Origin of the sequence: Pontibacter sp. MBLB2868, from assembly GCF_051904785.1 — a bacterium.
Lineage (GTDB): Bacteria > Bacteroidota > Bacteroidia > Cytophagales > Hymenobacteraceae > Pontibacter.
Window position 1 is genome coordinate 519,043 of record NZ_CP196710.1, and the last position, 56,756, is coordinate 575,798.

Below are 56,756 nucleotides of genomic sequence, written 5' to 3' on the forward strand. Positions count from 1 at the left end.
AAGCTTCAATGTCCTATACCTTTTTCTGCTGGTATTGCTTTGCGCCGCTTGCTCGCCAGTAATACATACCAGTTCGGAGTCTGTTGACAACTTCAAACTGTCAGATTACAAGACCTTTGCTTTTTATGAGACAGATGCATCACGAACCGGTATAGGCTACAGCACGCAGCTAAATTATATAGAGAATGAAATTGCCCGGCAACTGGAACAGCGCGGGTTATCACGAACCTCTACTGATCCGGACCTGTTGGTGAACCTGGGAATAGTAGTGAAAGACACCACTCAGACCAGGGAGACAAATATCCTTACAGATCCACCATTTTACATTGGCCAGCGGCGCTATACCTGGAAAAGTCATGAAGTGGTAGTCAGGCGTTACAAAGAGGGTACTATTTCAGTTGACCTGGTTGCTAATGATAAAAACGAACTGGTATGGCAGGGCGTGGCGGAAGGTGCCATGGAGGAGAAAACAGAAAAGGTACAGGAGCAGATAAGAAAAGGAATGGAGAAACTTTTCAGCGAGCTGGATAAGTAGCGCATGTTTTAAAGTCAGCACTATTGGCACATTAACCAAAAGCGCTGACTCATTTTACAGTCGGAGTGGCGGGATTCGAACCCACGACCTCCAGCACCCCATGCTGGCGCGATACCAGGCTACGCTACACCCCGATTCAGAAGCAAATATAGGCTCTATACGGGAAAAATATTTAGCCGATATAGTGTTTTTAGCAATCTTAAGCAGCTATTTTGATGATAAACCTGTTCTGCTATGATTCTGGAGATTGCTCTGCAATTGCGTCTTGGGATGCCTCTAACCATTCGATCGCTTCAGGTCTACTTGAAAAGCTCTTTAGCAGGAATGGGAGCGTTTGTACGTCTTTGATATGTTTAATATTTTCTTGAGCTGTTGTTTCGACTGTTGTACTCGGAGACTGTAACCTGGCTACTTTTTGTACCCTGGTTTTCATGATGCCTGCGGCCAGGTAAGTTGATATCTCCCTGCTTTCCTCAGCACTAACAGAGATATGGGTTAAAGTTGAATCAAGCAGTATCTTCTTGATATCATAATTCCGAATGATATCAACCATGATATTTATGCTGTGTTTTATTTCAGGAAGCAGGTAGTCATGCAGGTCCGGATACTGTATTTGCAGAATATCGGTAGCAGGATTGTAATCTAGTTTTATAATGCTGTTCTCAAACAGGATCATTTGTAAAAGGGGTTGGATGAATTATTAATGATACGAAATAACTACTATTTCAGATGGGAATCCAGTTTGCCTATGCTTTTCCGTTGTCATACCTGTAGTTGCATAGCCTGCAATAAAGCCCTGGAAAAGAAAAAGCCTTACTTGTTGTAAGGCTTTCTGCTGTTTGTGCACCCGAGAGGATTCGAACCCCTAACCCTCGGAGCCGAAATCCGATATTCTATCCAATTGAACTACGGGTGCAATGGTATGCAAAATTAGAAAGTATGGGCACAAAAGGAAACTTTGTCTCTGAAAAATATTGCTTTATTATTTACAAGCATACGATTTTACATCGTAAAGGCTTCGACCTCAAAACATTCCTTAACAATTTGTAGTTATAATTATTCAACATCGCAACACCATAAAGTAATAAAAATGGAAAAACTGTACACGGCAGAGGTAACTGCCACAGGAGGCCGGCGCGGCCATATAACATCATCAGATGGTGTTATTGATATGCCCCTGTCTTTGCCAGAAGGCTTGGGAGGAGAAAAAGGAAAGTCGAACCCGGAGCAGTTATTCGCAGCAGGGTATGCCGCCTGTTTTCAAAGTGCGCTGTTAGTGGTGGCCGGTAAACACCATGAAAGGCTTGATCCGGCGTCTACTGTAACTGCGCACGTCGACCTGAACAAGAACAGTGATGGTGCCTACGGCCTGAGTGTGAAGCTAGCGGTAGACCTGAAAGGTATGGACAAAGAGAAGGCAAAGCAGTATGTAGATGAGGCTCACACGATTTGTCCTTACTCTATAGGTGTGCAAGGTAATATAGATGTGGAGTTAGAGATAGTATAAGGGCTAGCCCGATTCCTATAAAACAGAAAAGGCTGCCAATATTGGCAGCCTTTTCTGTTTTATAGGAATCTTGATTCTAAGCTTCAGCTAAAACCTGCTTTACTTTCTCAGCAGCTTCCTTCAGAACTACAGCCGAGTATACTTTCAGGCCAGACTCATCAATGATCTTTGCACCTTCTTCAGCGTTAGTACCTTGCAGACGAACAATGATCGGAACTTTGATGTCACCGATGTTCTTGTAAGCCTCTACCACGCCGTTAGCAACTCTGTCGCAACGCACGATACCACCAAATATATTGATCAGGATCGCTTTTACGTTCGGGTCTTTCAGGATGATACGGAAACCAGCTTCAACTGTCTGAGCGTTTGCCCCACCCCCTACATCAAGGAAGTTAGCAGGCTCACCGCCAGAAAGCTTGATGATATCCATTGTAGCCATTGCCAGGCCAGCACCATTTACCATACAGCCAACGTTACCGTCCAGCTTCACATAGTTCAGGTTATGCTCACCAGCTTCAACCTCCAAAGGATCTTCTTCAGTAATGTCGCGGAGGGCAGCCAGATCCTTGTGACGGAACAGAGCGTTGTCATCCAGGTCCACTTTCGCATCAACAGCAAGTATCTTGTTGTCTGAAGTCTTCAACACCGGGTTGATCTCAAACATAGAAGAATCTGTGTCAACGTAAGCTTTGTAAAGGTTCGTAACAAACTTTACCATCTCCTTAAAAGCCTCACCTTCTAAACCGAAAGCGAAAGCGATCTTGCGAGCCTGGAAAGCCTGAAGACCAACAGCAGGGTCGATCCACTCTTTAATGATCTTCTCTGGAGACTTCTCAGCAACCTCTTCGATGTCCATACCACCTTCAGTAGATGCCATGATCACGTTTCTTCCTTTTGCACGGTCTAAAAGTATGCTCAGGTAGAACTCTTTAGGCTCAGAGTCGCCAGGGTAGTAAACGTCCTGTGCAACAAGAACCTTCTGAACCAGTTTACCCTCAGGGCCTGTCTGGTGCGTAACCAGTGTCATGCCCAGTATCTGGTCAGCTATTTCTTTAACCTGCTCCAGGTTTTTCGCCAGCTTAACGCCACCGCCTTTACCACGGCCGCCTGCATGGATCTGTGCTTTGATCACATGCCAGCCAGTACCTGTTTCCTCAGTAAGTTTTTTTGCAGCTTCAACTGCCTGCTCTGGCGTTTCAGCTACGATACCCTCCTGGATACGTACGCCATAGCGCTTTAAAATGTCTTTAGCCTGATATTCGTGTATGTTCATGCTTTCAGTTTTAATGGACGCACGAAAGTACGCCTTTATCGCCTTAAATTCAAGTAAAGCATTTTTAAAATATTGCTGTCCCGGAGTTGATATGTCTGCAGTTGCAACGGGTAAGTCTTAAATTCAGTAAGCAGGAATATAATTCTGTTTGATTCTAATGTATAAGCTTCGAAATTATAATGCTTGATGTATACACCTATTCTAAAAGGGTGGCTATTACTGCTGCTATTGTGCTGCTGGTCGGGTCCGCTTTTTATCTTCTAGGCAAGCATGCTTACTTTTTCCTGTTGGTTTTTGCTGGTATACTCATGGCTGTTATGTTCTGCGGTATTACCGACTGGTTTGTAGCCAACTTAAAACTAAAACGGGGTATTGCCCTGCTGCTGGCAGTCGTGCTGTTTTTCGGAATAATTGTGGGGATCATCTGGCTGATAGCTCCTACCATTGGGGCACAGGTGCAGGAGATGAAGCAGACTATTCCCAAGGTATTTAGTAGCATAGAAGAGCGCTTGAGTCAGTATGGTTGGGGGCAAAAAATACTGGATAAGGTGCCGGACAACCTGAGCGGGGTGCTGCCGAAGCAACAAACACTGTTCACGCGTATTTCAGGGGTGTTCTCTACCACCCTGAGTGTGCTGGCCGACGTGCTGATCGTGATCGTAACGGCATTGTTCTTTGCCGCTAGTCCCAAACTTTATACTTTAGGTGTTACCAGATTATTTCCGGTACGCCACCGCACGCACATACTGGAAGTACTCGGCAAGTGCTATGGCACGCTGAAAAAGTGGCTGATAGCGATGCTGATAGATATGTCAGTCACAGGCATTGTTGCTGCTATAGGGTTTAAGTTGATCGGGCTGCCTTTGGCTTTTGCCGTCGCCCTTGTGGCGTTCTTTGGGGAGTTTATTCAAAATGTGGGGCCTGCGCTGGCCGGTGCGGTTGCCGTACTGATCGGTCTGACACAAGGAGTACAGTTAGCACTTTACGCCTTGCTTCTGTATTGCGCCATCCAGTTCTTCCAAAGCTACCTGATCACACCGCTCGTTTACCAGCAGACGATTCACATACCTCCAGCGCTGCTGCTGTTTTTCCAGGTGCTACTGGGCATCTTCCAGGGAGCCATAGGTTTGATCTTAGCGGCACCTCTGCTGGCTACCCTCATGGTGCTGGTAAATGAACTTTATGTGAAGGACTTGCTGGAGAAAGAACCTTTACATGCCTCTGAAGAAAGTGTAGAGGCAGACATATTAAACAGGCACAATTCACACGTTGAATGATAAGAAAAAGGTGAATAGAACTGCCCATAACCGCTTTAAACTAAAAAAATACGATGAACATCTATAGATATGCTAAAAGGACTGCTGTGGCAGGTCTTGTTTTACTCCTGTTAGTTACAAGCTTCTATTTACTTGGCTGGCACATGTATTTCTTCCTGTTGGTCTTCGCAGCTATACTGTTTGCTGTACTTTTCAGTGCGATTGCCAATTGGTTTGTTGATAAAATACACCTTAACTACGGATTGAGTTTATTTCTGGCGGTTATACTATTCTTTGGCGTGATAATAGGTGCTTTCTGGCTGATTGCACCTACTGTTTCAGATCAGTTTAGCCAGATGAAAAGTGCCATACCACAGGCTTCACAGCAGGTGCAGGACTGGCTGAGCCAGTATAGCTGGGGGAGTACCCTGCTTAATAAAGTCCCGGATGATCTGTCAGCTTCTCAGGTAATGTCCGGTAAGGGTATACCATTCTTATCTGGCGAGGGAACTTTGTTTTCAAGAGTAACGGGTTTTGTGTCATCCTCATTGAGTTTCCTGATTGATTTTCTGATCGTGTTAGTAACAGGAATTTTCTTCGCGGCCACACCAAAACTATACACGCATGGTATTGCCAGTTTGTTTCCTGTTAGGAACCAGGATCGCGTGCTGGAAGTGTTGGATACGCTTTATGATACGCTGAAAAGATGGCTGGTGGCGGTGCTTATATCTATGACGATTGTAGGTGTAACGACAGCTATTGCTTTTAAAATAATTGGCATACCGATGACCTACGCATTGGCTATCCTGGCATTCTTCGGAGAGTTTATCCCTAACATTGGTCCATGGCTTGCCGGCATACCTGCTGTGCTGATCGGTCTCACAATAAGTTCGCAAACAGCACTCATTGTAGCAGCTGTTTACTTTGGCATTCAACTTCTTGAAAGCTTTGTCATAACGCCACTCGTCCTGAAAAAGGCCGTTGAGTTGCCACCGGCACTGCTACTTTTCTTCCAGGTACTGATCGGTATTCTGGCAGGTGCTTTGGGTATACTTCTGGCAGCTCCACTGTTAGCCGTGATCATGGTATTAATCCGCGAACTATGGATAAAGGACATCATAAAAGCGAAGCCATTAAATGCTGGGGAGGAAAACAGTGGTGAAGAAGAAGACACGCTTGTTCGAAAGCGACTTGTCAGGAAGCGTACCATTAGGGAGAGTTAATCTACGTTTTCTTATACTCTGGTATAGAAGTATAAGGTATGTTTTGTAGCTTTGGCAGGTTAAAATCATTATAAATCTATTTTATATCTTTTTTGCTGTGCTGCAGGTATCTAACATCTATAAAAAATACGGCGCACTGGAAGTACTAAAAGGCATTGATATGTCTATTGCAGCCGGTGAGATTGTTTCTATTGTTGGAGCCTCAGGAGCTGGTAAAAGCACGCTGCTACACATACTGGGTACCCTTGATACTGCCGATTCCGGTGAAGTTGTGTTTGAAGGGCGCAATATTGCCAAACTGAATACTGCCGATATGGCGAGGTTCCGTAACAGGCATATCGGTTTTATTTTTCAGTTCCATAACCTGCTGCCTGAGTTTACCGCCCTTGAGAATGCCTGCCTACCGGGCTTCCTGGCCGGGCGGTCCGAAAAAGAAGTAAAGGCAAAGGCAGAACAACTGCTGGATATGCTTGGCCTCTCCGGCCGCTTACACCACAAACCTTCAGAACTGTCCGGAGGTGAACAACAACGCACCGCAGTGGCAAGGGCCCTGATAAACTCGCCGCAGATCATTTTTGCCGATGAGCCCAGCGGTAACCTGGACTCCAAAAATGCACAGGAACTCCACGACATCTTCTTCCGCCTCCGCAGCGAATTTAACCAGACCTTCGTGATCGTTACGCATAATGAACAGCTAGCCGATATGGCAGACCGTACCTTGGTTATGAAGGATGGTATGATCGTGCAGGAGTCCCCAATTATTTAGGTTTTCTAGTTGCAATAGGGTTAACAGCTGTTTTTATTGAAGCAGCCTTGAAGTAAACCTTGTAAGGTTAATTGACTTCTATTGTAGCTTTTTTGCTTTTTAGCTGGCTTTCAACTCGTTGCCTGGTCCTGCTATCCTTGCTAGCGAAGGTTGCATCTTCAGTCTTACCGATTCTTTCTGCTATACTTTCTAGTTGCTGCTGATCCGCAGTCTTACTTGCTGTATTGTTTCATTTCCAGCTTTGGAGCCCTCCTGGCCGGGAGGCCTCGTCTTGCCGCATCGCGCTGCTTTCCTTTCCTGCCCTCGTGCCTCGGGCTGCCTCGCTCTCGCTCGTCACCGGAAACTCTCGAGGCGCTCAACACCAGGACTGGAATCAGTTCGATAGCATCAGCCTTTGCTATGAAACAGGTATAACTCCATCTTTTAAAAATGGAGGTGATCAGCCCTGGTTTTAAGTGTTTCCTGTAGTAAACTATCTCACTATCAAGCTCGTATGTATTCTTTACCCTTTGCTCAATTTTTGGCTGCTGGCGATAGCTTGTAAAAGATTTTAAAAATCGTGAAAATGGTTTGTAACTCATTGATTATCAATGATATAAAATGAATATTTTTTATCATTTTTTGCACTATTTGCCAGGTAGCTGTGTTTGATATATGTACACTAAATATGAAAGCTAATTTATTATGAATCAACCAAATAAAGATACGAAGGTGCAAAAGAAAGCTAAGGTAGAAAGCTACGACATAGCCAAATCTGACGAAACACTTCATTTGGCTGTTGACCTAGCAAAATTTATAAAAGAGAACAGGTTGTACCAGAACATACAGGGTAAAGAATATGTGAATGTGGAGGGCTGGCAATATGCCGGTTCGCGTTTGGGTATTCTGCCTGTAGTAGAGCATGTTGTCAATATCAGTACAGATGATGAGATAAAGTACCAGGCAAAAGTAAACCTGCTTGACCTGCGTAGTCAGCAGGTAGTGGGTGCTGGTTTTGCGATCTGTTCTAACCGGGAGCAGGGTAAGAAATATTACCAGGAATTTGCGATTGCCTCTATGGCTCAGACAAGGGCTATCGGTAAGGCCTATCGTAATATTCTAGCATGGGTTATTCGTGCTGCCGGATATGAGCCTACACCTTCCGAGGAAATGGACTATGGCGGTAACGAGCAGGCAGCCAAGCCCGCTGTGCCTACTGAAAAGAAAGCAACCATGAAGTCGGCTGCTGCTGTGGAGGCAAAAGCAGACACTGAGGAAGAGAGCACAAGCGTTCGCTATGCATCTGCAAAACAGAAAGAGGAGATCATCAGCCTGCTGAATAACCCGACCATTACGCGGCAGGAGAAGACGAAGATGCTGCTCAACATCAACCGGTTTGATGAAGAGCGAGCTGCACAGGCTATCGAGAAGCTTAAAAAAGTGATCGAAGATCGCGAAGGCGGTCAGTCGGCTGCAGCCTAATTTCTATTTGATTACCAGGAGCATTGGCCCCGCCTTGAAAGAGGCGGGGCTTTTTTATGCCTGATTTCTGCTGCGTATCTTCTATCTTCGCACAAAAGCACACCAATTGCAGGACATCCACCACATACTAAAAACTACCTGGGGCTATGACCAGTTCAGGCCCCTGCAGGAGGATATTATCCGTTCGGTGCTCGCTGGGCAGGATACACTGGCCCTGTTACCGACCGGAGGAGGTAAATCAGTTTGCTTCCAGATACCCGCACTTGCCCTGGATGGTTTATGCCTGGTGGTAACACCGCTCATTGCCCTGATGAAAGACCAGGTAGAGCAACTGAAGAAACGTGGGATAAATGCCGTCGCGATCTATTCGGGCATGAGCCGCCGGGAGATTGATGTAACACTGGATAACTGCGTGTACGGGAACGTAAAATTTCTGTATCTGTCGCCGGAGCGCTTGCTTACCGACCTGTTTAAGGAACGTGTGAAGAACATGCAGGTAGGCTTGCTGGCAGTGGACGAGGCGCACTGTATCTCGCAGTGGGGCTATGATTTCAGGCCGCCCTACTTGCAGCTGGCAGAGCTACGGGAAAGTTTGCCTGATACCCCCGTTATTGCCCTCACCGCCACTGCCACGGAACAGGTTAAGCTGGACATTCAGGACAAGCTGAAGTTTCAAAAACCTAATGTATTTCAGAAAAGCTTTGCCCGCTCTAATCTGTCATACTCCTGCCTCTATACCGAATCAAAAACCGATCGCCTTCTGGAGATACTGCAGCGCATGCAGGGGCAGAGCATTGTGTATGTGCGTAGCCGCAGGCAAACCGTGGAGATGGCGAAATTACTGCAAAGCCGCCGCATATCGGCAGCGGCCTACCATGCAGGACTTAAGTTTGAGGAGCGCAGTCAGGTGCAGCAGGCCTGGATAGAGGACAAGGTGCGGGTAATAGTGGCTACCAATGCCTTTGGTATGGGCATCGATAAGCCGGATGTCCGGTTGGTGGTGCACCTCGATCTGCCGGAAAGCCTGGAGGCATATTACCAGGAGGCAGGGCGTGCCGGCCGCGACGAGAAGTATGCGTATGCCACTATCCTTTATGGGCCAAACGATACTACCGACCTGCTGAAAAAAGTAGAAGAGGCACACCCGCCAGTGGATTTTATCCGGAGGGTGTACCAGTGCCTGGCTAATTACTATCAACTGGCAGTAGGCAGCGGGTTTATGAGCAGCTTCGATTTTGACCTGGCAGGTTTTGCAAAGAATTATAAACTGCCTGCGCTTCAGGTGCATCATGCGGTAAAGCGGCTGGAGTCAGAGGGATACATTCAGTTAAATGAGGGATATTACGCTCCTTCCCGGTTAAACATCCTCCTTGAAAACACAGCGCTTTATGACTTCCAGTTAAAGAATCCGGATCATGACCAACTGATACAAATGGTTCTGCGGATATATGGGGGGGAGGCTTTCGTAACATTTGTGAAGCTTTCGGAAAAGAAGATGGCCCAGCAGTTGAGAATGACGGAACAGGAACTGCGCCGGAAACTAGAGTACCTGCACAAGTTGCAGGTGATCGCCTACGAGCCGCAAAAGGATTCTCCTCAGCTGACTTTTATAAAGCCCAGGGAAGGCGCTACCACTTTACCGCTAAATATTGCCAAACTCAATCAGTTGCGCGAACGGGCACAGGTACAGGCAAAGGAAATAGTGCATTACGTAGAGACAGCAAACAGGTGCCGTACCGAACTGCTGTTAGAGTATTTTGGTGAGGTAACAGATGTCCGTTGCCGGGTATGTGACTACTGCCTTGCGGAACGCAAAAAAGAGCGGGAATCGGAGGAGGAAGGGCAGTTCCGTTCCAGGCTTTTGACGCTACTGGAAGTAAAACCATACTTGCCTAAAGAACTGGTGCAGGAGTTTGAGCCAAAGCACTCTGAAATTATAACCAGCCTGATCCGGGAGTTGGTGGACGTTGGGCAACTGAAGTATAAAGAGAGCGGAAAGCTGGAGCTCAACTCCTGACAAATCAGATCATCGGTTTTTTATTTTACCCCTCCGTTTGTTGGGTTAGCTCGCAATATCAAGCTATTTACGGGATACACCCGATAGGTTATGCAACTAAACCGGGCCAAGAGGCATCTTCTTCATATTATTGGGATATTTAATTTACAACTATGAAGAAAAATGTCAGGAACAGCGTGTTAGCAGGAACAAGGTTTTTATTGTTATTAGGAGGGCTTTTTGCCTTAGGAGCCTGCAATGATACAAATTGTATCAAAGGGGAAGGAGATATTGAGACACGTACGCTTACCCTTGATCCTTTCACTCGAGTTGAGGCTAACGGTGATTTCAATGTTTACATTCAGCAAGGGCCTGTGCAGACAGTACTGGTAAAAGGCGAACCAAATATTCTGGACATGTTGGAGACTGACATCAGTAACAGCACCTGGGGAATTGAATATAGCGGATGCGTACGTAGAAGCAAACAGGTGGATGTTTACATAACGCTGCCTGAGGTGCAGGCCATGTACCTGAACGGCTCAGGTCGTATAACCAGCCAGAATACCTTAACTACCACAGAACTGCCTGTAACATTGAACGGCTCAGGTAAGATAGAACTTGATGTAAGTGCCACTAAGGTAATCACCCAGGTTACAGGATCGGGTAAGGTCGTATTGCAGGGCGAAACGGATCTGCACAATGTTAATATCTCCGGATCAGGAAGGGCGGAAGCCTTTAACCTGCAAGCAGGAAATGTAACGGTGAACTTATCCGGGTCAGGTGTGGCTGAGGTCAGTGCTTCTGAAACCCTGGCTGCCGATATTACAGGAAGCGGTATGGTGTATTACCTCGGAGATCCCACTGTTACATCTCATGTGTCAGGGTCTGGCAAAGTAGTAAAGCGGTAGCGATGCTTCCAACGGCTGATGCTGCAAGGATTTATAGAGGCAGATAACTCACGAAAGCCACCATCGGGCTACTTCCGCTTTACCTGCTCCAGCAGTTGCTGCAGGTCTTGGTGCGTATACACCTTACCACCAAAAATAACTGTTTGTATACGTTGCGTATTGCTGATTGCCTCCAACGGATTTTTATCTAACAGCACCAGGTCAGCGGCTTTGCCTGCTTCCACTGTGCCGTAGTTTTGAGCTCGGTTCAGAAAACGTGCTCCGTTTATAGTAGCTGTTCTTAATGCCTGGGCAGGAGTGAGGCCGGCTTCTACCAGCATCTCCAGTTCTTTGTGCAACGATTGGCCCGGGTAAACATAGGAGTTATAAGCACCTGCATCGGAGCCGGCAAGTATGGTTACACCGGCTTTTTGCATGGGGGGTACCATGGTATGAAACTTTGCATTCAGGTCGCGCATAAACTGCACGGATGCTTCGGGTTGGCGCTTTGCACTGCTGATCCTGCGTTCATAGGTTTTAATTATTCCTTCACCAATATAAGGCAGGTAAGCATCCTGGCTATGGTCTTCATACTTCAGGTTGTTCAGCACACTGCTAATGTATAGCGTTGGAACGACAGCCGTATTCTTTTCGGCCATCAGGTTAAAAGTACGCGCTGCTACTTGTGGGTCATAGGTGTCATACAGCATGTGCAGGGCATCGTAAAACCCGATAGGCTTAGCCGTGGCCTGGCTAGCCACGATGGCTTGTGTAATGCTGTCTTCTTTGGCAGAGCCTGCCTTAAAAGCGTAGTATAAATGCTCGGTAGCATCAAGGCCCAGGTCAATGGCATCTCCTAACTTAATGGTAAAAGGCATATGCCCGGACACCTGCATGCCGCGCTTTTCAGCCTCTTTAACTATCGCCAGGAAAACATCCCCGGAGATAGTGCTATCATAGATCTTTACAAAGTCTACGTCCAGCTTTTGCAGCGAATCCAGGGCGGCGGGTACTTCAGCTACTGTGGGCACCTCAATTGATCCTTCCCAGGTTGGGTTGGGACCATCCAGCTTAGGACCAGCCGAAATAATATGGGGGCCTGCTATGTTACCGGCTTCTATCTGTTTTCGCCACGCACGGATGGAGGGGTAAAGATCGCCGCCAGCGTCGCGAACTGTTGTAATGCCATTGGCTATGTAAAGTGGCAACAGGTTTTTGTTCTCTTCTTCCAGAGCCGGCCCTCCCCGCAAATGAACGTGGTTATCCCACAGGCCCGGAATAACATACTTTCCTGCTGCATCTATTGTGGAGGCCGTTTTATACGTTGCTTTCGTGTCAGTCCCGATTATCTCCTGTATGGTGCCGTCTTTTATGATGATCGTTTTATTTGGCAGCACCTTACCCTCCTGCACATCTACTATGTTCGCGTTTGTAATAACAAGGTCTGCTTCGAGGGGCTTGGAAACAGTGCAGCTAAAAAGAGCGCCAAACAGGACAAGTAAAATGATATAAGTCGTGGCTTTTGACATACATATACTTTTTACGGGTATGGATAACAGTCGCTTGTATAAACGGACCGTTTTTTTACTAAAGCCCCTTCTTTTGCCTGCGCAAAACAAAGAGATACAAGCTTTCCACTTTCTCTCGTGCCCAAGGCGTTTTGCGCAAAAATGTTAAGCTGGATTTTATACTTGGATTGCTCTTAAAGCAATTGATATTGATCTTATGACTAAGCTCTTCCCACCCATAATAGTCTACTAGATGTTCCAGGATAGCTTGCAGTGTTTTGCCGTGAAGCGGGTTGTTTTTTTGTTCTTCTGCCATAGAGCGTAAATTTAAGCAATTACACCGAATACATGCGTAGCTAAGGCTGCGAGAAAATTTTCAATGAAAAAATTCATCTGCTCCAGGTATAGCATCCTATTCGTGAATGTAATTCCTCTTTGGCAGGACTCTATAATTAGAAGAGTTGGTGACCAAGAAAGAAATTGGCAAAGTTTACCAATATGCCTTAACTTTAAAAGTGGATACTTACTTTGCAGAGGTACAGTCAGTGTCGCTCACTTTTTCTAAACTATTCTCTAACATCAGTTAATTCATGCTAAAGTCGTACAAGGTCATAAGCTTAGGCTTGCTTATGGCACTCACACAGGCTTCCTGCTCCACCACCCAAACTGCCACTTCCCAGAAAGGGGATGTGGCCAAAAAAGAGGAGACGGAGAAGCCAAAAGCTTCAAAAAACGGTATCAAGCCTTATGGCGAGGTCATCACGAAGGATGCTATATCTGATGCCGGTATCTTTACCGTTCATAAGGTAGCTGACAAATATTACTATGAAATACCGGACACGCTGCTTCACCGCGATTTCCTTTGGATCAGCAGGTTTGCCAGTCTGCCAGCCGGACTAGGCGGAGGCTATGTGAATGCAGGTTCTTCGGTGAACGAGCAAATGGTTGAGTGGCAGAAAGTGGATAACAAGATCGTCCTGAAGACAAAGTCTTACAGTGCAGTTGCCGCCGACTCTTTGCCTATCAATCTTTCAGTGAAGGTCAACAACTACCAGCCAACGCTGTATGCCTTTGATATTGCCGCTTTCTCAAAAGATTCCAGTGCCTATGTAATTGATGTAACCAAGTTTTTCCTGAGTGACATCAAAGCGATCAGCGGCCTAGATGCAGACATGCGGAAAAACTATAAAGTGAGCAAGCTGGATGATAACCGCAGCTTTATAAACAGTGTAAAAAGCTTCCCGCTGAATATAGAAGTGAAGCAGGACTTTACGTACGACGCTGCCGAGCCACCATCAAATGCTGAGACAGGGTCTATTAGCATGATGATGAACCAGTCGATGGTGCTATTGCCTAAAGAGCCTATGCAGCCACGCATGTATGATGACCGTGTTGGTTATTTTAACATCAGCCAGATAGACTATGGCTCAGAAGCTTACAAAGCTGACGAGAAATCGTACATCCGCCGCTGGAGACTGGTACCAAAAGATATCGCCGCTTACAAACGCGGTGAGCTGGTAGAGCCGGTAAAACCGATCGTGTACTACCTGGACCCAGCAACCCCAGAAAAGCTGCGGCCATACATCAAAGCAGGTGTGGAGCAGTGGAACAAAGCCTTTGAAACTGCCGGCTTCAAAAATGCCATACTTGCCAAAGATCCTCCTACAAAAGAAGAAGATCCGGATTTTAGCCCCGAGGATGTGCGCTATTCTGTGATCCGCTATGTGGCCAGTACTACCCGGAACGCTATCGGGCCAAGTGTTTCTGACCCCCGTTCTGGTGAGATCATTGAGAGTGACATCATCTGGTACCATAACCACCTGCGTTCTTACCGCAACAGGTATCTGCTGGAAACTGGAGCGGCTAACCCTAGCGCCCGTTCTCTGAATACACCTATGGAAGACCTGGGTGAAATGATGCTGGAGGTTATTACCCACGAAGTAGGTCATGCACTGGGCTTGCCGCACAACATGAAGGCCAGCTTTGCTTATGATACCGACTCGCTTCGTTCAGGCACTTTCACACAGAAGTATGGTATTGCTGCTACCATCATGGATTATGCCCGTTACAACTACGTGGCACAGCCAGGAGATGAGGATGTTCGTTTCGTGCGCCAGTTAGGCCCGTACGATCATTATGCTATTAACTGGGGCTACCGCTACCTGCCTGAAGCCAAAAGCCCGGAGGCAGAGATTCCAACCCTGTCCAAGTGGATTGAAGCAACCAAGAATGATCCGGTTTACCAGTTTGGCAGCGGCAGTGGCGGCTACGACCCGGCCAGCCAGACTGAGGGTATTGGGGATGATCCGATAAAAGCCAGTACCTACGGCCTGAAAAACCTGAAGCTGGTAGCGCCGAAACTGATGCAGTGGACGGCAGTTGAAACAAATGATTACAATGACCTGGATGAACTATATGGTGAACTGCTGGGTGTATGGAGCCGTTACATTGGCCATGTAGTTACAAACGTAGGAGGTGTGTATGAAAATCGTCTGAAGCCGAATCAGAAAGGCTTTGTTTATACGCCTGTTCCAGCCAAAATGCAGGCAGCATCAGTAAACTGGGTTTTAGATAATGCCTTTGCTTCCCCGGAATGGCTGCATCAGACCGAAATTAGCCGGAATATTCACCATGCCAACCACGTTGAGGGCATCAGGAGCCTGCAGGTACGGCACCTGAACAGCCTGCTTTCTGCAGACAGAATGGCACGCCTGATGGAGAACGAAGTAAATAACGTAAACTACAATGCCCTTGACATGGTAAGCCAGCTGCAGCGAGGTATCTGGAGTGAGGTATATAATGGTAAGAACATTGATATCTACCGCCGTAACCTGCAAAAAGCTTACCTTGATCGTATGGATAGCCTGTTAAATGAAGCGCCTAAAAGCAGCCGTTTCGGAACTCCGGTGGAGTTAAGCCAGTCAGATATTCGCTCGATTGCCAGAGGCGAACTGGTGAAGCTGGAGAAGCAGTTGAAGGCAGCTAGATCTCAAAAGACAGATCAACTGACGAAGTACCATATAGAGGATGCATTGGTAAGAATTAAAAAGATACTTGAAGCCGAGAAAGCATAGTTGCTAACGCAACCGTTGTATAGCTTCCCACTCGGGGAGATGAATAAAAAAGCCCCTATAACAGGGGCTTTTTTATTGTCCTAATGCAGGTAAGGGTGTGGTACTATCAAAGAGGCCGGAGTCAGAGATTAATGTACGCACTCCAGCTGGTTCAAACTTATAAGCTTCTCTAATCCATTAAGCAGGGGCTGGTGCTTTGCAAGCTGTTGCAGGAAAAATACTTACAAGCTGGTAGCAGCATTTCAGGAAATAGTAAATGCTAAGAAAGCGCTTCATTCCGTCTTTTGTATCAACTGGTTTTAATAAGTTATCTAATTAATAATTGTTCTTTTCAATGAAGTTTAACATTGTGTTTAGAGATTGAATTTTATAAAGATATCTTGTGGCCGGGTTGCAAAAAATCCCTCCAACAAAATTTTATCATTGCTTTAACATACTTGTATCAGTGTGAGTTAAGTGCTGGCAGAAAAAGAATTTTCTACTTCGAATTATTTATATGAGAAAAAATCTACTCTCTAAGAAGCATCTGCTTCTGACCCTATTCAGTTTGTTTCTGATTCATTCAGCGTACTCACAATCTTCTAACCTGGAGGTGGGTGCGCACCTTAGCGCATTTGTTTACCAGGGCGACTTAACGCCGAATCCGATGGGTTCCATAGAAACGATCGGGCCCGGAATAGGTGTGTTCGGCAAAGTAAGGCTATACGGCCCATTGGCATTAAAACTAAATATTGAGCACGGCAGGCTAAGTGGAGATGATGCTAACTATGCGAATCCTGCCTGGCGCAGAGAGCGTAATTTTAGCTTTCATACGCCAATCACAGAGTTCTCGGGGCAGTTTGTTTTTGATCTTGTTAAGTTTGGAAAGTATACCCGTTATTTAAATATAACACCCTATGTAGCAGGTGGAGTTGGGGTATCATACCTGCGGATCAAGCGAGATTATTCACAATCGCAGTTAGACAGAACTGCTGGCCTTGAAGAAGATATAGCAAAGGCATTACCAAGCCACATTTCTGTTTTAATGGCTGGCGGCGGTGTACGCTACGGCTTGACGCGTTCCATTGCACTAAATGCGGAAATATCATATCGTTTTGCGTCTTCCTCTGACTATCTCGATGGCTTTAGTAAATCCGGCAACCCTAACATGAATGACCATTATTACACAACTTCTGTGGGTGTGGTGTATAGCTTCCCTTACATTACGTGGGGTAAAAAATCATTCTGCCCGGCTTATAAATAAGGGGGCGCCGGAAAGGCACCTCAATCAGGTGGCAGCCGTATAGTTGCTCTATGATAGAAGAATTGATCATTAGAACACTTTGCGACACATTGCCGTCTAAACCTGCTGATGCTGTTTTCCTTTTCGGGCAGACTGAAGACAACCAGCAGTCCGTTTTTGATGCAACTATATACTTGCTGCACAACAGGTTGGCTGACAAAGTGATGTTCATTCAATCAGAAGCCATGAGCGGCTATCCGGGCTTTGAAGTATGGCAACAGGCGCTCATGAAATCCGGAATTGCTGAGGAGGTTGAGCCTGTGCCGATAGCTCCGGATACAGAACAGCTTAACACGCGCATTGAGGCAGAGGCGATGGTGCATCATGCCAGAGAGAAAGGCTATGAACAGGTGATCGTGACGGCTGCGCCATTTCAGCAGCCGCGTGCTTTTATGGCTGCCGTTACCGCTGTGCAACACCTTTACCCGTCGTTAAAAGTGTATAGCTTTCCTGGTAAAGCGCTGCCCTGGACGGAAGAAGTAAAACACTCGCAGGGAAAAGTGAAAGGCAGTAGAGCAGGTTTGGTAACCGGTGAGATAGAGCGCATACACAAGTATAATGCAAAAGGTGATCTGGCTAAGATCGAACGTGTATTAACTTATCTGGATAAAAGGGATAGGATAGATTAAAAATATAAGTCCCGGCTTTGAACAAGCCGGGACTTATGTTTTCAGGAAAATGGCTGGTTTGCATTTCCCTTGAGAATAAATTAGAAGTATAAATTTCAGGTAAATCCTGAATTGATTTTCAGAGTAAGGCTGATGCGAAAGTTTTAATAGCGACAGACTATTTTATGGCCGGTTGAAGAGCATTTTTCTCCCAAAGAACCTTCCCATCACTCGTTTCAACCTTTATTCCGGCAAACTCTTCTTTAGTTCCGAACATTCCACTGTTTGCTTCCGCTTTTCCTATCAACATTCTGCCGCCCTTATAGGCAACCTGCATACCTTTTGTGCCATCTTCCAACACGAACAGGTGCAACGCTTCCCCCACATTGGGGTCATCCATTCCAAAAACAACACGATACTTATCATCTTTAGTTTTTGAAATACCCAAGCCGCCACGCTCAAATCCTTCATCATCGTTAAAAGAGAATCCCGCAGCTTTTACAATACGTTTGCCGGTATTAGGGTCGCCGACATTTTCCCCGAGTACCAGCTTATCATAGCCTTGCTCGTTCAGGAAAATGATGCCATTCTCTCCGTGCTCGTAAGTGCTGTAGTCTTTCATATACTTTTCACCACCAAATCGCTTCGCCCAAGCTTCCCGCACTTTATCCGGGTTTGTTCTCACCCGGTCTTTGGAGTCTGGTATTGTTGCGCCTATTAAAATTCTATCGCGGCCCATGCTGTCTTCAATCACGATGCCTTTGGCCCGGATCACATCATTCTTGCGTGAGGACATGCTGAGCATCATGAATGACATGAAAAGTGTGCTGCTGATAACAGCATAGTACTTCAGCCAGTTAAGCTGCCTTTTTACCTGAGATAATTCTTTTTCCATAGTTATAAAGTATAAGGTATTAGCCTATAGTGGCATGCATCATAAATGCAGAACTTATACTTAGGGTTGCCTGCCTATGGTAAAACTTTTAGGTGGGGATGCTAATCTTCGTAAAACTCAATGACAGAACCGAAATACGCTTCGTTCCAGCCTTCCACGATATCCTCATAATCCTCCTCAGGAATATTCGTGTGCTTCAACTCTGCGGAGGTGCCATACTTGTGCGGGTGGAGCTTTATCGTAACGATTGAGGGTTCTTCCTGCTCCCCGAAATACCACTCCTGTTCAATCTTTTTGTTCTCCTCAAAGGCCAGGTTTTTGCCGGCTATACTTCCTTCAAACAATTCAAACTCAGACCCGGCCTCCGTTGACATCACAGCCTTCTCACCGGACCATAAATGAATGGTAAGTGGGTTGGTGAGGGCTGCGTATACCTCTTCCGGTGAGGCGGGGATTATGTAGTACTTCTTGTAGTCTTTCATGAGATAAAAATTTATACAAAGTAAAGGCCATTAATTGGGAAGTCAGGCTTTTTTAGGCGCTGCTTTTGTAACTGAGGCTAAATATTCTTTAGGTGTCATATTTTCAGATGCCTTAAATACTCTCTGAAAAGTAGGGAGGGAATTAAAACCCGAATCGTAGGCAATTCCCGCTATGGTGAGCGACTGGTATTTGGGGTGCGCCATTCTCTCTTTTACTTCTTGTATTCTATAGTAATTCACAAATTCCGGGAAGCCTTTTTGCATGTGCTGGTTCAGAACTGCCGAGATCGTTTTCTGATTTATACGAATATGATCAGCCAGTTTACTTACATTCAGGTCTGTTTCCAGGTATAACTTATCCTGCTCCATTGCTTTGATCAGAGCTTTCTCGCAATCCTGAAGTGTATCGGAATCTATACTTTCGAAAAAGGCATTAGATCTGTTCTGGGTATCTACGTGTACTACTTTTATGCGGTAAAAACCTGTAATACCGAGCCAGTAAATAAACAGTACCTGCAGTACTTCTATCGGGTAGTAATAGTTACTGCTGCTTGCTTTTACCACTATAGGGTAAACAGTGGTGATTGCCCAGGCAATGCCCAGAATAAGCATACAGATGAAGAGGGACCGCATCCAACGAAAAGCTACCTGCTCTTCGGGTGTCACTTTCTCAATGTTCTTCTGATAGAGCCATATCTCCCTGGATGACAGCGACAGGTAAAACCAGAAAGCCACTACACTCAGGTTTTCAGATACTGTTGTATGGTGGCTGTCCAGGTCGGCACTCCAAAGCCCTGTAAAGGTGCCCCTTGTATTCAAAATAGATATAACTAGTATGAAGATACGCGCGGTAAACTGCAGGCCCACGATAGCAAAATGCTTCGCTACAAGTTTGCCTGTAAGAGTTTGAGGGCGAGTAAAAGATCGGAGGTAGAGATACAGGCAAGGCCCCAGTCCAAAAATGAGGACGTTGGAGAACAGGTTGAAAAAATAATTATAACGCGTGATCTCCGAACTCCAGCTAAACGTTTCGAGGCCGTTGTATACCAAAATAAGCAGCAAAAGTGCCAGGAAGTAGTTTTTGCCGGTGGTGCGCTCTTCAGGTCTGGAGAAAAAAAGCACGAGGCTCAGTATTAAGCCCTGCAATGCCCCAAAGAGAATAATGATATCGTATAAATTTAAGTACATACTGTCAGATCACGCACCAGCGGTTGTAAAGGTAATCAGTCTGGTGTTTAAACTGACCCTCAGGCTGTATTCAGGAGTATAATTTAATAGAATTAAACTAAATGATACATGTTTTAATTCTAAATAGCCCCAGTTTTTATGCTTGCCAAGTTAATATTCATGTGTTGCCTGAAGAACGGCAGGCCATTTTAGGGCATAGTTGCCTGTAGCAGAACCTTTTGCCACAGCTTGAGTTTGTATTAACATATGCTATTGTAAACCTGATAAAATATAAGCCATGAAAGCAATCGTACTAACAGAACCAGGTGGAGTGGATAACCTGCAGATACAGGAGGTTGACCAGCCATCGCCTAAAAAAGGGGAGGTGCTGGTTAAAGTGCACGCGGTAAGTGTAAACCCTGTGGACGCAAAAACCAGGGAAGGAAAAGCGTTATTCGAGCAACTGAAAGAACACCCGCCAGTGATCATCGGCTGGGACATTTCTGGTGTAGTAGAGGCCATAGGAGAGGATGTAAAATATTTTAAGGAAGGCGATGAAGTGTTTGGCATGGTGAATTTCCCGGGAGATGGCAGGGCCTATGCAGAATATGTTGTGGCCCCGGAAGATCATATGGCCCACAAGCCGGAGCATATACCGCATCACGAAGCAGCCGCAGCCACACTTGCAGCCTTAACAGCCTGGCAGGTATTAGTGCATGAGGCTGGTATAAAAGCCGGACAAAAAGTATTGATACATGCAGCTGCCGGTGGAGTGGGACATTTTGCCGTTCAGATCGCTAAATATTTCAAAGCCACTGTTATTGGTACTGCTTCTTCTGAAAATCATGAGTTCTTGAGAAATATGGGTGCCGATGAGCAGATCGATTACCACAAGTATAATCCGGCGGAAGTTGTAATGGATGCTGACATCGTGCTAGACTCCCTGGGCGAAGAAAACACGCGTAATTCTCTGAAAGCCCTGAAAGAGGGTGGTACGATCATTTCTATACTCGGAGGGGCTAAAGAGTCCGTTCAGGAAGAGGCTAAAAAGCGGAATATTGAAGCCCGGAATTACCTGGTGCACTCCAGTGGCGAAGATCAAAGCCAGATAGCTGATCTGATGCGTGATGGACATCTGAGAGCACATGTTTCGCATGTATTTGAGCTCAAAGACATGGGTAAAGCCCATACACAGGTTGAAACCCACAAAACAAACGGGAAAGTTGTTGTAAACGTTATTTAACGAGTCAAACTAAAAAAAAGCCCTGCCACTTAATGTAGTGGCAGGGCTTTTTTGATTCGTCTGGGTACAATTCTTAGTAATTGTCGCGCTCAATAGCGGCCACACCAGGTAAAGTCTTGCCTTCCATGTACTCCAGCAGCGCACCGCCGCCAGTAGATACGTACGAAACTCTGTCCGCATAGCCCAACTGATTAACAGCAGCAGCAGAGTCGCCGCCACCTATAAGAGAATAAGCGCCGCGACGGGTAGCTTCTACCACAGCCTCGGCTACAGCTTCGGTACCTACCGAGAAGTTTGACATTTCGAAAACCCCCATCGGGCCGTTCCAAAGTATGGTTTTAGAGTTTATGATCACTTCAGCATACTGTTCGCGTGCATCCGGGCCAATGTCCAGACCCATCCACATGGGTTTGATATGATGGCTGAGGCAGGTGTCAACATTTGCATCGTTGCTGAATTCATCTGCAACCACAGAATCTACGGGTATCATTAGTTTAACCCCTTTTTCGCGTGCCATGGCAATCAGGCGGGCAGCAAGGTCCAGTTTATCATTCTCCACAAGCGAAGAACCTATTTCGCCGCCATCGGCTTTTACAAAGGTATAAGACATGCCGCCGCCAATCAGCAAATTATCCACCTTATCGAGCAGCTGCTCAATGATCATGATCTTGTCTGATATCTTTGCACCGCCCATAATGGCTGTGAAAGGGCGCTCTGCATTATCCAGGATGCGGCTGGCGTTATCAAGTTCTGCCTGCATGACATAACCCATAACTTTGTCGTTCGGGAAATAACGGGCAATAACGGCAGTAGAGGCGTGTTCGCGGTGTGCAGTACCGAAGGCATCATTTACATACACGTCACCCAGTTTGGCAAGCTCCTTTGCAAACTCAGGATCGCCTTTCTCTTCAGCTTTATGAAAACGCAGGTTCTCCAGCAGCAGGATCTCGCGCGGCTTTAGCTCCGCTGCCATTTGCTGTGCTTCCGGGCCAATGGCATCCGGAGAGAAACGAACTACTGTATCAAACTCATCGGTCAGTTTGTCAATCAGGTGGCGCAACGAGTATTTTTCTTCCGGCCCGTTTTTAGGGCGGCCCAGGTGCGACATAAGAATAACGGCACCTCCGTCGTTCATGATCTTACGGATAGTGGGCACAGCCGCACGGATGCGGGTGTCGTCTGTAATGCGGTAGTCTTCATCGAGGGGCACGTTGAAGTCAACACGTACCAATGCCTTTTTTCCGGCAAAATTATACTGGTCTACGGTTCTCATGTGGTAATCTATAGTTTCGTTTTGCAATATTCGTTGTTCGTTTGCAGCCTGATTTTATGGATGCTTAACGGCTGTCAGACAAATATAGTGAAATGGCTATAATGTTTTTGGTTTACGATTTTATCTGATGTTGGGTTAGAGGGCAGCAGTTAAGTTTTGCCCTTCCAATACTACCTGTACGCATTCAAAGCAAAAACATCTTTGTTGGTTTAATCAAATGAAGACAAAAACAACATTTCGCGGCTCACATTAAACTCTTAACTTTACTAGCTGATTTATTACCTTTGCATTAATGAAAGTAGGAATAATCTTTGGTGGCCCGTCGCGCGAGCGCGAGATTTCGTTTGCGGGTGGCCGTACGGTATACGATAATTTAGATAAGTCACTGTTTGAGGCAGTTCCGGTATTCGTGGACAGCCTGGGCAATTTTATACTCCTGGACTGGCAGTATATTTACAAAGGCACAATACGCGACTTTTATCCACCGGTAGCAGCCCTGCCTGAAAGTGAGCACGGGCTTCAGATCTACATGGAGTCGTTGGGCGAATTAAGCATTGCCGAACAGGACAAGATCATAGCGAAAGCGGGAAAACGCCTGCAGCCAAACGAGTTTAAGGAGCATTTTGATTTTGCTTTCCTGGCGCTTCACGGTCCTTATGGCGAAGACGGCAGCATTCAGGGTTTGCTGGAATGGTACCACATACCATACTCCGGCTCCGGTATCCTGCCTTCTGCTATTGGTATTGATAAGGCGGCTCAGAAAGAGATGCTGAAGCAGCACGGCTTTCCGACCCCGGATTACAGGACAATACAATACGCCGACTGGTCTGACCGTGGGCAGCGGGAAGATATTTTCAAAAGCCTGGTTGCTGAACTTGGCTTACCGCTGGTGCTCAAGGCGCCACACCAGGGTTCTTCCATCGGGGTATCCATTATCAAAGAAAACGACTTTGCCGCTTTTGAGGCAGGCGTAGAGCGTAGCTTCTTCACCAAAACCATTTACAAGAGCCAATGGCTGGCGCTCGGCGAGGAGAAGCAGCTGATGAGCATGAAGCAGCTTGTGGATATTCGTGAAGGCATCGGCATGCCGGTCATGTTGCAGGATGGCACGATCATCTATCATCCGGAGGAACTGCTAAACCATATCAACCACACATTCAACAGCACAGCTACCGATAGCATCACGCTCACCAACATTGAGCATGAGCAGCAGATATTGATCGAGGCCTTTATCCAGGGCAAAGAGTTTTCGTGTATAGTGGTGCAGGATGAGAAGGGGCAGCCCATTGCTTTGCCACCGACAGAGATCGTGAAGGGCAGCGAAGTATTTGACTACCGCTCTAAATACCTGCCGGGCCTCAGCCGCAAAATTACGCCTATTAATCTGCCAACAGAGCAGATCCAAAGTATAAGAAAAGCTACCAGCAGGCTGTTTGCAGCGTTTGGGTTTAATGTATATGCACGCCTGGATGGCTTTATTACCGATTCTGGTGAGATATTCCTGAACGATCCGAACACAACATCAGGTATGTTGCCGTCGTCGTTCTTCTTCCATCAGGCAGCAGAAATAGGGCTTAACCCGTCACAGTTCCTGACTTACATTATCCGTACTTCGGTGGCAGAGCGACTGAAGACAGGTAAAGACACCGTGAAGCTGACACGACTGCTGGCAAAGCTGGATAAAGCCATTAAAGAAGAACAGGCGCATCGGCATGATAAAATTCGTGTAGGTGTTATCATGGGAGGTTACTCTTCTGAACGCCATATATCTGTAGAAAGCGGACGTAACATTTACGAAAAGCTTTCATCGTCTACGAAGTATGAGCCGATGCCTGTTTTCCTGACAGGGAGCAACGAAGAGCATCGCCTCTATGCGATACCGATCAATATCATGCTGAAAGATAACGCAGATGATATAAAGGAGAAGGTGCAGTACTTTGAGCAGGGTGGCAAACCACATCCGGTACTGGCCCAGATCGTGCAGGAGGCAGAAAGTATTACCCGCAAGTATACAGGCCGTACCCTGCAGGACCCGCAGCGCATTACTTACAACCAGCTTAAAAATCTGGTGGATGTCGTGTTTATTGCCCTGCATGGTCGTCCGGGGGAAGATGGCGCTATGCAGACGGAGTTGGAAAAACTACACATTCCGTATAATGGTTCTGGCATTCGCTCCTCAAAAGTTACCATCAACAAGTATGAGACCAACGAGATCCTGGCCCAGCACGGTGTGTCGGTAGCCAAGCATGCCATGGTGTTCAAGGAAGATTGGTTAAACGACAGCGAAGATTTCTTTAAAAAGATAGAGGCGGAATTTGACTATCCGTTCATTGCCAAGCCTGCTGATGATGGCTGTAGCTCTGCTGTAAAGAAGATAAAGAACCGCAAGGAACTGGCTGCTTTTACGGAATTGATCTTTAGGGAAATGGAAGAGCTGAACATGGAATGTGCCCAGACACTTTCGCTTGGTTTTAAAGAAGAATTCCCGAACAAGGCCGGGTTCCTGGTCGAAACCCTTATCTCGAGAAACGGTGCGAAGCATTTCCTTGAAATAACCGGAGGGCTGCTTACAAAATACAGACCTGACGGTACAGTGGATTATGAGGTATTTGAAGCATCTGAAGCACTAGCTGAAGGAGAAGTTTTATCGCTGGAAGAAAAATTCTTGGCTGGCGAAGGACAAAACATTACGCCTGCGCGTTATGCTAATGACCCTGTGCGCCGCCAGAAGATATCGGATAAAGTAAAAGAAGACCTGAAGCATGTTGCGCAGATCCTGAACATTGAAGGCTATGCACGCATCGATGCGTTTGTAAGGGTGTTGGAGAATGACGAGGTAGAAACGATCATCATTGAGGTAAATTCACTGCCCGGTATGACACCTGCCACATGTATCTTCCACCAGACGGCCATTAACGGGTATAAGCCATACGACTTTATTGACCGTATTTTGCAGTACGGTATGGAGCGGACGAAGAAAAGATCAGAAATTTAGTTATCTTAAAGAGTGAAGTATAAAAATGGAGGGAGGAAGCCTGCCGTCATTTTTTGATACTTTTATCTTATCAAAAACACCCATGTTTAAAGCAAATTCATTTGTAGATGTTCTAAAGCATCTGGCCGTAATGGCAGTTATTATAGCTGTTTTAGTTATCGGCTTCTTTTATGTTTACCTGCCTTCCACCACAAACCATGGCGAAACCATATCTGTGCCGCGGATAGAAGGGATGCAGCTGGCTGATGCAGAGGAACTACTGGAGGATCAGAACCTGCGTTATTTTATCAACGACTCAACGTATAAGCCAGACCAGAAGCCTTTTCAGATACTGACGCAAGACCCGGCGCCGGGTGCTAAAGTGAAGGAGAACCGTAAGATCTACATCTCCGTGAACATGAAGAACCCGCCAATGATCAAGATGCCAAACCTGATAGACGGATCTGTGAAAAATGCGGAGCTTATCTTAAAAAGCTATGACCTGAAACGGGGTAAAATTACCTACGTGCCAGACCTGCAGGAGAATGCCGTTCTGAAGCAGTATGTAGGCGGCAAAGAAATAAAGCCAGGAAATCTAATACCGAAGGGCTCCGTAGTAGACCTGCATGTAGGTAACGGATTAGGCAATACCGAATTTGAAGTGCCTGAAGTAGTGGGCATGCCAGTGGATGAAGCATCTGTATTGCTGGTTGGCCAGGGGCTCCAGATCGGAAACATTTTATATGTACAGGGTAGCAGCGAGCCAGCTGGCACCGTGTTAAAACAACGCCCTTTTGCCGAAGTAGGCGCTAAGATTCGTGTTGGAGAATTTGTTGACCTTTGGGTAGCTGGTGAAGAGCCAATCCAGGCGATTGATTAAAAGTATTTATTTTAGGAGGGCGCCTACCAGAAATGGTGGGCGCTTTCGTTATAGGTTATAGTCAAAGGCAGGAGGTTGGTAATTTATGAGGTAATCTATCCGGCTTCTGCAGGTCGCATATGAGTTAAGTAAACAGAGTGCTTTAAATAAATTAGCTTTGTAAACCGCAAACGAGGTAATTCAACAACATGAAAAAAACGCTGACGCTTATCGTGGTTATACTTTTTGCGGGTGCGGGTGCAATGGCACAGGCTGTGTTAACCCCCCTGCAGCAGGAGCAGCGTCAGCTTTTGAAAGAAAATGTGGCGCTGCGACAGACAAGCAGCGCACTTCCCCTGCCTTTTTTTGATGATTTTGCTGCAGCAGCTACTGTACCTGATCCTGCTAAGTGGATAAGTGGCGGTGTGTTTATCAGTTACCGCTTTGCGTTTGATCCGATCACAAAAAATGTGGCCACATTCGATGGCCTTAATTCCAGGGGTTTCCCGTATGCGCCAGGTTCCGTGGGGGCCGGCCCTTCCGACACCTTAAGCTCTCAGCCGATTTTACTTGGAGGGTTAAGCCCCGCAGATTCTGTTTATCTAAGTTTTTACTGGCAGTCAGGTGGTTTAGGAGATGTGCCAGACAGGTCAGCAGCCGACCTGGTAGGCCTGGTAGTGGAGTTTAAGGATGCTACCGGAAACTGGGAGCAAGTATGGCGGCAGCCGGGTTTAGGCGATACAACCTCATTTAAACAGGTGTTTGTTGGTATAAAACAGGCAAAATTCTTTCATGATAATTTTCAGTTCAGGTTTCGCAATATAGGGCAGCGGAACGGCATGGCAGATATCTGGAACGTAGATTATGTGGTACTGGATAAAAACCGCCGCAAAGGGCAGAATACTACCCGCGATATTGCAATAAGTGAGGGCGTAAGTAAGCTCCTGAAGCACTACACGGCCATGCCTGCCAACCAGTTTCTGCAAAGCCCTGAACAAGAACTGGCTGATGAAGTAATCACAACGGTAAATAACTTAGGCGGTTTGCCAGGGGCAATTAGCTGGCGAGGTTACATTAAAAAGTTAAATGAAACTGCTGCCGACACTTTCCTGCGTAACCAGGCGCTGATCCCCGCAGGTGCCAGGCAATTTCCGGTAACAGGTACGCCTACCCTCAACAATCTTGTTTTGCCCAAAGACCAGTTTGTTTTAGTACATGGTGTCCTGCTAAACACCAAAGAGTTGGACCTGCAGCAACGGGCAAACGACAGTACACAGCGCAAAACAGTATTCTCGGATTACTTTGCTTACGACGATGGCTCAGCAGAGGCCGGTTATAGCTTCATTGGTTCATCGGCTACACAAGTGGCGCAGCGTTACGACCTGAATAAACCTGACCAGGTAGAGGCTTTTAGGGTTTATTTCCCGAGAATGCGCAATGACCTTTCAGGTACCTCGCTGACCTTTAAAGTTTGGGATGATGAAGGAGGTGTTCCTGGCAAGGTGTTGTTCCAGCAGAATTTCCAGATAAAATACAGCGACTCTCTTAATGCCTTTTATGAAGTGCAGTTGTCAAAGCTTGTACCTGTTTCCGGTAAATTTTATATTGGCTGGCAGCAACCCGGTAATCTATTTGTGAATGTGGGTTTTGACCGGAATGAAAATGCTACCGGCAGGCGTTTCCTGTTTACGGCATTAGATAACTGGAAAGAAGATACACAACTTGCAGGAGCCGTAATGATGCGGCCTGTCATGGCAGGGGAGGCACTTGGAGTAGAGGAGGAGCTGGAGGCAGCCAGGATCAAGGTATACCCGAATCCGGCACTTGGCAGAGTATTTATAGAGGGTGAGTATGAAAATCTTCGTATATATAATGTAACAGGCCGTGAGGTTTATCACCATACATATAGCAAAGCCAATGAGCCTCTGGTCCTTGACAAACTGGCACCCGGACTTTATACTTTGCGTATTCAAACTAGAAAAGCATTGATAACTAAAAAATTAATTACTTACTAAACTATGATCACATCATCAGATATAACTGTAGAGGAGCTGAAGCAACGCCTTAACAACGGAGAAACACCCGTTATTATAGACGTACGTGAAGACTGGGAGTACCAAGAAGCCAACATTGCAGGCGCAAAAAATATCCCTTTAGGTGTGTTACCAACGCAACTTGATGAACTGGAAGACCTGAAGGACAAGGAAGTAATCGTTCAGTGCCGTTCAGGAGCACGTTCTGCTACAGCAAAGGCATTTCTGCAGCAGCAGGGCTTTAGCAATGTCCGTAACCTGCTTGGCGGTATTATGGCTTATCAGGGCTAACATCATAACCCGGAGTTATGATGTACACCAAAAAGCAGCCATCCTATACAGGATGGCTGCTTTTTTTAATTAACAATAAAGGGTGAGGGGCTGAAGCAGAGTAAAAAAATTACGAAGGCAAGTATGCCAAGTACCCTGCGTGCTGGTGTAAGCGGGGCTTCGACCACGCAGGACGGATGGAAAATGCCCATTACCCTGGAAAGTAATAATCCAAACAGCAGCCAACCGCTATACCCATCGGCAGCCGGGAAAAAAATGCTGATCAGTACCTGCAGTACAAGTATAGTCGCAGCTAAAAGCAGGCTTAACTTTAACTTTGGGGTTACAGGTTGTAGCACAAAAACTAGGTACAACAGGTAAAAGGGCCATAGCCAGATATAGGCCTCCAAGGTCGGGAATACGGCAGCAAAAGCGTATTGAAGCAGCAACATAGCCATTGCAGCTGCCATACCGTTACGCCGGTTATCCAATAGTTTCCAGAAGGCCCAATACGCAAATGGGGCAAATACCACAAGCAGCTCTTCTGTCCAGACTGGCTTACTGTAAGGAGATATCACACCTAAGCCCGCATAAAGTATAAACAAGCTGAAAAAGACGGGTGAAAGACGGTTAAAACGTTTGTACCCCAACAAACCGTACAACACATGGCCTCCATCCAGTTGCCCGATCGGGAGCAGGTTGAGAGCCGTAAAGAACAGAGCCAGATAACCTGCAAATAGAAGCGGGTAATGCATCATCTCGTACTGGTTGGGCAAGAGGGCAGGGTCAGCCACAAATCGCTCAAAAAGCATGAATAGCATGTTCTTGCCTAAGGCAAGGTTTCCAAACCCGTCCTGGTAAACATGCTGGGCATAATCCAGGCCATATTGCTTGTATTCGGGGTGTATGGTGAAGATATACTCCGGTTGCGGCAAATGGGTAAACCCGTAAAAGAGCAGGGGTATAGCAACTATAAAACCAGCTAAAGGACCTGCAATGCCAATATCAAAAAACTGTTGCCGTGATATGATCGGACTTTTGATCCGAATAAAAGCACCCATTGTGCCAATGGAGGCAGTAACCCCAAACCAAAGCGGGATATAATAAGGCAGGGTAACGTTGGTGCGGTAATGCTTAGCCGTAAAATAGTGGCCAAACTCATGCACCGTAAGTACTCCCAAAAAGGGCAGCGAAAAGTATAAGCCTGCCGTAAACTCAGCCCAGGAAATAGTGCCTGCCCAGGAGAAGCCTTCCCTCCCTAAAAAGAACAGCTTTCCAAAAGTCCACTCGGTGCCCGCAATGGTTGTAGTTAGTAGCGTAATACAGAAAAGAAGCAGGTGCAGCCCATACGTCTGTTGCCGGCTAAACTGCCTCATCCTGAAAAACCTCGTTAATTGTGAGTGGTGCCTGCAGGTGCAGTGTTTTAATGCCAATTTCATTCGCACTTTTAATGTGCTGAATACTGTCATCGATAAAGAGCGTTTCTTCTTTATTCAGATCATGTTGGTTTAATATTAGCTCAAAAATGTCTGAATCTGGTTTGCGTTTGCCCACCAGGTGAGAGTAGTAAGCCTCCTCAAACAAAGAATCAAGGCTTGGAATGGTGAAACTGTGCTCCACGATCTCGTTAAAACGCTTCAGGTGTATAGCGTTGGTATTGCTAAGCAGGAAGATGCGATATTTTTTGCCAAGAGCCCGTAACAGGTCAATACGCTCCTGAGGGATGTCGAGTAACATGGCATTCCAGGCTGCGTCAATTTCTTCATCAGTCGCCTCAATCTGATACGCTTTACGAAGGTCATTCCGGAATTCTTCAGATGAGCTGTTGCCGGTTTCATATAAGTCGAATAAGTGCGACTGTTCTTTTTGACTGAACTCAACCTGGCAATTTTCTTTGCAAAGTTTCTGAAGTTCTTTCACACTTTTCTGATAATCAATGTTTATGATGACGCCGCCGAGGTCGAATATTATGTTTTTGATTGGTGTAAGGTCCACGAAGAAAAAAAATAATAGATGAGTATTTGATATATTGAATGCAAATATGTAAAATTGCACTCCCAATTCAAAGGAAGCACATTCCTAAGTAGGGAACGGGCCTATAGCTCATTCGGTTAGAGCAACTGACTCATAATCAGTAGGTGGCTGGTTCGATTCCAGCTGGGCCCACGTTGATAGTCAAGCATTTGGCTATAGAATAAAAAAATCCCCATAACAGATTTAAACCTGCTATGGGGATTTTTTTATGGGTTTATCGAATTACAAAGAATCAATCCACTTTTTGAGATCGCCTTTCGCTTTGCCGGTTTTCTGTTGAAGTTTGCCCAGCCATTCATCCTCCTTGCCTTCCTGGTAAGTGAGGTCGTTATCGGTAAGATCGCCGTACTGCTGTTTTATTTTCCCCTTCAGTTCGTTCCAATTACCTCTTGCTCTATATTCTGACTCTTTCATAGTTACTTATACTAAAATGATTGATAAATCTATACTACTCTTACGGATCTGATGCAGATTTGTACTAAAGCATACATCCCTGAAATTGCACGTGGCAAAAAATGGTCAACAGATCTGAAGGTAGAACTTACAGGCAACGTATGCTTTTGCTCAAAAAGTAAGCAGGCAGATTATGAGAAGGTGAGTATTATGATTATTGATAGAAAGAGTCCAGACGTCTCCGTTGTTGTACTGGCAGGTGGTGTTTATACTTTGTGTCTGGAAAAGCTACGTGCAAAGGCTGAATAGCATGGTTTGGAAGGCTGCTGGTTGAAAATATGAAAGAAATTAATGAAGGGTAGCGCTTTACCAGGAATTATATAAAAGAACTAATCCTTGTATTGGGCAAGCCATTCCAGGGCACTATCTTTGTCGGTAAACATGCGGGTTGGATTTTTAGGCTTATTAACCATGATATAAAAGTTAGTCATCATTTTAACAGCGGAAGAAGAAACGAGAATGGCATTCGCCTTGATACCTTCATTGCCTTCATCTGCAAAATAATCACGTGCCTCTTTCGTGGAATTCTTAAGCATTACTACGTCCACCAGACAAGGATATGATTTATTATTGGTAAACTCTTTTCGGTCTTTAACACAGGCTTTGGCCATGTCCAGATCCATGTTTTCTATCTCTTTATAATAAAAGTGAAGTATGCCATCTTTCACAAACATCTTAATATAAGGTGTTTCCTTTACTTCGAATTTACCTTCCGGATTAAAATCTTTCATTAATTGAATATATTCTTTGAGATCGGTGTTAGACAGCATTAGTCATACAATTATAGCAAAAATAAGTGGCAAAAATCAGACATAATAACATTTTAGATACGGTTGATTCTGTACTCGCGGTATCTAAAAAGAAGGGTATCATTCACCTTCATGCAGAGGATCAGGCGTTAGACGGTCAGTCGCTCACGCTGAATGGTCAGAAAGTATTACATTTTGGCACCTGCGGTTATTTAGGGCTGGAGCATCACCCAGAGGTGAAACGTGGTGCCATTGATGCCATTGAGCGTTTTGGCACCCAATTTCCGATGTCGCGCACGTATATTTCTAATCCGCTTTACCGTGAGCTGGAAGAAATGATACAGGAGATGTACCAGGCCCCGGTTGTTATCTCCAAAAACTGTACACTTGCCCACTTAACGACTATTCCGAGCATCATCCGGCAGACAGACCTGGTTATACTGGACCACCAGGCCCATGCCAGTATTCAGGAGGCCGTAAAAAAGATGCTCAGCCAGGGTGTTGCTGTAGAAATGATCCGGCACAATAACCTGGAAATGCTTGAAGACCGGATCAAGAAGCAGCGTAATAAGTTCGATCGCATCTGGTACATGGCCGACGGTGTTTACTCTATGTATGGTGACTATGCGCCTATTAAGGAGATGATTGCCTTGGCCGAAAAGTATGAGCAGCTGTATCTGTATGTAGATGATGCGCATGGTATGAGCTGGGCTGGCAAAAACGGAACAGGTTATGTAATGAGCCAGATGGAGGAAGGCCTGTACCGTAAGATGGTGCTGACAGCTAACCTGGGCAAAGGTTTTGGTGCATGTGGCGGACTGTCGCTGTTCCCGAACGAAGAGTGGTATAACAAGGTCAACAACTTTGGAGGACCTCTCACATTTTCTGTTCAGATTGAACCCGCAACACTGGGTGCAGCACTGGCCTCGGCCAGGATACACAGGAGTGAGGAGATCGTTAGTTATCAAAATGAGCTGCAGGAGAAGATCGCCTATTTTAATGCCCTGCTCAAGAATACTGACCTGCCCCTGGTACACGAAAATAACAGTCCGATCTTCTTTATCGGTACAGGCACCATGGACATGGGTAATTACCTGGTGCAGGCGCTGTTAAATGATGGCATTTATGTTAACCTGGCTACTTTTCCGGCGGTACCGGCAAAAAATATCGGTATAAGAATCACGATCTCCCGGAACAATTCATTTGAAGATATAGCGTTGTTGGTTCAAAAGCTGATGTTTAATTTCAGCGCAGCACTGGAGGCCACCAATCAGACAAATGATAAGATCAGGAAAGCCTTTAAAATGCCTGCTCCTGAAGTTGTTCATCCTGTAGCGCAACCTGAAGCAGATAGCAGGCTTTCGCTGAATGTTTATACTTCCATTGACAATATAAATAAGGCTGATTGGAACAACCTGCTCGGTCATAAAGCAATGTATGACTGGGATGGTATGAAGTTCCTTGAAGAGTCTTTTAGTGATAATGAGCAGCAGGAAAATAACTGGAAGTTCAGGTACTTCGAAGTGAAAGATACTGACGGTAAAACCGTCCTGCTTACGTTCACAGTGGTTGCCCTTCATAAGGAAGATATGTTCTCACAGGTTTCGATCTCAAAAGCTATTGAGAAAGAGCGGGAGCATAACCCTTATTACCTGACCTCTAAAGGCATTATTATGGGTACGCTCTTTACCGAAGGAGAACATTTGTACCTCAACAAGGAAAACGTTGCCTGGAAACAGGCTTTTAAACTTCTGTTGGATGAACTTTTCAAGGAGCAGGAAAGGGAGCAGGTGAATAACATTCTGCTGCGCGATTTCTGTGCCGATGACCAGGAAATGCATGAGTTTATGGTTGATCAGGGCTTTGTGAAGATCGATATGCCTGAATCATGTGTGGTCGAAAACCTGAAAGGGCAATCCGAAGAGGAGTATGTGAGCTCACTTTCACAGAAAAACAGGCGCCATTATGTGCAGAAAATCAAAAGGAATCGCCACTTTTATAACATAGAAGTTAAAAGCAGTTTAGCAGAGGATGAACTTGAACACGCAATAAAGCTGTTCAGAAATGTGAAGAACAACAACTTCGCCATTAACTCATTCCTCTTCCCGGAGAAGCTCTTCAAGCAGATAAATGAAAGTGAGGCGTGGGAGTTTATTGTGCTGTATATAAAAGAGGAGTTCTCGATCAACAGAAAACCGGTGGGAGTATGCTTCTGCCACATAAACAGCGACAAAGTGTATAGCCCAATGCTGATAGGGATGGATTACGAATACCTGATGGAGTATGGCGTTTATCGTCAGACGCTTTTCCAGGTAGTGAAAAGGGCAAATGAGCTGGGTTGCACCAAAGTGAATTTCGGGATTTCGGCTACCATTGAGAAGAAAAGGATTGGAGCTGTGTTGTACCCGAAAGTGGGTTACTACCAGGCCAAGGATAACTTTGCGATGGAACTGATAGAAAATACGTTTGCAGTAGAAAGAGATTAGTGGCATTCTGCTTATCAATAAGACTAAACAAGAGTAAGTGAAAGTTCTTAAAGAAAGAATAGAGGAAATAATAACATTAATTGCCGAAGTAGCTAATGGTAACTTCGACCACCAACTCGACGTGTCCGAGACCGGTGATGAGTTGGATGCGATTATTGCTGGTATAAATATGCTTGGTCAGGAGCTTAAGAGCTCCACCGTTTCACGGGACTTTATGCAGAGCATTTACCAGGGTGTGGTTGATATGCTGTTGATCCTGAACACGGATTATACTATCAGGAATGTAAATGAAGCTTTTGAAGAGATCACCGGATTTAAAGAAGCTGACCTGGTAGGTATGCCCCTTTCTGAATTGTTTGATCAGACAGATAACCCCGGGCTACCGGAAATCCTGACGAAATTTGAGAAGCAGGGGAAATGCCTGAACGTAGAGTTGTGCCTAAAATCAAATGGAAGCACAACAATCCCTACGTCCTGCTCACTGTCTTACCTCAGAAACAGCACCCAGACAAAAGACGGCATTCTGATTGTTGCCAAAGATATTACTGAGCTGAAGCAGAAAGAGCAGGAGCTGAAGGATGCCAAGGAGAAAGCTGAAACAGCGAATGAGGCAAAAAGTAGTTTCCTGTCCAGCATGAGCCATGAGATAAGAACACCCCTTAACGGGATCATGGGCTTTACAAACCTCTTGCGCGAGACTGCTTTAAACGAAACACAGGCGCAGTATGTAAACCTGATCAAAACTTCTGGCGCAAACCTTACCAAACTTCTAAGCGATATACTGGATCTGCACCGCATAGAGCAGGACAAGATAGCCATAGAAGCTTTCCCGTTTGACATACGTGAAACCCTGGCCTCACACCTGGAGCCATACAGGTACCTGGCCGCAGGCAAAGGCGTGGCGTTTACCTATACGTTTGATGAAGCCGTACCTCGTGTTGTAGTAGGTGACCCGACTCGTGTTACGCAGGTGCTGGTTAACCTGATCAGTAACTCGATTAAATTCACGGAGAAAGGAAGCATTTCGATACATAGCGAATTAATCGCTTTAGATGAAGCAGAACAATCAGTTGCGCTTAAGTTTTCTGTAACAGATACTGGCATTGGTATTCCGGAGGAAAAACAGGCCATGATCTTTGATTCTTTCACGCAGTCAGACCAATCAATGACACGAAAGTATGGAGGCTTTGGCCTGGGTTTGGCTATTTGCAAAAAGCTGGTTAACCTGATGCATGGCGAGATAGGGATCCAAAGCCCGATAGCAGGACAGCAAACAGGGTCAGTCTTTTGGTTTAGTGTTGAGCTTAACTATGTGCTGAATAAAACTGCCGAACCAGAAAGTGATAACTCCGACCCAGGGTTTGTATTGCGTCAGGAAGCACGGGTCCTGATTGTTGATGATAACGCGATTAATGTGTTGCTGATGCAGGATGTGCTCGAAAACCTGGGAGCGAACGTAACCACTGCTAACAGTGGGGAGGAGGCTGTACGGTTAGCGTTGGCAAGCCCCTACGATCTGATATTTATGGACGTACAGATGCCTGGAATGGATGGATTAGAAGCAACAGATCTACTCAGGAGATCAAAAATGAATAGCCCGATCATTGCGTTTTCAGCCAATGCCTACAAAGATGATATTGCTAAAAGTATAGAGGCCGGCATGAATGATCATTTGTGTAAACCTTTTACACAAAATGAACTGGTGGCATTACTCAAAAAATGGGTATAGCGCCTGATTCTTAGCAGGTAATTTAAATAAGTTAAAGGCCTTTGTAATTTATTTAAATTATTCCCCCTAAAATTAGGATATTTCGTATAGCGGAATATGGCGAAACCTATCCTAACTCCTCCTCATCGATGCCTTGCCCGAACAGCATTTAACCTGATCTGTGGTATAGAGCTTAAGAAGTATGATTTTTCTGCTTATGTGTTCTACAGCGAAGACAAAAGTAGCCTGGTATGCGCTTTATATCTGAAAGATGAGTGCGTTGCGTACGACGCCAATTACCAACCCTCCCTTTTCACCAAAGTTGAAAAACTCGATACGGTTGTCCGGCTGGCAAGATATACTGTTACAGCCCCAGTCTGTAACATAAGATATCTTGAGTGGCGCGACTCTTCTGATGCCCTTGTCATTGATGCCTTGTTGGAGAGGTATGAACAGGGACATGGTGATGCGGTAATAACATTATTTAACGCTTATTACCAGCTACAGCGATAGAAAACGAATAAGGCAAAAAAAACAAAAGCCCCTCCGGTTAGAGGGGCTTTGTCATTGGTAGTAGATAAATAGGTAGTAGTAATAATTTTACTGCACGCCGTTTCCTTCACCCTGTTTCGCATCGTCGTTACGAATGCTTCTCTTCGGTTTGCGAGGCTTGGACTTGTCCATTTTGCCAAAGCGGTAGTCGAAGGTTACACGAGCGCCACGGTTGTAGTTGTTGATAAGGATTCGCTGCGAATAGTCGATAGCTTTCACTTCGTTCTCCATTTTCATACTCTTACGGAAAGGGTTGTCAAGGCCCAGGCTGATGCCGCCTTTGCCTTCGAACAGTTCTTTCTTAAAGGCCAGATTATGGTAAGAGAAAGAGGCAGAGTTACCCTGCAGCTGCACACGGCGTGAGTTAAATCCGCCGTTAAACTGGGCACTGATACCTTTTCCGAAGCTGTAAGAAGAGTTGGCGTTGATGTTGTACATCCAGCCGCTGTTCTCATACTTGTTGCTCTTCAGGTCAACGAAATAGATGTTGGAGCTACCACCGATGGTCCACGCTTTTACCGGCTTAATAGAGCCATAAAGGCTTGTGCCGTAAGTTTTGTTTTGAGCAACGTTTGCGAACGTGATCACGGTAGTGTTGCCCTCGATGCCCGGTACAGTTTCAATGGCATTGTCTGTCTGGCGCATGTAAAGTGTCGCGCTGATAGAAGAGGTCTTGAAATACGTGCTGTACCCAAACTCGAAAAGGTTTGTTAGTTCAGCATCCAGGTATGGGTTACCGCGTACTACTGTTCCCGGCGCCTGCTCCTGGTCAAATGGGTTCAGGTAAAAAAGTGACGGACGCTGGATTCGCTGTGTAAAGTTGGCTTTTAAAGTATGTTTGTCTTTTAGAGTATAAGACAAAGCTACACTTGGGATCAGGTTATTGTAATCCTCTTTGTAGTTGGCGCTTTCATAAGCACCGTCTTCGCGTAACCTTTTAAATTCACCTTCGATCTCTGTTTGTTCGAATCGGGTGCCAAGTTTCACGTTCAGCTTTTTCTTGATAGCAAAACCATACGTTAAGTAAGAGGCATACACATCCTGCGCATAATCAAAAGTAAGGCTACTATTTACTTCTGATCCGGCAGAAAAAATGTCGCGGTAGAAGCCATCGCTGTTCACATCCCTGAAAATGGTTTTTGCGCCTATCTCCAGGTTTGTTTTATTCTCAAATGGATGTACATAATCTACCTGGAAGGTTAATTCGTCATTCCCGCCGTCGTTCTGGTTACGCTGCTTGTAAAACGGAGATTCTCCCTTGTAAAAACGGTCCTGGTAGTTGCGGGTGTCGGTATCCGTTGTTGAGTACTGCGACAGCACAGCAAGCTCACGGCCTGGTTTACCGAATGTATGCAGGAAATCAAGGTTAAGATCTGTTCCCTGTCGCTGGTTCCTGTTCTCGATATCAGTAAAGTATGACTGGGCATTTTGCTCAGTGCCGCCAATGGTTAAAAGCTGGTGCTGGTCATTATTCATCTTAAACTCGCCACCATTACGGCGTATACTTCCTGAAATACTGTTTTTGGCAGAGATCTCGTAGTCAAAGCCAATCAGCCCGTTCATAAAACCGCCGCGTATTTTGGTTTCACCTGACTGCGCACGCACCATCCTGTTTTCTTCCGGCTGGTTAAAGGTCGTGACATTGGTCATGTCGCCGTGGTTATAGAACTGAAAGGTGCTGGCATTAGCATTGATGCCCAGCTTGCCGCGGCGCACGTTCAGGCTGGCATTGCCGTTGCTGGCACGGGTACCTGCCGTAGCACTTACTGACCCGTTCACACCTTCTAAACCACTGTCTTTTTTAGTGATGATATTGATGATACCCGCTGTGCCCTCGGCATCATACTTTGCGGATGGGCTTGTGATCACTTCTACGGATTTGATCATGTCTGCCGGAAGTTGCTTTAGCGCGTCAGCAACATTGCCTGCCATGATAGACGAAGGCTTGTTATTAATCAGTACGCGTACATTGGAGCTACCTCGCAGCTGCACGTTTCCATCTGTGTCAACACTCAGCGAAGGTACTTTCTGCAGTACATCAGCAGCGTTTCCGCCAGTATTAGTAATATCTTTCTCCGCATTGTAAACAGTGCGGTCGATCTTCTCTTCAACCAAAGGTTTCTCACCTGTGATCACTACTTCGCCCAGTTTCTTTGCATCAGATGCCAGGGACACAGTGCCTACATTTACTTCAGCATTATCTGAGGCTACTGTTACGTTTTCTATGGTCTGTAACTGGTAACCAAGGAAAGACACATTCAGGTTATACTTACCTGCGGCTACTTTTTGAATAGTAAAATGCCCTTTGGCATCAACCATCGTTCCATCTATCGGTTTGCCGGTTACGGTACTGATCAGTGCCACTGTGGCAAACTCGATGGGTTGTTTGGTAGTGGCATCCAGCACGGTACCGCTAATTTTGCCATTGCCCTTCGGAATGGCTGTGCCCGGAATAGATGCTGCCTGTTGCTGCTGCGGTCTGGCCTGCTGCGCAGACGGCCCCTGAGCAAACACCGGAGCAGTACTTAGCCCCAGCAGTAGTAATAGTAAATGCTTCTTCATAGTTTTCGCAGGAAAATTTGTTTCGTATTTCGTTTGTGGGCTTTTGTTCATTTTTTAATTTTTAGCAGCTATTTTGCTGCTTTACATTGTAAAATAAAGGTGCTTTTCTGAGCTACTAAAACGGAATATACCAATGCAACTCATTTCTATATGAAAAGGCCTATGTGTACGATGAGTAGTTAATCGTTAAACTTTGGGCTTTTGTCGGAAGAGGAGCAAAAGGGATAAATTTGAATGCTATTACTATACTTTATACTTTCGGGAAAAATTGTAATATGGAAATTAACTTAACCCGCGTAGATCAGGATTATCATTTTGTGGCAACAGGTTCGGCAGGTGTCGGGCTGCACCTGGATGGGGCTCCGGAAATTGGCGGACATAATGCCGGCGCACGTCCGATGGAAATGCTATTAATGGGCCTTGGTGGCTGCAGTGCCATTGATGTGATACAGATACTGAAAAAGCAGCGCCAGCAAATTGACACATTCGATATCAAGGTTACGGCTGATCGTGTAAAAGTAGGAGAGTGCTCTTTATTCGGAACCATCAACGTGCATTTTATATTAGGTGGCCCACTAGATGAAGATAAAGTGCATAAAGCTATTAAGTTATCACTGGATAAATACTGCTCGGTGGCTATGGTGTTGTACAAAACAGCAGAAATTACCTACTCTCTCGAACTGGTATAAATAACCTCTGTTAACTGCTTCTTTGCACCTTTGCGGGCATCCTTATTAAGTTGTAAGGCACAATCTGTCTGGGTTGCAGCTGAACGCTACATTATGCAGCCAGGCCAGCGACAAACTTTACCAAAGTGCGTTTGGCAATTGGCAAGAGCGAGTTTTCAAGTGGAACCGGCACTTTTGATATAACAGCAAATGTGGCAGGATTTGGAAGCTCCTGTCGCTCTTTTACGAGTTGTACTTTCAGGGTTTCATGCGTCTGGGCCAACCCACGACGTACTGTTTGCAACAGCTGTGTGTTTATACCCCTATACTTCTCATAGGTATTTTCAAAAACGGTGATGCGGAACAGATAGACCTGGGTTTCTTTACCCGGATATGCTTCCAGGAACAGGTAGCCTTCGTTGTGGTAGATGGGGGTAATGCCTACGGAACTGATCTCCAGGTGTCGTTCCACAAAATCATAAAGCTCTTTCCCTTCTTCCAGAACCTCACCGAACAAAGGGGATGCATATTGTATGATCTCCTCTATTTGCTGCATGGTTTCGTCGTCTTCCACGATCTTTTCATACACTAGTTCCAGCTTCTCGAAGTCGGCGCGGCTGATGCGTTGCGGAAACTGCTCATATACTAGCTTTTTGTGCTCTTTTACCTGTTGCAGGTTACGGTAATGCACGATCAGGTCAGAAAAAACAGGGTACAGGCGCTTCTGACCAAACTCAGTTTTAGCAGTTTGAAGATAGGCCAGCAGCAAGTATTTTTTGTATTCAAAGTCAATAAGCCCTTCGGTTAGCCAGTTAACAGGTAGGGTGCTCATAAATCCTCCAGCTTTTAAATAGTACTAGTGCTTTTAACGAAAAAGGCCGGGGGTTTGGTTAAGGCCTCCAAGGAAGTTATTTGGTTAAAGGAGGCAGGAGGTAAGAAGCAGACGGGTTTGGTGTTGTTTAGGATTAGAAAAACCTGGCTGGTACAGTGAATACTGGTAAAATTTGAGGCAGTTTGAATATTAAGACGAAGTTATAGGCAGATGTTCTATCCGGGAGAAGAACTTTAATATTAAACAATTTCAATTATCTTTATTCAAGAAATGAATACGCTCTTTGCTTCTTGTAATAAATAAGTCTAAATCTGATTTCAGAGAATTAAAGTATAAAATGAACGTGCAGAAGAAAGTGAACGCTTCAGGGTTGTGATTTGATTTCAGAGAATTAAAGTATAAAATCAGCTTGTGTGTTGTTTCTGTCTTTTCCATGTTGTGATTTGATTTCAGAGAATTAAAGTATAAAATACGGCAGTCAATGTGAATGAAAGAGTCATAGTTGTGATTTGATTTCAGAGAATTAAAGTATAAAATCTGACCTATATTGCAGACTCCCTCTTCACGGTTGTGATTTGATTTCAGAGAATTAAAGTATAAAATTGGGAGTCTCGTTTACTTTCCGGATTAACTGTTGTGATTTGATTTCAGAGAATTAAAGTATAAAATGAAGAAGTTCTTGCGCCTTCTGTGTTTTCAGTTGTGATTTGATTTCAGAGAATTAAAGTATAAAATTCTGCAAAGTCCTGATAAAAGGGTACATCGTTGTGATTTGATTTCAGAGAATTAAAGTATAAAATCAGACTTTCGCACAGGAGTATTTTTCACTGGTTGTGATTTGATTTCAGAGAATTAAAGTATAAAATCAAAAAGGAGCTTAAACAAATGCCTCCATCGTTGTGATTTGATTTCAGAGAATTAAAGTATAAAATTGCGCCCACAGTTTGTTGTTCTTGGTGTCGGTTGTGATTTGATTTCAGAGAATTAAAGTATAAAATAGGCGGTGCGCAATGCCCTGACCTCCTACCGTTGTGATTTGATTTCAGAGAATTAAAGTATAAAATGGTGGAGGCGCAGAAAGTGCAGCTCTCCAAGTTGTGATTTGATTTCAGAGAATTAAAGTATAAAATTCCAAGGTGAAGTATACCCACTTTCTGGAGGTTGTGATTTGATTTCAGAGAATTAAAGTATAAAATTACCAATAACCAGTATGCAACCTATATCCAGTTGTGATTTGATTTCAGAGAATTAAAGTATAAAATGCCAGTACCGAACAAACCACCCTTGCCAAAGTTGTGATTTGATTTCAGAGAATTAAAGTATAAAATCTACGGCGTAAGTACGATGCCAGGATAACAGTTGTGATTTGATTTCAGAGAATTAAAGTATAAAATGTCTGTATTTTTACGGAGACCCAAGCGGCAGTTGTGATTTGATTTCAGAGAATTAAAGTATAAAATAGAGAACTTCGTAAGCTGTTTATTTACAGGTGATTACAAGGTTTTTTTTGCGTATAAAAATGCTTCTTATACCTAATGTATTACCAAGGGTTTTATACTTTTAAATGCAAAAAGCCCTGCCGAACTGACATTCCGGCAGGGCTTTTTGCATTAGAACATTTCGAGTTGCTTTGGGGCCGGGGTAACAGCTTTTCTGCCATTACCCCATAAATTTATTATGCGGCCGTACTGCTTATCTGTGAACTGGGCAATAGTAACTAAGCCTTTGGGCGGTAACATCTGCTTTACCCTGCTTACATGTACATCTGCGCTCTCGCGGCTAGCGCAGTGGCGCGTATATACCGAGTACTGCATCATAGTAAAGCCATCTTTTTGCAGCCTTTTTCGGAACTGCGTGTATTCACGGCGGTCCTGTTTGGTTTCGGTGGGGAGGTCAAAAAATACGAATAGCCACATGCTGCGGTAAGCGTTTAGTCTGTTTTGCATAGTTCAGGGTAAGCGATCTCATCTCTTTCGCCGGCAAAGCACGCTACCAGTGAGGTTGTGGTTTTATTAAGGCCGACCAATAAGGGGCTGGTTTCGCCATTTATGCGCACATCGTGTGTAAGCGTTTGTAATAAGGCTGATTTCATGGGCTTGGTAAGTTCGCTGCAGTCGGGGTGCAGCCCAAATAGCTTTTTCACGGCACTATCAACTACAGGGCGGTAAGGTTCCATTACATCGTCGGCAAGGCAATAGGCATTGTAGCGATTGTGGTGGTGTATGCCTATGGTAGGCAATAAGCCTGAACTTACCAGCGCTCTTGCCACGGCTGCCCTGAGTATGGCATAACCATAGTTAAGCAGGTTATTCGGCGCTTCGCCGAAGCGGTCGCGGCGAAAGGGCAGGGGCGAGAACACATGCTGCCAATAGTGCCTGGCTGCCCGGGCCTCCAGGTTCGTGCTGTCGCCGCTACGCACCTCTTTCCAAAACCGGAGTAGTGGCTCGTGCGGCAATTTATGGTAGCGGAGCATAAGTGCCTGGTTCCGGATCTTGGCCTGCACCGTTTGCTGCCAGAGTTGTTTTTGCAAAGGCTTCTTGGCCGACAGTTGCTGCCGGAAACGTTCGTTCTGTACCGAGTGCCCACACAGCGGCAATAATAGGCCGGTGGGGTGGTGCTTTTCATCGCAGTAAATTACTGCAGTGTTATTAGCCAAAAGCTTCTGCATCACGGCCTGCGAGTAGATCAGTTCCGGGTGATCCAGCACCACCACACCTACATCTTCAATGGGTACTTTGTTAAGCTCGCCGGTTTCACGGTTTACCAATACCAGCTGCTCCAGCCGGATGTTTAAATCCAGTGGAGAGCCTAAGTATATGGTTCGTTTCAGCATCGGCTATAGTTTTATTAGTTGGCCGGTTGGCGTTATTTTAACTTTGATCGGAGTTGCTTGTTCCCAAGCTTTCATGCTTCTGATTCTGATTCCTTCCGAATCGTATTCAATAGTAGAAGCCTTATGTATTCTAAAATTGTAATCACCCATAGACAGCTTCTGTACCCGATAGAGATATGAGTTTAGCAGCTGATGCAGGTTACTATCGTTCCAGTTCACTTCTTCATCAGCAAGGCCGAGCAGGAACATGTCATTTATCTGTAAGGTCTGCACCAACTTATACCCTTCTGCAGTAGTGGGTTGAACGACGGGTATACCTTGTTTTTTGCGTTCTACGGATTCGTAAAAAGTTACAACACGCTCGTGTAATTTGCCCTGCTCGTCCTGGTAAATGGCTACATGGTGATTACTGCCTGGCTCTACCCATTGGTTCAGGTTCTTTTTCAGCTTAACCATTCCAGAAGAGTTCTCCCGAATACGTACTTTTTTTATCGGGTTCTGCCGACCGCTTTTACCTTTTATGTTGGGCATATAAAGTGGCTCGGTGAAGGCTGATTTTGGAATCTCGAATTTCTTGGCATCCGGATTCACGCCAAAGCTGCGCAGCCTTTCCTTTACTATTCCCCGTACTGACGGGTCCACGATCTTACTGATCATGGCAGGTGTCAGGGTTTCGAGGCTTTTGCGAACAGCATAGAATTCCTGTCCCGCCAGATCCTGCCGTTTACCGTAAACAGTTTCCTTGTGCAGTTGTCCTCGTGCAGAAACTTGGCGCTGTGTCGATAGTTTTCCGTCCTTTCCTTTTACTTTCCTGTTCCAGGATGTAACAGTTTTGCTGTTCTTTTTCTGGGATACCAGTATGTTCTCAATCGCTGCCCTGGCGTCACGGTAAAAGGTATCCCAGGGAAGTTCAAAATTATGCATTTCAGGAGAGCGATCCAGGCTGTTCCAGCGGCTCAACTCCTGCAACATGCGTGGTGTTGTAAGTGCAACTACCAGTGCATCCACGGCATGGTGGCGGTGGTCGTCCCGGGTTTTCTTGTTTTTATCCTGGTTAAGTATTGAGTTTAAGCCCCAGTAATGGCGAAGTGGTGCTGTGGTTGTACCTGTGGCTACATCTACGCGGTCGCAGATACTTTTCAGGTAAGCTTTCGCCTCCTTACTTATATATCTCGTGTCATTAAGCTGTTTCTGTGCAAAGTCTTCCTCAATCTTTTCCTGCTTAAACCTGTTAAGTTTGCGCGGCATATTTTTCTGGACACGCTCCAGCACCAGGAGATAATTGGCAGTATCGCCACTCATGCACTCAAAAGGAGTTTTGTTACCTTTTTTAATGTTAAACTCTTTTTCGCATAATGTCTTGTTAGCGATGCTATCGTCCAGTGTGCGGCTGTATGGCAGTATGTGCTCAATATCAAAACGGCCGTATTCGAAGAGCTCGCTGAAGCTAATGGCTTTACCAGTGTATGGGCAAATTTTATTGCACTCTTCCCAAAGTTGGTATTTGTCTATATCATTTTTGCCAGGGCGATGGACTCCTTGTTTGATCAGTTCCTGATAGTAGCGTTCGTTACGTGCTCTGTTTTTTAATTGATCAATTCTGATATCAGCACGTTTAGTAGCCGACACTTTCAGGTCTCGGGCGAGCTCCACCCGAATAATATCAAACTTGCCATACTGTGGCAGCAGTTGGTTTACCAGCGTGCGTATCTCGAGCAGCGCCTGCTGCACAATAGGGTTGCGTAGGTTTTTCGGGTCTTCCAGCTTCTCTAGCCCGGTTTTATACTCGCTGATCTGGCTGTGGTGATAGCCGGCAAGCTTTGCAGCTTCATCGTATCTTTTACCATTGCGTAAGAAAGGCAGCATCTTGCGGATAGCCTTCAGGCTCAGGCTGCCGTAACCTTCCTTCAAGTGAGTTTTTGCAAGTTTTTCCAGCTGCTTTTCATCAAATCCCCATTTGCCAGTGGCGTACTTTTTAAGCCAGTCAGAGTCTTGTGCAAAGAATAAGGTATGCCACACATCAAGCTTGGTGATGCTTTTCTCATCTGTTTTGGAAGTACGCAAGGTTTTGTCTTCGTCGGGCAAGGTATCCCAGGCGGCTTTGCCAAACAGCTTTGAGAGTTTTATACTTGTTTCATTACCCGTAAACTGTTCACCCTCTTCATAATTAAAAGTATAATCCTCCGTCAGTTTTAGTTTTTTGCGGATATCGGTAGGTTTATTTTTGTCTTTGGTGTAGAACAGCTCTACAAGTTTGGTTTTCTCTTCATCGTCCAGCTGCTCGTTAAACCTGCCAGGTCCAGCCACCTGCAGGTTGTTGATGATCTGCCACATCCTGAACTCCTCAAAATCCGGGTGACTGATAGGTACGCGCGGTTTCTGCGGCTCCAGGGTACACTTACCAACCAGGTGCTTCTGCGATTTAAGTGGCCGCTGAAAAAACATGATGCCGAAGTCTGGTGAAGTTAGCTGCTGTTTCAGTTCAGGAGTGAGTGTATGCGGGTGATACTGTTGCTGCACGTGCCAGATCTCCTCCATTTCCTGCTCAAACCAGCTGCGCAAGGTATATCGGTTGCGCAGGCGTTGCACATGCGGGTCCAGCGAAGCTAGATAAGAACCGAAGGTTTTAAAGCCACCTTGCTGCCATTCTTCCAATGTGCCATCAATGCCGGCTTTACCATTTCCACCTTTGTAGAGCGCGCCTTCTTCGTTACTACCGGATTTGCGATTGCTCTTAAATCCCCGGCGCTGGTTCAGGTGAAATATTATGCGCCCAAGCTCATGTGAAGATAGTGGTTCAGATAAAGCCTTTTTGCGTAACTGATAAGGGCAGCCCTGCCAGAAAGGATCGTTCTCTTCAAGTGTGGCGGGCATTAAGTCTGCCTGCTTCAACGCTTTTTGCAACAGGTTATTCCTGAATTTCCGACGAAACAGTTGTCGCCTTTTTTGGCGATATTCTCCCCGTTTTGCGTTTTTAGAGGTTTCTGCTTTGCTTTTGGCATCTACGTTAACGCCTACCGGGAAAATGTGTGCACCGGCTCCAAGTATCCGTTTTGCGGTATCATCAATCACTGACCAACCAATAGAGTTGGTGCCAAGGTCCAGTCCTAATATTTTCATAGCTACAAATTTGATATTGTAATATAAATATATATCTTTGGACTAACAATGACAAAATAATCTCTGAAATCTTGTCACAATAAGGGTGAAAAATCCCGTAGACGAAAGTCTTTGGCGCTGCTTCGGTAGCGCCTTTTTTATTACCTCATTACATAGTTCTTCACTATTAATTTACTGTGGTCTGTAGCCTTGTTACACTAACCTATTTAATTGTTTCCCCTACACTATCAATTTCACTTAAACCCAAATAACAATGGGGAAAAGAACACAACAATAATGGCCCATAATGCATAAACCGGTATGTAAACGGGGATTGGTTTTCCGTCATCCTCTGTCTCGGCTTTACCTTGTACCACGTTGTAAAGCTTAAAGGTAACAAGCAACAAGTTTACAAGTATCAGGATATTGCCACCCAAAACAGCGGTTCTGTTTGGTGTAATTCCCCATTCTGATATCCGGAATAAGATGGCTGAAAGAGCAATTCCATTTACCAGGATCGTAACAAAAGACAATAGTAGTAAGACCCAGTTAGCTGATGTGCTCTTGTTTCCGCGGGTGCTTTCTGCTATCGAAAAGAAGATGATAGCCATAACCCCGATCTACAGCAAATTGAATATGATAAGGAACTCGCGGTCGCTGTAAGGATTTTTGCCTGAGTATAAGATGGCAAAGAGATAAATGACAAGCATTACCAGGACCAGCGGACTGAAGATCCTGGCAATAACCGGTGATACCTTGTTCACCAAATCCGGGTGATCATCCAGGTGTAGCACCTCCACATGCTGGTCTTGCAGGTCAACCTCGTCATCTGGAGACAGGTAAGCAGCCAGGGTTGCCAGCCCGAGTGGTGGAAACAGCGAATACTTAATTGGGCGCCAGAAGGGGCTTTCAGCCTCTGCAAGGGCGGGTAGTATGAGTTTAACTTTCAACTGGTGCGTGGTTTTAGGTTAAGTATACCTGATGGCGTTTAAGTTTTTGTACTACTGGAGGAGCAAGGCGTAACCATGTTTTGCAATCGTATTTAGTCTATCATATCGCCCAGGTCGCTCACTCCCAACGTGAACCAGATAACGATCATGCCTAGCATGATCTTGACGGCTGGTGGAATAGTGAACCCAAACCTGTTTTGGAGCCATGCATTTGTCTGCGGCGCGTAGAGCAACGAAACAAGCATGAAAAAAATACCCGGAACAGGGTGTACCAAAAGCAGGTTTAGCACACCGATCGTTAGAACGATCACGCCCAACACACCGCTGATGATTTGTGCTGGAAAGATTTGGCTTTTCATGGCTGTGTGGCTTAGCTACCTGCAAACGGTGTCCCGAAAATGCCTACAGCCAGCTCGGCCCATACCAGGAATAGGGCCACCAGTATGGCTCCGATGATGAACAAACGGTACTCTTTGTTTCGTACACGTCTTAGCACGAACTCGCACGCCAGGCCAGTACCAAGCAAAAGTATGCCCATTACTATAAAGTCGAATGGACCCCAATCTACTTCGTTTGTGAACTGCATTGCTACCAAAGGGATAAGCAATAAGAAAGCTACTGTGAGCACAATGCCAATGAGTCTTTTGTTTTGTGTAAGCATGATTTTTAGTTTTTAAGTTATTGAAAATTGAATTTTTTATTTGAACCCGAATAGCAGCGGGAATAGGAAAACCACAAGCACAGTCCAGAAGAAATAGACCGGGATGTACAGCACAATGGCTCTGCCTACCTCGGAAATGGCAGCCTTTCTGGTAACCGTCTTAAAAAGCATGACCGCGACGAGCAGCAGGTGGATCAGAATGAGCACGTTGGCACCCAGCACTGCCACACGGTTCGGCGTAATGCCCCACTCCGAGATTCGGAAGGAGATAGCAGACAGCGCAATGCCGTTTACTACTATGGTTACCAGAGAGAGTAGCAGGAGCACCCACACACCCGCCGTTGATTTCTCTTTAGCAGAGCTTTCGGCAACGGAGAAGAATATTAAGGCCATCACCCCGATCAAGAGCACGTTAAACAGCAGCAGGAACTCGCGGTCGTTATAGGGGTCTTTGCCAGAGTAGATGATGGCGCCCAGGTAAATTACCAGCATGACCAGCACCAACGGACTGAATATTTTGGCAATGATGGGCGATACTTTGTTTACCAACTGCGGATTAGTTTGAGTAAGGAAAGTAGCTACAATAGGTACTGCGGGTAAGCCAAAAGCTACGATGTATTCGAAGTAAAACTCCTCAATTTTAATACCGATCAGGGCAAATAATCCAATCGTAATACCAGTCATTATGCCTCCAGCGATAATGAGCATAGCCGACATCACTGCCAGATCACCGTTAAAGCGTAGGAAACTGAGGCGTTTCTTATAGTTGCTTAGCTCATCACCTGCATACGTTACACCAAGTATAACCCAGAGCAGCAGGGGTAAATGAATGCAGGCTAAGACAAGAGTATCGCTGTTGTTATTGTTAGGCAGCGCATTGATATACACCATACAAACCCCTATAGCAGCAGCGAGGTAAGCGGTTTTGTTTACTGCCAGTTCATTTTTCCAGGCGAAGTAAGCTGCCAAAAACGGGAATACCAGAAAGCCGATATTTCGGGGATAAAAGAACTCTTCGCTGATCGGGAAGATAACCGGAAGTTTTGCAAGTATGCCGGCAACTAAAGAAGCAACCACAACGAACAGAAATTCTTTGCCAGAGCCCCAGAAAACCTCATCTGATTCGTAGCTCAGCCTCTCGTTCCAGAATTCAGCTAGCACGTTGCCCTTGAGCTCCGGGTACAGTATGCTGAACTCCTTTTTAAAAGGTGTTTTGTTGTTTCTATACAACTCCTCAAGTTGCCTGGGATTATTCATGCTGGAAAGTATCGCTTCTTTCATGTTGCTATGCTTAAACATTTGCACTCTATTTTTATAGTTCTGGTATTTCTGGTTTTTTAATCCCACATCGTCCCGTTTAGCCCCAGCACAATACCAAGCCACAGCACCAGGATGAATACAAGTACACTTAATATGTTTGCCACTGCTGCTCTCCAGCCCCCAAGCGAACGCAGATGATCCATGTTGTAATAAAATAAACCGCCCAGTGCACTGGCTGCAGGTACCAGGAGCAGTGGTTTAACCATCCATAGCTTTGGCCAGCTTGGGTCAGATTCAGCTCCAAACAGGAAAAAAAAGATCAGCGCCAATCCAATTGTTGCCCCCTGCAGCATCCGCTTACCTACTGAAGCAGTATGAATCGGATGATTTTGTATGTCATTTTTTTGCGTCATCTCATTTAGCTGTTAGTAATGTCAATCAATTTACCCGGATGTTTTAAAGTACTTTGAAATACAAAGTGTAAGTATAAAAAAATATCAGGTTTCTTTTCTATTGCTTAAAATAAGTTGCTCCAGTGCATCCAGGTGGCTGGTAAAGGCCTTTCGGCCAGCATTGGTAGCATGGTAAGTCGTGTTGGGCTTGCGACCGACAAATTGCTTTTCCACGCGCAGGTATTCCGCATCTTCCAGCGCACGCAGGTGGCTGGCCAAGTTACCGTCTGTAAGTTGCAAAGTATCTTTCAGGGTATTAAAATCTACTTTGTCCTCTACCATCAGCACCGACATAATACCAAGTCGGGCCCTGCTCTCAAAGGCCTTGTTTATATTTTCAAAATAATCTTTCACAGGTTTGCTAGCGTTCGTATTTAAAATACACCAGCGTACCATACACTATGTGCAGCACTCCAAATCCCAGTGTCCAGGCAAGTAAGCCATACCCTATAAAAAAGCTGGCCAGCAGGCCAAGGGTAATTTCGCAGAGCCCCAGGTAACGGATATCGCTGAGGGTATACTTACTGGTATTTAATAAAGCACAACCATAAAAAATAAGCATGGCAGGGGCTACCAGGTAAAGCAGGCTGTGGTAGATCAGTATGGCACAAAAGATACCGCCTGCTGCCAGAGGTATAAACAAATTAACAAGCATTCGCTCGGTTTTGCTGTCCCATACCCGATGGCTTTTCTTTTTAGCATTGCGGGCGGTAAAAAATACAGCCAGACACAGGGCCGCTATAAAAACAAGCGCCGCTACCGATACCAGAAACAAGATGGACTCTCTGGTGAGGTTTTGCCCCAGGCTTTCAGAATAGTTAATCTGATGTGTTACCAGGTACCATTTTGCTACAGCCGCTCCTATAAGCGCCGATACACCGGCTGCTACTCCCGATAGGCCGCTGAGCGAAATAAACCGGGAAGAGCGATCCATAATGTTACGGATCTCGTGCAGGGTGGCTAACTGGTCTTGCTGCTGGTTCATATAAAGTACTTTGAATTCCAAAGTTAATTTAGTTTTACGCAAAGTCAATAGCTGGGTATAAAGTTTTTTAAAATATGTGAGAATTTTGATTGGCGAACAGAAAAGCAACATGTACAGGGGCTGCAAAGTCATTTTTAACTTAAGGGCCCGCCTTACGTTTAAAGCAGAACCAAAAGCAAGAGGGGGCTTGCCTCACAGCTGCCCTCTTCAATACATATCATTTAAATAGAAAAGCGATGAATTATACAGAACATTTTGAAGGTATAAAACTGGATGTGCAGGCAGTAGATATTGAGATCTCTGATGCCATACAACAGAATGTGCGGGATATCATATCAAAAATGAAGCGTCATGCTAAAAAAATAGACTCTGTGGATGTATACTTCAAAGAGGAAGCCAGCCATGCCACGAAAGCCAAAAGTGTTCATATGCGGGTTGGTATTCCTGGCAATGATGTATTTGCGCAGGATGAAGGCGATAACTGGTATGAACTGCTAAAGAACGTAGAAGGAAAATTAAAGCGGCAGTTAGAAAAAAGGTAAAATTGTGTTCTTTTTTCAGTTCAAGCCCGGAGCACCTGAAGGTAAAACCTTTTAGTGTTGCGGGCTTGCTGTTTGTTGCAGCACCCCCGCAACAGTCAATATAATTTAGTACTGCCTGGTTATCTGATAGCAGGTATTGTAACAGTAATTTAACAAAGTATAACAGCTAGGTATGGCAGACACAAACTATTCGGGTAAAACAATTCTAATTACTGGCGGAGCACAGGGCATTGGTTTTGGTATGGCGCAGGCCTTTGCTGCGGCAGGTGGCAATGTCGTAATAGCAGACTCGGATGAAGAAGCAGGGGAACAGGCTGTAAAAAGCCTGAAAAAGCTACAGCTGGAAGTGCTTTTTATACCTTGCGATGTGAGTAAAGAACAGGAGGTGGAGGAGCTAATGCAGCGAGTGGAGGAGAAATATGGCCAGTTAAACGCACTGATAAATAATGCCGGCATTGCGGACCCTTTTATGGGCTCTTTAGATGCACTTGATATGGCTGAATTTGACCAGGTATTGAGCGTAAACCTGCGGGGGCCACTGCTGTGCGCAAAGTATGCGCTCCCATTGCTTAAAAAGGCAAAGCATCCGGTAATTTTAAATATCTCCAGCACGAGGGCTTTTATGTCTGAGCCTAACACTTTTGCCTATACCGCATCTAAGGGTGGCCTTGAAGCACTGACTCATTCCCTTGCCGTTAGCTTATCTAAAGAAGGAGTTAGGGTAAATGCCATCGCGCCAGGATGGATCGAAACAGGCGGATGGCAGAAAGAGGATGCCGGTCAAGCGCCACAACACACAAAACAAGACCAGGAGCAGCATTTGGTAGGCAGAGTGGGCATGCCCGCTGACATTGCTGAAGCAGCATTGTTCCTGTGCTCAGAAAAAGCTGGTTTTATCACTGGCCAATCGCTGACAATAGACGGAGGTATGACAGTGAAAATGATTTATGTCTGATTTTGCCTAACCCTTAGGCACTGAAAAAAGTAAACAAAAGGCAAAACCAGACAGTCGTGCGTATCCCAGGAGCCCCAACATTAATCTACGTTACAAACCCCATGTGTGCATGGTGCTATGGCTTTACAGCAGTAGTGCGCCGGCTAAAAGCACTGTGGCAGGGTCGGTTAAACGTGCAGGTGCTACTTGGAGACCTGAATGCACATGCTACAGAACCCCTGCAACAGCAGGAAAAGGAGCGTCTGGCAGTTAGCTGGCATCGGGTACAGGAGCGTACGTACCTGCCTTTCGATTACCGATTTTTTAAGCAACAGGACTTGGTATACGATACGGAACCTGCCTGCAGAGCCTTGCTTTGCGTGAGGTTGTTACGCCCTGTGCTTACGCTTGAGGTGCTACGGGCCATGCATTCCGCTTTTTATGTAGATGGGCTTGACCTGAAAAGAACGGAAGTACTGGTGCGTATTGTAGGCTTGTTCGGTATCCCCGAAAACCTGTTCCTGACACTGTTTGAGTCAGATGAAATTCTGGAGCAGCTGGAGGAGGAATTCGGCTATGTAGATGATATCGGAGCCACTAGTTTTCCCAGTGTTTTCCTGGTTACGGAGTATGGTGCAGAGGAGCTGTCCAAGGGCTTTTGTGAGTTGCACGAACTGGAGCAGCGCCTGCTACAGGTAATGTCTGTAAGATAGATGTAACGACATATATTTTATAAAACGCCACATTTCTAAACATTTATTTAACTTACCTGTTTTAAGGCAAGTTAATTCCTTTAGCAGTTTGAAACCCAGTTTTCTACATTAAAATATAGCAGACGTTAATACAACGCTGATCTGCTTTTTCTACTATAATTCGTACAGAATTTTATTGCCTAAATATTACAATCTTCGTATATTTAGGAGCTAGAGTATAAGCTCTATACTGTCACCTGAACCTATATGAGAAGCAAAACATCAACAAACCAAGTAGACGAGTATCTCGAAAACCTGACTCCTGAAAAACAATTGCTGGCGCATGAGATCCGCCGCATCATCCATGCCTCTGTGGCGCACCTGGAGGAGAGTGTGCGCTGGGACTGTGCCTGTTACTTTTTTTATGGACCGGTATGCTATTTTGTTTCTTCGCGCAGTGGCATTCACTTCGGCTTCTTCCGGGGTAAGGAACTGTCTGACCCGAATCGCAGACTTGTTAGCCGTAACGGGCAGAACCCTCATATCAAGATCCGCTCTATAGAGGATATTGATGAAAACTATTTTGGGGAACTGGTGCGCGAGGCCGTGTTGCTAAACCAAAATTAAATAGCCGGCTCGCAGCCTTCATGGCTGCACTCTTCACTAGGCAATTCCAGTTCAATCGTAACATGGCTGATATCCATGTCAGCCATTGCTGTACGTACTTGTTGCTTAATTACTTCAGCTTCAGCCAGGCTGGTGTGGTTGGGCACTACTGCATGCAGGGTAAGGATGTTGTATGTGCCATCCATCGTCCAGATGTGCAGGTCGTGCACTGCCTGTACGCTTGGCAATTGTACGAGCTTCGTTTTAACTTCATCCAGGTTCACATTGGCGGGCGTTCCCTGCAGCATGATCTTTAAGCCGTGGCGCAGGTTTTGAACTACGTTGTACAATACATAAATGGTGATGCCAATAGAGAGCAGAGGGTCAATCACGGGCAGGTCGAAGAAATAAAGAACGATACCTCCAACCAACACTGCTACCCAGCCTAAAACATCTTCCAGCAGGTGTAACCTTACGACGCGTTCGTTAAGCGAATCACCACTTTTAAGCCGCAGAACGGCAGCACCGTTCACAACAATACCAAGTATGGCAAAGCCGATCATACCCGGTGCGTTTACTGGTTCCGGGTGTAGAATGCGCGGGATCGCCTCTGATAAAATAAAGCCTGAACCTACTAAAAGGATAACGGAGTTGATAATTGCCCCGAGCAGTGAGAAGCGCTTGTAGCCAAACGTAAATTCCTTATCACGGTCTTTTTTTGCCACTTTCTCAAAATACCAGGCAAGGCCCAGTGAAAGAGAGTCCCCGAGGTCATGGAGGGCATCGGAAAGTATGGCCACGCTGTTTATCATCAGGCCGCCTACCAGTTCAAGTATCGTAAACCCAAAGTTAAGGAAGAAAGCTACTTTGATATTCTCGCCCGCATGATGATGATGGTGCCCCGGGCCGTGGCTATGGTTATGATTGTGGTGTTCGTGTGCCATTCTAATCCGGAAACGACTGTTATTTACTTAAGATTCCTAAACTGTAAACAAGGCAGCATTGTACAGGTTACAACGCTGCTTTGTAACTTTGCCAGAATTGGCAAGTTAGTTAAATTAATCAGGTTGCTAAACCATTACACCTTTTACGATGACCAATGAAGATACTGCTGATTGAAGATGAGCCTAAGGTTGCCGCTTTTATAAAGAGAGGGCTGGAGGAGCAGAGCTATGAAGTGACGCAGGCCTACGACGGTGTATTTGGCGTGAAAATGGCGCTGCAGGACGAGTATGACCTGATCATTCTGGATGTGATCCTGCCAAACATGAATGGGTTTGAAGTTTGCCGTGAAATCCGGAAGCATAACAGTAACGTGGCAATCCTGATGCTGACAGCCCTCGGAAACACAGATGATAAGATTACAGGACTTGATGCCGGCGCTGACGATTACCTGACTAAGCCTTTTGAGTTTAAGGAACTGCTGGCACGGATCAGGGCACTGAAACGACGCGGCTCAGAAAGTAGTGTGGGGGAGGTACTGCAGATCGCCGACCTGGAACTTGATGTGGCCAAGAAAACAGTGACACGTGGAGGCAGGCAGATTAACCTTACTGCCCGTGAGTTTACCTTGCTGTATTACCTGCTCCGTAACCAGGGCCGGGTAGTGTCGCGGGTGGATATTACAGAGCAGGTTTGGGAAACATCCTTTGATACTGGCAGCAACGTGATCGATGTATACATTAATTTTCTGCGTAAAAAGATAGATAAAGATCAGGATAACAAACTGATACATACATTGGTGGGTATGGGCTATGTGCTAAAGGAGCAGGATAAAGTATGAAGATCAGATACAGGCTTACACTTCAGTTTGCAAGCATTATTGCCCTCATCCTTATTCTGTTTTCCCTGGTAGTATACTATTTCACCTCGCTTTACCGGCAGAATGATTTTTTTGAACGCATACATAAGCGGGCATATATAACTGCCCGGTATATACTGGATGCGGATGAAAGCAGTGAAGAGCAGCGGCGGCAAAACCAGATAAGCTATTACCAGGTGTTACCTTTTGAGGCGGTGCGCATATACAGCGAAAATGGAGAGCTTGTATTTGCAGAAGGTAAAGGCAGGTTTGGCCTCAGCCCTGCGGTGCTGGAGAAGATAAAAAAGCAGCAGGAGTACCAATACGAGCAGGGGGTGAGGCAGGTAGTGGGCATTTACTACCCCAAGGCAGGGGGCGATTATTATGTACTGGCCTCCTCGATAGATGCTTACAGCCTTCGTAAGTTACAGCACCTTAAAGTAATACTTATTGTGGGCTTCCTGGGCTCCATGGTAGTCGTATTAATTGCTGGCTGGATGTTCTCAAAACAGGCCATGCGCTCCATAACAAAGGTTGTGAGCGAGGTAGAGAAGATCAACGCCAGCGACCTGCACATGCGTCTGAGTAATGCCGAAGGAAAAGACGAGGTATCGCATCTTGCCCAGACTTTTAACAAGATGCTGGACAGGCTGGAGCTGGCTTTCGAAATGCAAAGCACCTTTGTGTCAAATGCTTCGCATGAACTACGCACGCCGCTAACCGCCATGATCGGGGAGCTGGAGGTGGCGCTTATGAAAAAGCGCGAGCCGGAAGAATATGAGCGGGTGCTGCACTCCACCCTGGAAGATGCCAAACTCCTGACGGAACTCTCAAATGGCTTATTGCAAATAGCGCAGGCCAGTATAGATGCCTCAAAAGTAAAGCTGACCAATCTGCGTTTCGATGAACTGGTATGGATGGCCCGCGAGCAGGCGCTAAAGCGCAAACCTGGATCCAGAATTGAGATAGACTTTGAAAAATTTCCGGATGACGAAGACCGCCTGGTCGTAAAGGGAAATGAAGCGCTGTTGCTGATCGCGGTCATGAATGTGTTCGAAAATGCCATCAAGTTTTCACCTCCTGGTCTGCCGGTGCATGGTATTATCCGGCTGAAGAAGCAGGAGGTTTTGCTGGAGGTAAAGGACCAGGGCCTTGGCATTGCACAGGATGACCTGAAGCATGTATTTGTACCCTTCTTCCGGGCAGAAAATGTAAGGAACATAAGCGGACACGGAATAGGCTTGCCACTGGCCGAACGCATCCTTAAGCTACACAAAGCATATATAGAAGTCGACTCACGCATTAACCAGGGTACAACAGTCACG

Annotated in this window: 54 protein-coding genes, 3 tRNA genes and 1 CRISPR repeat array (2 of these 58 only partly in view); of the genes, 28 read left to right on the forward strand and 29 right to left on the reverse strand. The window is 45.6% G+C overall.

The annotated features are described in order from the left end of the window. Positions 1-535: the 3' portion of a DUF4136 domain-containing protein gene (locus tag ACSX1A_RS02250; RefSeq protein WP_439881986.1), read on the forward strand. The gene continues 8 nt to the left of window position 1, outside the view; the window shows 535 of its 543 coding nt (coding positions 9-543); its start codon lies beyond the left edge, outside the window; the stop codon is at positions 533-535. A gap of 60 nt (positions 536-595) precedes the next feature. Here ACSX1A_RS02250 and ACSX1A_RS02255 read toward each other — a convergent pair. The 3 genes from ACSX1A_RS02255 to ACSX1A_RS02265 all read right to left on the reverse strand — a co-directional run bounded on the left by ACSX1A_RS02255 (position 596) and on the right by ACSX1A_RS02265 (position 1,451). Further along, positions 596-669, reverse strand: a tRNA-Pro gene (locus tag ACSX1A_RS02255). 98 nt (positions 670-767) lie between these two features. Further along, the gene (locus tag ACSX1A_RS02260) at positions 768-1,211 is read right to left on the reverse strand and encodes a hypothetical protein (RefSeq protein WP_439881987.1); all 444 of its coding nucleotides are present in this window, start codon (positions 1,209-1,211) and stop codon (positions 768-770) included. A gap of 166 nt (positions 1,212-1,377) precedes the next feature. Beyond that, a tRNA-Arg gene (locus tag ACSX1A_RS02265) sits at positions 1,378-1,451 on the reverse strand. 174 nt (positions 1,452-1,625) lie between these two features. Here ACSX1A_RS02265 and ACSX1A_RS02270 point away from each other — a divergent pair. Next, entirely contained in the window at positions 1,626-2,042 is a 417-nt protein-coding gene (locus ACSX1A_RS02270) for an organic hydroperoxide resistance protein (RefSeq protein WP_439881988.1), read from the forward strand. A gap of 76 nt (positions 2,043-2,118) precedes the next feature. Here ACSX1A_RS02270 and sucC read toward each other — a convergent pair whose 3' ends face one another. Then, positions 2,119-3,315, reverse strand: coding sequence for an ADP-forming succinate--CoA ligase subunit beta (sucC, locus tag ACSX1A_RS02275; protein ID WP_439881989.1), 1,197 nt, complete (start codon positions 3,313-3,315; stop codon positions 2,119-2,121). A gap of 179 nt (positions 3,316-3,494) precedes the next feature. On the opposite strand from sucC, the gene ACSX1A_RS02280 reads away from it, so the two are divergent. The 3 genes from ACSX1A_RS02280 to ACSX1A_RS02290 all read left to right on the forward strand — a co-directional run bounded on the left by ACSX1A_RS02280 (position 3,495) and on the right by ACSX1A_RS02290 (position 6,560). Next, positions 3,495-4,592 (forward strand): AI-2E family transporter, encoded by a 1,098-nt coding sequence (locus tag ACSX1A_RS02280; protein WP_439881990.1) that lies wholly within the window; start codon positions 3,495-3,497, stop codon positions 4,590-4,592. Between the two features lie 53 nt (positions 4,593-4,645). Then, positions 4,646-5,794 carry an AI-2E family transporter gene (locus ACSX1A_RS02285; RefSeq protein WP_439881991.1) on the forward strand — a complete coding sequence of 383 codons (1,149 nt, stop codon included), beginning with the start codon at positions 4,646-4,648 and terminating at the stop codon, positions 5,792-5,794. A gap of 97 nt (positions 5,795-5,891) precedes the next feature. After that, positions 5,892-6,560 (forward strand): ABC transporter ATP-binding protein, encoded by a 669-nt coding sequence (locus ACSX1A_RS02290; RefSeq protein WP_439881992.1) that lies wholly within the window; start codon positions 5,892-5,894, stop codon positions 6,558-6,560. Between the two features lie 212 nt (positions 6,561-6,772). Here ACSX1A_RS02290 and ACSX1A_RS02295 read toward each other — a convergent pair whose 3' ends face one another. Next, complete coding sequence (locus ACSX1A_RS02295) at positions 6,773-7,141, reverse strand: hypothetical protein (protein WP_439881993.1); 369 nt, start codon at positions 7,139-7,141, stop codon at positions 6,773-6,775. Positions 7,142-7,244: 103 nt separating this feature from the next. Between ACSX1A_RS02295 and ACSX1A_RS02300 the strand changes: the two genes are divergently transcribed. The 3 genes from ACSX1A_RS02300 to ACSX1A_RS02310 all read left to right on the forward strand — a co-directional run bounded on the left by ACSX1A_RS02300 (position 7,245) and on the right by ACSX1A_RS02310 (position 10,925). Further along, positions 7,245-8,021 carry a hypothetical protein gene (locus tag ACSX1A_RS02300; RefSeq protein WP_439881994.1) on the forward strand — a complete coding sequence of 259 codons (777 nt, stop codon included), beginning with the start codon at positions 7,245-7,247 and terminating at the stop codon, positions 8,019-8,021. A gap of 106 nt (positions 8,022-8,127) precedes the next feature. Continuing rightward, entirely contained in the window at positions 8,128-10,038 is a 1,911-nt protein-coding gene (locus ACSX1A_RS02305; RefSeq protein WP_439881995.1) for a RecQ family ATP-dependent DNA helicase, read from the forward strand. Between the two features lie 152 nt (positions 10,039-10,190). Next, the gene (locus ACSX1A_RS02310) at positions 10,191-10,925 is read left to right on the forward strand and encodes a head GIN domain-containing protein (RefSeq protein ID WP_439881996.1); all 735 of its coding nucleotides are present in this window, start codon (positions 10,191-10,193) and stop codon (positions 10,923-10,925) included. A gap of 68 nt (positions 10,926-10,993) precedes the next feature. On the opposite strand, the gene ACSX1A_RS02315 is transcribed toward ACSX1A_RS02310, so the two are convergent. Both ACSX1A_RS02315 and ACSX1A_RS02320 read right to left on the reverse strand, forming a co-directional pair. Continuing rightward, on the reverse strand, positions 10,994-12,433 hold the full coding sequence (locus ACSX1A_RS02315) for an amidohydrolase family protein (protein ID WP_439881997.1): 1,440 nt from the start codon (positions 12,431-12,433) through the stop codon (positions 10,994-10,996). Between the two features lie 58 nt (positions 12,434-12,491). Then, entirely contained in the window at positions 12,492-12,728 is a 237-nt protein-coding gene (locus ACSX1A_RS02320) for a VF530 family DNA-binding protein (RefSeq protein ID WP_439881998.1), read from the reverse strand. A 313-nt stretch (positions 12,729-13,041) separates the two neighbouring features. Between ACSX1A_RS02320 and ACSX1A_RS02325 the strand changes: the two genes are divergently transcribed. From ACSX1A_RS02325 to ACSX1A_RS02335, 3 genes are all read left to right on the forward strand, one after another. After that, a complete protein-coding gene (locus ACSX1A_RS02325; RefSeq protein WP_439881999.1) occupies positions 13,042-15,486 on the forward strand; it encodes a zinc-dependent metalloprotease in 2,445 nt (814 codons plus the stop codon). Positions 15,487-15,982: 496 nt separating this feature from the next. After that, positions 15,983-16,729, forward strand: a complete 747-nt coding sequence (locus tag ACSX1A_RS02330) for a DUF6089 family protein (protein ID WP_439882000.1) — start codon at positions 15,983-15,985, stop codon at positions 16,727-16,729. Positions 16,730-16,779: 50 nt separating this feature from the next. Continuing rightward, a complete protein-coding gene (locus ACSX1A_RS02335) occupies positions 16,780-17,397 on the forward strand; it encodes a YdcF family protein (protein ID WP_439882001.1) in 618 nt (205 codons plus the stop codon). A gap of 157 nt (positions 17,398-17,554) precedes the next feature. Here ACSX1A_RS02335 and ACSX1A_RS02340 read toward each other — a convergent pair whose 3' ends face one another. From ACSX1A_RS02340 to ACSX1A_RS02350, 3 genes are all read right to left on the reverse strand, one after another. Next, positions 17,555-18,271: a hypothetical protein gene (locus ACSX1A_RS02340; protein ID WP_439882002.1), complete on the reverse strand. Its 717-nt coding sequence runs from the start codon at positions 18,269-18,271 to the stop codon at positions 17,555-17,557. A gap of 101 nt (positions 18,272-18,372) precedes the next feature. Then, complete coding sequence (locus ACSX1A_RS02345) at positions 18,373-18,753, reverse strand: SRPBCC domain-containing protein (RefSeq protein WP_439882003.1); 381 nt, start codon at positions 18,751-18,753, stop codon at positions 18,373-18,375. A 42-nt stretch (positions 18,754-18,795) separates the two neighbouring features. Beyond that, complete coding sequence (locus ACSX1A_RS02350; protein WP_439882004.1) at positions 18,796-19,941, reverse strand: helix-turn-helix domain-containing protein; 1,146 nt, start codon at positions 19,939-19,941, stop codon at positions 18,796-18,798. 277 nt (positions 19,942-20,218) lie between these two features. Between ACSX1A_RS02350 and ACSX1A_RS02355 the strand changes: the two genes are divergently transcribed. Beyond that, on the forward strand, positions 20,219-21,163 hold the full coding sequence (locus tag ACSX1A_RS02355; protein ID WP_439882005.1) for an NADP-dependent oxidoreductase: 945 nt from the start codon (positions 20,219-20,221) through the stop codon (positions 21,161-21,163). A gap of 73 nt (positions 21,164-21,236) precedes the next feature. On the opposite strand, the gene ACSX1A_RS02360 is transcribed toward ACSX1A_RS02355, so the two are convergent. Continuing rightward, positions 21,237-22,436 (reverse strand): phosphoglycerate kinase, encoded by a 1,200-nt coding sequence (locus tag ACSX1A_RS02360; protein WP_439882006.1) that lies wholly within the window; start codon positions 22,434-22,436, stop codon positions 21,237-21,239. A 292-nt stretch (positions 22,437-22,728) separates the two neighbouring features. Between ACSX1A_RS02360 and ACSX1A_RS02365 the strand changes: the two genes are divergently transcribed. The 4 genes from ACSX1A_RS02365 (at position 22,729) to ACSX1A_RS02380 (ending at position 28,593) form a co-directional block, all read left to right on the forward strand. Next, positions 22,729-25,431 (forward strand): D-alanine--D-alanine ligase family protein, encoded by a 2,703-nt coding sequence (locus tag ACSX1A_RS02365; protein WP_439882007.1) that lies wholly within the window; start codon positions 22,729-22,731, stop codon positions 25,429-25,431. 82 nt (positions 25,432-25,513) lie between these two features. Next, positions 25,514-26,290, forward strand: a complete 777-nt coding sequence (locus ACSX1A_RS02370) for a PASTA domain-containing protein (protein ID WP_439882008.1) — start codon at positions 25,514-25,516, stop codon at positions 26,288-26,290. A gap of 188 nt (positions 26,291-26,478) precedes the next feature. Beyond that, the gene (locus ACSX1A_RS02375) at positions 26,479-28,284 is read left to right on the forward strand and encodes a T9SS type A sorting domain-containing protein (protein ID WP_439882009.1); all 1,806 of its coding nucleotides are present in this window, start codon (positions 26,479-26,481) and stop codon (positions 28,282-28,284) included. 3 nt (positions 28,285-28,287) lie between these two features. Further along, positions 28,288-28,593, forward strand: a complete 306-nt coding sequence (locus ACSX1A_RS02380; protein ID WP_439882010.1) for a rhodanese-like domain-containing protein — start codon at positions 28,288-28,290, stop codon at positions 28,591-28,593. Positions 28,594-28,658: 65 nt separating this feature from the next. Here ACSX1A_RS02380 and ACSX1A_RS02385 read toward each other — a convergent pair whose 3' ends face one another. Both ACSX1A_RS02385 and ACSX1A_RS02390 read right to left on the reverse strand, forming a co-directional pair. Beyond that, complete coding sequence (locus ACSX1A_RS02385) at positions 28,659-29,948, reverse strand: site-2 protease family protein (protein ID WP_439882011.1); 1,290 nt, start codon at positions 29,946-29,948, stop codon at positions 28,659-28,661. Continuing rightward, complete coding sequence (locus tag ACSX1A_RS02390) at positions 29,935-30,567, reverse strand: HAD family hydrolase (RefSeq protein WP_439882012.1); 633 nt, start codon at positions 30,565-30,567, stop codon at positions 29,935-29,937. Before ACSX1A_RS02390 ends, ACSX1A_RS02385 begins: the two co-directional genes overlap by 14 nt. 97 nt (positions 30,568-30,664) lie before the next feature. Here ACSX1A_RS02390 and ACSX1A_RS02395 point away from each other — a divergent pair. Next, positions 30,665-30,738: transfer RNA gene (locus ACSX1A_RS02395), tRNA-Ile, on the forward strand. Positions 30,739-30,828: 90 nt separating this feature from the next. Here the strand turns inward: ACSX1A_RS02395 and ACSX1A_RS02400 are convergent. Next, positions 30,829-31,020, reverse strand: a complete 192-nt coding sequence (locus ACSX1A_RS02400) for a CsbD family protein (protein ID WP_439882013.1) — start codon at positions 31,018-31,020, stop codon at positions 30,829-30,831. 51 nt (positions 31,021-31,071) lie between these two features. Here ACSX1A_RS02400 and ACSX1A_RS02405 point away from each other — a divergent pair, with 51 nt between their 5' ends. Continuing rightward, the gene (locus tag ACSX1A_RS02405; RefSeq protein WP_439882014.1) at positions 31,072-31,308 is read left to right on the forward strand and encodes a hypothetical protein; all 237 of its coding nucleotides are present in this window, start codon (positions 31,072-31,074) and stop codon (positions 31,306-31,308) included. Between the two features lie 80 nt (positions 31,309-31,388). Here the strand turns inward: ACSX1A_RS02405 and ACSX1A_RS02410 are convergent, their stop codons facing one another. Beyond that, positions 31,389-31,790, reverse strand: coding sequence for a DUF7793 family protein (locus tag ACSX1A_RS02410; RefSeq protein ID WP_439882015.1), 402 nt, complete (start codon positions 31,788-31,790; stop codon positions 31,389-31,391). 65 nt (positions 31,791-31,855) lie between these two features. Here ACSX1A_RS02410 and ACSX1A_RS02415 point away from each other — a divergent pair, with 65 nt between their 5' ends. From ACSX1A_RS02415 to ACSX1A_RS02425, 3 genes are all read left to right on the forward strand, one after another. Continuing rightward, complete coding sequence (locus tag ACSX1A_RS02415; RefSeq protein ID WP_439882016.1) at positions 31,856-34,294, forward strand: GNAT family N-acetyltransferase; 2,439 nt, start codon at positions 31,856-31,858, stop codon at positions 34,292-34,294. Between the two features lie 37 nt (positions 34,295-34,331). After that, a complete protein-coding gene (locus tag ACSX1A_RS02420; RefSeq protein WP_439882017.1) occupies positions 34,332-36,023 on the forward strand; it encodes a response regulator in 1,692 nt (563 codons plus the stop codon). 96 nt (positions 36,024-36,119) lie between these two features. Then, the gene (locus ACSX1A_RS02425; protein WP_439882018.1) at positions 36,120-36,515 is read left to right on the forward strand and encodes a hypothetical protein; all 396 of its coding nucleotides are present in this window, start codon (positions 36,120-36,122) and stop codon (positions 36,513-36,515) included. 87 nt (positions 36,516-36,602) lie between these two features. On the opposite strand, the gene ACSX1A_RS02430 is transcribed toward ACSX1A_RS02425, so the two are convergent. Continuing rightward, complete coding sequence (locus tag ACSX1A_RS02430) at positions 36,603-39,116, reverse strand: TonB-dependent receptor domain-containing protein (protein ID WP_439882019.1); 2,514 nt, start codon at positions 39,114-39,116, stop codon at positions 36,603-36,605. A 275-nt stretch (positions 39,117-39,391) separates the two neighbouring features. On the opposite strand from ACSX1A_RS02430, the gene ACSX1A_RS02435 reads away from it, so the two are divergent. Continuing rightward, positions 39,392-39,805, forward strand: coding sequence for an OsmC family protein (locus ACSX1A_RS02435; protein WP_439882020.1), 414 nt, complete (start codon positions 39,392-39,394; stop codon positions 39,803-39,805). Positions 39,806-39,896: 91 nt separating this feature from the next. Here ACSX1A_RS02435 and ACSX1A_RS02440 read toward each other — a convergent pair whose 3' ends face one another. The 12 genes from ACSX1A_RS02440 to ACSX1A_RS02495 form a co-directional block, all read right to left on the reverse strand. Beyond that, positions 39,897-40,616: a hypothetical protein gene (locus ACSX1A_RS02440; protein ID WP_439882021.1), complete on the reverse strand. Its 720-nt coding sequence runs from the start codon at positions 40,614-40,616 to the stop codon at positions 39,897-39,899. Between the two features lie 303 nt (positions 40,617-40,919). After that, a CRISPR array of direct repeats spans positions 40,920-42,076; the repeat unit is 36 nt; unit sequence GTTGTGATTTGATTTCAGAGAATTAAAGTATAAAAT. A 150-nt stretch (positions 42,077-42,226) separates the two neighbouring features. Next, on the reverse strand, positions 42,227-42,562 hold the full coding sequence (gene cas2, locus ACSX1A_RS02445) for a CRISPR-associated endonuclease Cas2 (RefSeq protein ID WP_439882022.1): 336 nt from the start codon (positions 42,560-42,562) through the stop codon (positions 42,227-42,229). Then, a complete protein-coding gene (cas1, locus tag ACSX1A_RS02450) occupies positions 42,547-43,449 on the reverse strand; it encodes a type II CRISPR-associated endonuclease Cas1 (RefSeq protein WP_439882023.1) in 903 nt (300 codons plus the stop codon). The genes cas2 and cas1 overlap by 16 nt, the downstream gene beginning before the upstream one ends. Positions 43,450-43,452: 3 nt before the next feature. Further along, on the reverse strand, positions 43,453-46,569 hold the full coding sequence (cas9, locus tag ACSX1A_RS02455; protein ID WP_439882024.1) for a type II CRISPR RNA-guided endonuclease Cas9: 3,117 nt from the start codon (positions 46,567-46,569) through the stop codon (positions 43,453-43,455). 233 nt (positions 46,570-46,802) lie between these two features. After that, entirely contained in the window at positions 46,803-47,159 is a 357-nt protein-coding gene (locus ACSX1A_RS02460; protein ID WP_439882025.1) for a hypothetical protein, read from the reverse strand. Positions 47,160-47,168: 9 nt separating this feature from the next. Beyond that, positions 47,169-47,498, reverse strand: coding sequence for a hypothetical protein (locus ACSX1A_RS02465; protein ID WP_439882026.1), 330 nt, complete (start codon positions 47,496-47,498; stop codon positions 47,169-47,171). Between the two features lie 92 nt (positions 47,499-47,590). Beyond that, positions 47,591-47,857, reverse strand: a complete 267-nt coding sequence (locus ACSX1A_RS02470) for a hypothetical protein (RefSeq protein ID WP_439882027.1) — start codon at positions 47,855-47,857, stop codon at positions 47,591-47,593. Positions 47,858-47,868: 11 nt separating this feature from the next. After that, positions 47,869-48,159, reverse strand: a complete 291-nt coding sequence (locus ACSX1A_RS02475) for a hypothetical protein (RefSeq protein WP_439882028.1) — start codon at positions 48,157-48,159, stop codon at positions 47,869-47,871. Positions 48,160-48,195: 36 nt separating this feature from the next. After that, positions 48,196-49,440 carry a hypothetical protein gene (locus ACSX1A_RS02480; RefSeq protein WP_439882029.1) on the reverse strand — a complete coding sequence of 415 codons (1,245 nt, stop codon included), beginning with the start codon at positions 49,438-49,440 and terminating at the stop codon, positions 48,196-48,198. A 56-nt stretch (positions 49,441-49,496) separates the two neighbouring features. Then, positions 49,497-49,832 (reverse strand): potassium transporter KefB, encoded by a 336-nt coding sequence (locus ACSX1A_RS02485; protein WP_439882030.1) that lies wholly within the window; start codon positions 49,830-49,832, stop codon positions 49,497-49,499. An 84-nt stretch (positions 49,833-49,916) separates the two neighbouring features. Beyond that, complete coding sequence (locus ACSX1A_RS02490) at positions 49,917-50,165, reverse strand: winged helix-turn-helix domain-containing protein (RefSeq protein WP_439883531.1); 249 nt, start codon at positions 50,163-50,165, stop codon at positions 49,917-49,919. 67 nt (positions 50,166-50,232) lie between these two features. Next, the gene (locus tag ACSX1A_RS02495) at positions 50,233-50,856 is read right to left on the reverse strand and encodes a hypothetical protein (protein ID WP_439882031.1); all 624 of its coding nucleotides are present in this window, start codon (positions 50,854-50,856) and stop codon (positions 50,233-50,235) included. A gap of 236 nt (positions 50,857-51,092) precedes the next feature. On the opposite strand from ACSX1A_RS02495, the gene hpf reads away from it, so the two are divergent. The 4 genes from hpf (at position 51,093) to ACSX1A_RS02515 (ending at position 53,651) form a co-directional block, all read left to right on the forward strand. After that, positions 51,093-51,398, forward strand: a complete 306-nt coding sequence (gene hpf, locus ACSX1A_RS02500; RefSeq protein WP_439882032.1) for a ribosome hibernation-promoting factor, HPF/YfiA family — start codon at positions 51,093-51,095, stop codon at positions 51,396-51,398. 172 nt (positions 51,399-51,570) lie between these two features. Further along, positions 51,571-52,353 carry an SDR family NAD(P)-dependent oxidoreductase gene (locus ACSX1A_RS02505; RefSeq protein ID WP_439882033.1) on the forward strand — a complete coding sequence of 261 codons (783 nt, stop codon included), beginning with the start codon at positions 51,571-51,573 and terminating at the stop codon, positions 52,351-52,353. 56 nt (positions 52,354-52,409) lie between these two features. Then, positions 52,410-53,045: a DsbA family protein gene (locus ACSX1A_RS02510; RefSeq protein WP_439882034.1), complete on the forward strand. Its 636-nt coding sequence runs from the start codon at positions 52,410-52,412 to the stop codon at positions 53,043-53,045. Between the two features lie 246 nt (positions 53,046-53,291). Further along, entirely contained in the window at positions 53,292-53,651 is a 360-nt protein-coding gene (locus ACSX1A_RS02515; protein ID WP_439882035.1) for a DUF1801 domain-containing protein, read from the forward strand. Here ACSX1A_RS02515 and ACSX1A_RS02520 read toward each other — a convergent pair. Then, positions 53,648-54,574: a cation diffusion facilitator family transporter gene (locus tag ACSX1A_RS02520; RefSeq protein ID WP_439882036.1), complete on the reverse strand. Its 927-nt coding sequence runs from the start codon at positions 54,572-54,574 to the stop codon at positions 53,648-53,650. The two genes, ACSX1A_RS02515 and ACSX1A_RS02520, sit on opposite strands and share 4 nt — an antisense overlap. A 155-nt stretch (positions 54,575-54,729) precedes the next feature. Between ACSX1A_RS02520 and ACSX1A_RS02525 the strand changes: the two genes are divergently transcribed. After that, positions 54,730-55,413 carry a response regulator transcription factor gene (locus tag ACSX1A_RS02525; protein WP_439882037.1) on the forward strand — a complete coding sequence of 228 codons (684 nt, stop codon included), beginning with the start codon at positions 54,730-54,732 and terminating at the stop codon, positions 55,411-55,413. Then, positions 55,410-56,756: the 5' portion of an ATP-binding protein gene (locus ACSX1A_RS02530; protein ID WP_439882038.1), read on the forward strand. It continues 45 nt past the right edge of the window; only the first 1,347 of its 1,392 coding nucleotides appear in the window; its start codon is at positions 55,410-55,412; the stop codon falls past the right edge of the window. Before ACSX1A_RS02525 ends, ACSX1A_RS02530 begins: the two co-directional genes overlap by 4 nt.

Excerpts from the sequence above, each read along its gene's own strand:
- ACSX1A_RS02260 (WP_439881987.1), bottom strand. The coding sequence starts at position 1,211 with ATGATCCTGTTTGAGAACAGCATTATAAAACTAGATTACAATCCTGCT.
- ACSX1A_RS02270 (WP_439881988.1), top strand. The coding sequence starts at position 1,626 with ATGGAAAAACTGTACACGGCAGAGGTAACTGCCACAGGAGGCCGGCGC.
- sucC (WP_439881989.1), bottom strand. The coding sequence starts at position 3,315 with ATGAACATACACGAATATCAGGCTAAAGACATTTTAAAGCGCTATGGC.
- ACSX1A_RS02280 (WP_439881990.1), top strand. The coding sequence starts at position 3,495 with ATGCTTGATGTATACACCTATTCTAAAAGGGTGGCTATTACTGCTGCT.
- ACSX1A_RS02285 (WP_439881991.1), top strand. The coding sequence starts at position 4,646 with ATGAACATCTATAGATATGCTAAAAGGACTGCTGTGGCAGGTCTTGTT.
- ACSX1A_RS02295 (WP_439881993.1), bottom strand. The coding sequence starts at position 7,141 with ATGAGTTACAAACCATTTTCACGATTTTTAAAATCTTTTACAAGCTAT.
- ACSX1A_RS02300 (WP_439881994.1), top strand. The coding sequence starts at position 7,245 with ATGAATCAACCAAATAAAGATACGAAGGTGCAAAAGAAAGCTAAGGTA.
- ACSX1A_RS02310 (WP_439881996.1), top strand. The coding sequence starts at position 10,191 with ATGAAGAAAAATGTCAGGAACAGCGTGTTAGCAGGAACAAGGTTTTTA.
- ACSX1A_RS02315 (WP_439881997.1), bottom strand. The coding sequence starts at position 12,433 with ATGTCAAAAGCCACGACTTATATCATTTTACTTGTCCTGTTTGGCGCT.
- ACSX1A_RS02320 (WP_439881998.1), bottom strand. The coding sequence starts at position 12,728 with ATGGCAGAAGAACAAAAAAACAACCCGCTTCACGGCAAAACACTGCAA.
- ACSX1A_RS02325 (WP_439881999.1), top strand. The coding sequence starts at position 13,042 with ATGGCACTCACACAGGCTTCCTGCTCCACCACCCAAACTGCCACTTCC.
- ACSX1A_RS02330 (WP_439882000.1), top strand. The coding sequence starts at position 15,983 with ATGAGAAAAAATCTACTCTCTAAGAAGCATCTGCTTCTGACCCTATTC.
- ACSX1A_RS02335 (WP_439882001.1), top strand. The coding sequence starts at position 16,780 with ATGATAGAAGAATTGATCATTAGAACACTTTGCGACACATTGCCGTCT.
- ACSX1A_RS02340 (WP_439882002.1), bottom strand. The coding sequence starts at position 18,271 with ATGGAAAAAGAATTATCTCAGGTAAAAAGGCAGCTTAACTGGCTGAAG.
- ACSX1A_RS02345 (WP_439882003.1), bottom strand. The coding sequence starts at position 18,753 with ATGAAAGACTACAAGAAGTACTACATAATCCCCGCCTCACCGGAAGAG.
- ACSX1A_RS02350 (WP_439882004.1), bottom strand. The coding sequence starts at position 19,941 with ATGTACTTAAATTTATACGATATCATTATTCTCTTTGGGGCATTGCAG.
- ACSX1A_RS02355 (WP_439882005.1), top strand. The coding sequence starts at position 20,219 with ATGAAAGCAATCGTACTAACAGAACCAGGTGGAGTGGATAACCTGCAG.
- ACSX1A_RS02360 (WP_439882006.1), bottom strand. The coding sequence starts at position 22,436 with ATGAGAACCGTAGACCAGTATAATTTTGCCGGAAAAAAGGCATTGGTA.
- ACSX1A_RS02365 (WP_439882007.1), top strand. The coding sequence starts at position 22,729 with ATGAAAGTAGGAATAATCTTTGGTGGCCCGTCGCGCGAGCGCGAGATT.
- ACSX1A_RS02370 (WP_439882008.1), top strand. The coding sequence starts at position 25,514 with ATGTTTAAAGCAAATTCATTTGTAGATGTTCTAAAGCATCTGGCCGTA.
- ACSX1A_RS02375 (WP_439882009.1), top strand. The coding sequence starts at position 26,479 with ATGAAAAAAACGCTGACGCTTATCGTGGTTATACTTTTTGCGGGTGCG.
- ACSX1A_RS02380 (WP_439882010.1), top strand. The coding sequence starts at position 28,288 with ATGATCACATCATCAGATATAACTGTAGAGGAGCTGAAGCAACGCCTT.
- ACSX1A_RS02385 (WP_439882011.1), bottom strand. The coding sequence starts at position 29,948 with ATGAGGCAGTTTAGCCGGCAACAGACGTATGGGCTGCACCTGCTTCTT.
- ACSX1A_RS02400 (WP_439882013.1), bottom strand. The coding sequence starts at position 31,020 with ATGAAAGAGTCAGAATATAGAGCAAGAGGTAATTGGAACGAACTGAAG.
- ACSX1A_RS02405 (WP_439882014.1), top strand. The coding sequence starts at position 31,072 with ATGCAGATTTGTACTAAAGCATACATCCCTGAAATTGCACGTGGCAAA.
- ACSX1A_RS02410 (WP_439882015.1), bottom strand. The coding sequence starts at position 31,790 with ATGAAAGATTTTAATCCGGAAGGTAAATTCGAAGTAAAGGAAACACCT.
- ACSX1A_RS02425 (WP_439882018.1), top strand. The coding sequence starts at position 36,120 with ATGGCGAAACCTATCCTAACTCCTCCTCATCGATGCCTTGCCCGAACA.
- ACSX1A_RS02430 (WP_439882019.1), bottom strand. The coding sequence starts at position 39,116 with ATGAAGAAGCATTTACTATTACTACTGCTGGGGCTAAGTACTGCTCCG.
- ACSX1A_RS02435 (WP_439882020.1), top strand. The coding sequence starts at position 39,392 with ATGGAAATTAACTTAACCCGCGTAGATCAGGATTATCATTTTGTGGCA.
- ACSX1A_RS02440 (WP_439882021.1), bottom strand. The coding sequence starts at position 40,616 with ATGAGCACCCTACCTGTTAACTGGCTAACCGAAGGGCTTATTGACTTT.
- cas2 (WP_439882022.1), bottom strand. The coding sequence starts at position 42,562 with ATGCAAAACAGACTAAACGCTTACCGCAGCATGTGGCTATTCGTATTT.
- cas1 (WP_439882023.1), bottom strand. The coding sequence starts at position 43,449 with ATGCTGAAACGAACCATATACTTAGGCTCTCCACTGGATTTAAACATC.
- cas9 (WP_439882024.1), bottom strand. The coding sequence starts at position 46,569 with ATGAAAATATTAGGACTGGACCTTGGCACCAACTCTATTGGTTGGTCA.
- ACSX1A_RS02460 (WP_439882025.1), bottom strand. The coding sequence starts at position 47,159 with ATGGCTATCATCTTCTTTTCGATAGCAGAAAGCACCCGCGGAAACAAG.
- ACSX1A_RS02470 (WP_439882027.1), bottom strand. The coding sequence starts at position 47,857 with ATGAAAAGCCAAATCTTTCCAGCACAAATCATCAGCGGTGTGTTGGGC.
- ACSX1A_RS02475 (WP_439882028.1), bottom strand. The coding sequence starts at position 48,159 with ATGCTTACACAAAACAAAAGACTCATTGGCATTGTGCTCACAGTAGCT.
- ACSX1A_RS02480 (WP_439882029.1), bottom strand. The coding sequence starts at position 49,440 with ATGAAAGAAGCGATACTTTCCAGCATGAATAATCCCAGGCAACTTGAG.
- ACSX1A_RS02485 (WP_439882030.1), bottom strand. The coding sequence starts at position 49,832 with ATGACGCAAAAAAATGACATACAAAATCATCCGATTCATACTGCTTCA.
- ACSX1A_RS02490 (WP_439883531.1), bottom strand. The coding sequence starts at position 50,165 with ATGTCGGTGCTGATGGTAGAGGACAAAGTAGATTTTAATACCCTGAAA.
- ACSX1A_RS02495 (WP_439882031.1), bottom strand. The coding sequence starts at position 50,856 with ATGAACCAGCAGCAAGACCAGTTAGCCACCCTGCACGAGATCCGTAAC.
- hpf (WP_439882032.1), top strand. The coding sequence starts at position 51,093 with ATGAATTATACAGAACATTTTGAAGGTATAAAACTGGATGTGCAGGCA.
- ACSX1A_RS02505 (WP_439882033.1), top strand. The coding sequence starts at position 51,571 with ATGGCAGACACAAACTATTCGGGTAAAACAATTCTAATTACTGGCGGA.
- ACSX1A_RS02515 (WP_439882035.1), top strand. The coding sequence starts at position 53,292 with ATGAGAAGCAAAACATCAACAAACCAAGTAGACGAGTATCTCGAAAAC.
- ACSX1A_RS02520 (WP_439882036.1), bottom strand. The coding sequence starts at position 54,574 with ATGGCACACGAACACCACAATCATAACCATAGCCACGGCCCGGGGCAC.
- ACSX1A_RS02525 (WP_439882037.1), top strand. The coding sequence starts at position 54,730 with ATGAAGATACTGCTGATTGAAGATGAGCCTAAGGTTGCCGCTTTTATA.